Annotated in this window: 48 protein-coding genes (2 of these 48 running past the window's edge); 15 read left to right on the top strand and 33 right to left on the bottom strand. The window is 58.0% G+C overall.

The window, feature by feature from the left end; genetic code table 11:
- The 3 genes in view from lpxK to G7064_RS03425 are tightly spaced (at most 31 nt apart) and all read left to right on the top strand, a layout consistent with a single transcriptional unit that may run on beyond the window.
- Positions 1–711: the 3' portion of a tetraacyldisaccharide 4'-kinase gene (gene lpxK / locus G7064_RS03435; RefSeq protein ID WP_166072462.1), read on the top strand. It extends 345 nt beyond the left edge of the window; 711 of the gene's 1,056 nt are visible here — the last part of the coding sequence; its start codon lies off the left edge, out of view; its stop codon occupies positions 709–711.
- A 31-nt stretch (positions 712–742) separates the two neighbouring features.
- Complete coding sequence (locus G7064_RS03430) at positions 743–2,713, top strand: putative porin (RefSeq protein WP_166072461.1); 1,971 nt, start codon at positions 743–745, stop codon at positions 2,711–2,713.
- Between the two features lie 3 nt (positions 2,714–2,716).
- On the top strand, positions 2,717–3,325 hold the full coding sequence (locus G7064_RS03425; protein WP_133272585.1) for a tRNA-(ms[2]io[6]A)-hydroxylase: 609 nt from the start codon (positions 2,717–2,719) through the stop codon (positions 3,323–3,325).
- 104 nt (positions 3,326–3,429) lie between these two features.
- On the opposite strand, the gene G7064_RS03420 is transcribed toward G7064_RS03425, so the two are convergent.
- Together G7064_RS03420 and G7064_RS03415 are read right to left on the bottom strand one after the other, a co-directional pair.
- On the bottom strand, positions 3,430–5,313 hold the full coding sequence (locus G7064_RS03420) for a glycoside hydrolase family 2 protein (protein ID WP_166072460.1): 1,884 nt from the start codon (positions 5,311–5,313) through the stop codon (positions 3,430–3,432).
- A gap of 283 nt (positions 5,314–5,596) precedes the next feature.
- Positions 5,597–5,854, bottom strand: a complete 258-nt coding sequence (locus tag G7064_RS03415; protein WP_166072459.1) for a hypothetical protein — start codon at positions 5,852–5,854, stop codon at positions 5,597–5,599.
- Here G7064_RS03415 and G7064_RS03410 point away from each other — a divergent pair.
- The gene (locus G7064_RS03410) at positions 5,853–6,164 is read left to right on the top strand and encodes a hypothetical protein (protein ID WP_166072458.1); all 312 of its coding nucleotides are present in this window, start codon (positions 5,853–5,855) and stop codon (positions 6,162–6,164) included. The genes G7064_RS03415 and G7064_RS03410 overlap by 2 nt on opposite strands.
- A gap of 90 nt (positions 6,165–6,254) precedes the next feature.
- Here the strand turns inward: G7064_RS03410 and G7064_RS03405 are convergent, their stop codons facing one another.
- Positions 6,255–7,532: an asparagine synthetase B gene (locus G7064_RS03405; protein WP_240935703.1), complete on the bottom strand. Its 1,278-nt coding sequence runs from the start codon at positions 7,530–7,532 to the stop codon at positions 6,255–6,257.
- 278 nt (positions 7,533–7,810) lie between these two features.
- On the opposite strand from G7064_RS03405, the gene G7064_RS03400 reads away from it, so the two are divergent.
- From G7064_RS03400 to G7064_RS03395, 3 genes are all read left to right on the top strand, one after another.
- Positions 7,811–8,728 carry an ABC transporter permease gene (locus tag G7064_RS03400; protein ID WP_317172812.1) on the top strand — a complete coding sequence of 306 codons (918 nt, stop codon included), beginning with the start codon at positions 7,811–7,813 and terminating at the stop codon, positions 8,726–8,728.
- A complete protein-coding gene (locus tag G7064_RS22930) occupies positions 8,686–9,054 on the top strand; it encodes an ABC transporter permease (protein WP_317172811.1) in 369 nt (122 codons plus the stop codon). Before G7064_RS03400 ends, G7064_RS22930 begins: the two co-directional genes overlap by 43 nt.
- Before the next feature lie 227 nt (positions 9,055–9,281).
- Positions 9,282–9,926: a helix-turn-helix transcriptional regulator gene (locus G7064_RS03395; RefSeq protein ID WP_166072457.1), complete on the top strand. Its 645-nt coding sequence runs from the start codon at positions 9,282–9,284 to the stop codon at positions 9,924–9,926.
- Positions 9,927–10,033: 107 nt separating this feature from the next.
- On the opposite strand, the gene mtaB is transcribed toward G7064_RS03395, so the two are convergent.
- Positions 10,034–11,365, bottom strand: coding sequence for a tRNA (N(6)-L-threonylcarbamoyladenosine(37)-C(2))-methylthiotransferase MtaB (gene mtaB / locus G7064_RS03390; protein ID WP_166072456.1), 1,332 nt, complete (start codon positions 11,363–11,365; stop codon positions 10,034–10,036).
- Between the two features lie 165 nt (positions 11,366–11,530).
- Here mtaB and G7064_RS03385 point away from each other — a divergent pair, with 165 nt between their 5' ends.
- From G7064_RS03385 to G7064_RS03370, 4 genes are all read left to right on the top strand, one after another.
- Positions 11,531–11,986, top strand: coding sequence for a thioredoxin family protein (locus tag G7064_RS03385; protein WP_166072455.1), 456 nt, complete (start codon positions 11,531–11,533; stop codon positions 11,984–11,986).
- A 145-nt stretch (positions 11,987–12,131) separates the two neighbouring features.
- On the top strand, positions 12,132–13,076 hold the full coding sequence (locus tag G7064_RS03380) for an FAD:protein FMN transferase (RefSeq protein ID WP_166072454.1): 945 nt from the start codon (positions 12,132–12,134) through the stop codon (positions 13,074–13,076).
- On the top strand, positions 13,073–13,306 hold the full coding sequence (locus G7064_RS03375; RefSeq protein WP_133272594.1) for a DUF4266 domain-containing protein: 234 nt from the start codon (positions 13,073–13,075) through the stop codon (positions 13,304–13,306). Before G7064_RS03380 ends, G7064_RS03375 begins: the two co-directional genes overlap by 4 nt.
- Positions 13,307–13,329: 23 nt before the next feature.
- Positions 13,330–14,598: a DUF3570 domain-containing protein gene (locus G7064_RS03370; RefSeq protein ID WP_166072453.1), complete on the top strand. Its 1,269-nt coding sequence runs from the start codon at positions 13,330–13,332 to the stop codon at positions 14,596–14,598.
- Positions 14,599–14,614: 16 nt separating this feature from the next.
- Here G7064_RS03370 and G7064_RS03365 read toward each other — a convergent pair whose 3' ends face one another.
- Positions 14,615–16,489 carry an LTA synthase family protein gene (locus G7064_RS03365; RefSeq protein WP_166072452.1) on the bottom strand — a complete coding sequence of 625 codons (1,875 nt, stop codon included), beginning with the start codon at positions 16,487–16,489 and terminating at the stop codon, positions 14,615–14,617.
- 239 nt (positions 16,490–16,728) lie between these two features.
- Between G7064_RS03365 and G7064_RS03360 the strand changes: the two genes are divergently transcribed.
- A complete protein-coding gene (locus tag G7064_RS03360) occupies positions 16,729–18,918 on the top strand; it encodes a glutamine synthetase III (RefSeq protein WP_133272597.1) in 2,190 nt (729 codons plus the stop codon).
- 357 nt (positions 18,919–19,275) lie between these two features.
- Here G7064_RS03360 and G7064_RS03355 read toward each other — a convergent pair whose 3' ends face one another.
- The 28 genes from G7064_RS03355 to G7064_RS03225 form a co-directional block, all read right to left on the bottom strand.
- Complete coding sequence (locus tag G7064_RS03355; protein WP_166072451.1) at positions 19,276–20,562, bottom strand: lanthionine synthetase LanC family protein; 1,287 nt, start codon at positions 20,560–20,562, stop codon at positions 19,276–19,278.
- 59 nt (positions 20,563–20,621) lie between these two features.
- Positions 20,622–21,602 (bottom strand): T3SS effector HopA1 family protein, encoded by a 981-nt coding sequence (locus tag G7064_RS03350; protein ID WP_166072450.1) that lies wholly within the window; start codon positions 21,600–21,602, stop codon positions 20,622–20,624.
- A 14-nt stretch (positions 21,603–21,616) separates the two neighbouring features.
- Positions 21,617–21,859: a hypothetical protein gene (locus tag G7064_RS03345; protein ID WP_166072449.1), complete on the bottom strand. Its 243-nt coding sequence runs from the start codon at positions 21,857–21,859 to the stop codon at positions 21,617–21,619.
- A 5-nt stretch (positions 21,860–21,864) separates the two neighbouring features.
- Entirely contained in the window at positions 21,865–22,740 is an 876-nt protein-coding gene (locus G7064_RS03340) for a phosphotransferase family protein (protein ID WP_166072448.1), read from the bottom strand.
- Between the two features lie 79 nt (positions 22,741–22,819).
- Positions 22,820–23,689, bottom strand: a complete 870-nt coding sequence (locus G7064_RS03335) for a hypothetical protein (RefSeq protein WP_166072447.1) — start codon at positions 23,687–23,689, stop codon at positions 22,820–22,822.
- Between the two features lie 50 nt (positions 23,690–23,739).
- On the bottom strand, positions 23,740–25,299 hold the full coding sequence (locus tag G7064_RS03330) for a S8 family serine peptidase (RefSeq protein ID WP_166072446.1): 1,560 nt from the start codon (positions 25,297–25,299) through the stop codon (positions 23,740–23,742).
- Positions 25,300–25,311: 12 nt separating this feature from the next.
- Positions 25,312–25,671, bottom strand: coding sequence for a protease pro-enzyme activation domain-containing protein (locus tag G7064_RS03325; protein ID WP_166072445.1), 360 nt, complete (start codon positions 25,669–25,671; stop codon positions 25,312–25,314).
- A 545-nt stretch (positions 25,672–26,216) separates the two neighbouring features.
- Positions 26,217–27,392 carry an ATP-binding protein gene (locus G7064_RS03320; protein WP_205711168.1) on the bottom strand — a complete coding sequence of 392 codons (1,176 nt, stop codon included), beginning with the start codon at positions 27,390–27,392 and terminating at the stop codon, positions 26,217–26,219.
- A 161-nt stretch (positions 27,393–27,553) separates the two neighbouring features.
- Positions 27,554–31,543: a DUF4157 domain-containing protein gene (locus tag G7064_RS03315; protein WP_166072444.1), complete on the bottom strand. Its 3,990-nt coding sequence runs from the start codon at positions 31,541–31,543 to the stop codon at positions 27,554–27,556.
- 72 nt (positions 31,544–31,615) lie between these two features.
- The gene (locus tag G7064_RS03310) at positions 31,616–32,755 is read right to left on the bottom strand and encodes a contractile injection system tape measure protein (protein ID WP_166072443.1); all 1,140 of its coding nucleotides are present in this window, start codon (positions 32,753–32,755) and stop codon (positions 31,616–31,618) included.
- A 2-nt stretch (positions 32,756–32,757) separates the two neighbouring features.
- The gene (locus tag G7064_RS03305; protein WP_166072442.1) at positions 32,758–36,444 is read right to left on the bottom strand and encodes a SprB repeat-containing protein; all 3,687 of its coding nucleotides are present in this window, start codon (positions 36,442–36,444) and stop codon (positions 32,758–32,760) included.
- Positions 36,405–37,145 (bottom strand): hypothetical protein, encoded by a 741-nt coding sequence (locus tag G7064_RS03300; protein WP_166072441.1) that lies wholly within the window; start codon positions 37,143–37,145, stop codon positions 36,405–36,407. The genes G7064_RS03305 and G7064_RS03300 overlap by 40 nt, the downstream gene beginning before the upstream one ends.
- A 169-nt stretch (positions 37,146–37,314) precedes the next feature.
- Entirely contained in the window at positions 37,315–41,025 is a 3,711-nt protein-coding gene (locus G7064_RS03295) for a hypothetical protein (RefSeq protein ID WP_166072440.1), read from the bottom strand.
- The gene (locus G7064_RS03290; RefSeq protein WP_166072439.1) at positions 41,022–44,642 is read right to left on the bottom strand and encodes a baseplate J/gp47 family protein; all 3,621 of its coding nucleotides are present in this window, start codon (positions 44,640–44,642) and stop codon (positions 41,022–41,024) included. Before G7064_RS03290 ends, G7064_RS03295 begins: the two co-directional genes overlap by 4 nt.
- Before the next feature lie 15 nt (positions 44,643–44,657).
- Complete coding sequence (locus G7064_RS03285) at positions 44,658–45,098, bottom strand: GPW/gp25 family protein (protein ID WP_166072438.1); 441 nt, start codon at positions 45,096–45,098, stop codon at positions 44,658–44,660.
- Between the two features lie 66 nt (positions 45,099–45,164).
- The gene (locus G7064_RS22925; protein ID WP_317128508.1) at positions 45,165–45,284 is read right to left on the bottom strand and encodes a PAAR domain-containing protein; all 120 of its coding nucleotides are present in this window, start codon (positions 45,282–45,284) and stop codon (positions 45,165–45,167) included.
- A gap of 192 nt (positions 45,285–45,476) precedes the next feature.
- The gene (vgrG, locus tag G7064_RS03275) at positions 45,477–47,246 is read right to left on the bottom strand and encodes a type VI secretion system tip protein VgrG (protein WP_166072437.1); all 1,770 of its coding nucleotides are present in this window, start codon (positions 47,244–47,246) and stop codon (positions 45,477–45,479) included.
- A 55-nt stretch (positions 47,247–47,301) separates the two neighbouring features.
- Complete coding sequence (locus G7064_RS03270; RefSeq protein WP_166072436.1) at positions 47,302–48,021, bottom strand: CIS tube protein; 720 nt, start codon at positions 48,019–48,021, stop codon at positions 47,302–47,304.
- The gene (locus tag G7064_RS03265; protein ID WP_166072435.1) at positions 48,021–48,209 is read right to left on the bottom strand and encodes a DUF5908 family protein; all 189 of its coding nucleotides are present in this window, start codon (positions 48,207–48,209) and stop codon (positions 48,021–48,023) included. Before G7064_RS03265 ends, G7064_RS03270 begins: the two co-directional genes overlap by 1 nt.
- Before the next feature lie 48 nt (positions 48,210–48,257).
- A complete protein-coding gene (locus tag G7064_RS03260) occupies positions 48,258–48,695 on the bottom strand; it encodes a phage tail protein (RefSeq protein WP_166072434.1) in 438 nt (145 codons plus the stop codon).
- Positions 48,696–48,707: 12 nt separating this feature from the next.
- Positions 48,708–49,145, bottom strand: coding sequence for a phage tail protein (locus G7064_RS03255; RefSeq protein ID WP_166072433.1), 438 nt, complete (start codon positions 49,143–49,145; stop codon positions 48,708–48,710).
- Positions 49,146–49,203: 58 nt separating this feature from the next.
- A complete protein-coding gene (locus tag G7064_RS03250; RefSeq protein WP_317172810.1) occupies positions 49,204–50,232 on the bottom strand; it encodes a phage tail sheath family protein in 1,029 nt (342 codons plus the stop codon).
- Positions 50,205–50,636 carry a hypothetical protein gene (locus G7064_RS22920; protein ID WP_317172809.1) on the bottom strand — a complete coding sequence of 144 codons (432 nt, stop codon included), beginning with the start codon at positions 50,634–50,636 and terminating at the stop codon, positions 50,205–50,207. The genes G7064_RS03250 and G7064_RS22920 overlap by 28 nt, the downstream gene beginning before the upstream one ends.
- A 36-nt stretch (positions 50,637–50,672) precedes the next feature.
- Positions 50,673–51,086, bottom strand: coding sequence for a hypothetical protein (locus G7064_RS03245; RefSeq protein WP_166072432.1), 414 nt, complete (start codon positions 51,084–51,086; stop codon positions 50,673–50,675).
- Entirely contained in the window at positions 51,029–51,451 is a 423-nt protein-coding gene (locus G7064_RS03240) for a hypothetical protein (RefSeq protein WP_166072431.1), read from the bottom strand. The genes G7064_RS03245 and G7064_RS03240 overlap by 58 nt, the downstream gene beginning before the upstream one ends.
- Complete coding sequence (locus tag G7064_RS03235) at positions 51,355–51,684, bottom strand: hypothetical protein (RefSeq protein ID WP_166072430.1); 330 nt, start codon at positions 51,682–51,684, stop codon at positions 51,355–51,357. The genes G7064_RS03240 and G7064_RS03235 overlap by 97 nt, the downstream gene beginning before the upstream one ends.
- A gap of 1 nt (position 51,685) precedes the next feature.
- On the bottom strand, positions 51,686–52,318 hold the full coding sequence (locus G7064_RS03230; protein WP_166072429.1) for a DUF4255 domain-containing protein: 633 nt from the start codon (positions 52,316–52,318) through the stop codon (positions 51,686–51,688).
- A gap of 716 nt (positions 52,319–53,034) precedes the next feature.
- Complete coding sequence (locus G7064_RS03225; RefSeq protein ID WP_240935702.1) at positions 53,035–55,725, bottom strand: zinc-dependent metalloprotease; 2,691 nt, start codon at positions 55,723–55,725, stop codon at positions 53,035–53,037.
- A 335-nt stretch (positions 55,726–56,060) separates the two neighbouring features.
- Here G7064_RS03225 and G7064_RS22155 point away from each other — a divergent pair, with 335 nt between their 5' ends.
- The 3 genes in view from G7064_RS22155 to G7064_RS03215 are tightly spaced (at most 21 nt apart) and all read left to right on the top strand, a layout consistent with a single transcriptional unit that may run on beyond the window.
- Positions 56,061–56,645: a glycosyl hydrolase family 28-related protein gene (locus tag G7064_RS22155; protein ID WP_240935701.1), complete on the top strand. Its 585-nt coding sequence runs from the start codon at positions 56,061–56,063 to the stop codon at positions 56,643–56,645.
- A complete protein-coding gene (locus tag G7064_RS22150; RefSeq protein WP_317172852.1) occupies positions 56,549–57,595 on the top strand; it encodes a glycoside hydrolase family 28 protein in 1,047 nt (348 codons plus the stop codon). The genes G7064_RS22155 and G7064_RS22150 overlap by 97 nt, the downstream gene beginning before the upstream one ends.
- A 21-nt stretch (positions 57,596–57,616) precedes the next feature.
- A protein-coding gene (locus tag G7064_RS03215) for a hypothetical protein (protein ID WP_166072428.1) crosses the window boundary here: on the top strand, positions 57,617–57,671 show its 5' end (the start). Its footprint extends 1,331 nt past the window's final position; only the first 55 of its 1,386 coding nucleotides appear in the window; it begins with the start codon at positions 57,617–57,619; the stop codon falls past the right edge of the window.

The raw sequence follows: 57,671 nt of genomic DNA, 5'->3' as shown, positions 1-57,671 counted from the left end.
GCCGTTGCCGAGGATCGACGGGCGGGATTAACTCAGTTGCTAGCCGTTCGCTCTGACCTGACGACCGTGGTGCTGGACGATGCCTACCAGCACCGGCGCGTACGTCCCGCGCTCAGCATTCTGCTTACCGAGCAGCAGCGCCCGTTTTATACCGACTATGTGCTGCCCGCCGGGCGTCTGCGCGAAAGTCGCGTCGGGGCCCGCCGCGCCGATGCCGTGATAGTCACGAAGTGTAGCGAGACGCTAACTCCAGCCCAGCGCGAAGAAATAACCCACCAAGTTCGGCGCTATGCCAGACCCGACGTGCAGGTTCTTTTTTCAACCTATGCCTATGGGGAACCGGTGGCCTTGGGCAGCCTGAAAAAGCCCCCCGGCACCGATATCATGCTGCTGACGGGCATTGCGCAGCCCGAACCGCTGCGAGCATATCTGACGGCGGCTGGCTACCGTATCAGGCACCACGCCAGCTACTCCGACCACCACGCCTTCACCGCGGCCGATGTGGCCGCTCTGGCTGCACAATTACAACCCGGTCTATGCGTTTTTACCACCCAGAAGGACGCCGTGCGCTTGCTCGAACCAAGCTTGCGGGCGGCGATAGCGCCATTGCCTGTCTTTTACATCCCGATTACCGTACAGTTTCTGGCCGATGACGCCACCCGGCTGCGGCAATTGCTTTCTCCCTACTTTCAGCCCCAAGCTGTTGTCTGACTTTTCACTGTTTTCGCTTTTCTCTACGCCTGTGCCCCATTGTTCGGTATCTGCCTGTGGGCTGCCTGCTAGCCGGCTCTTTCGCTGGCTCACGGGGCTATTGCTAGCGCTGGGGGGCTTTTTTGACCCGCTTACCACGCAGGCCCAGGTTGTCGACGACACCACCAAAACACTCTACGGCGCCAAAACCACCTTCGTCATTCGGGAGGCCGACGTGTTGCGCGAAAAGCACGAGGGCCGCATGGTGGATACTACGTTAGTTGGGATGCAGCAGGCCCGCAACTGGTACCACGACAGCACCTTTCAGCAGGATCTGGGCAACGGCGGCACGGCCTCGCGCCGCCTGCTCTGGGAGCCAAATACCCAGCTTGGCGCCCGTCTGGGCCGCAATGTATTTGATAAGTACATGCGCAACTCGGCCACCATTCCGTACTATGATACTCGCTCGCCTTACACGTTTTTTCGCTTCGTGCAGGGCGGTACCGGCGAGCAGGTATTTGAGCTGTCGTACAGCCGTAGCATTAAGCGCAACGCCAACGTGGGCTTTGCTTACGAGCGGTTCTCTTCCAACAAGATCTTTACAGACGTAGGTGCGGAAGGCCTAACTAGACATTCAGGTGTGCTCTTTTTTGTGCGCTATCAAACCACCGACGACCGGTATCATCTACTTTTCAATGTGAATACTGCCCGGCATGAAGCCATCGAGCAGGGTGGTATTGTACCCCAGCCCGAGGATATCAGTGATGATAACCGCATCGTGACCGAGAACCTGTTCGAGTACGACGATGAGCGGGTGTGGCTAACGCAAGCCCGAAACCGCGACGACCGCGACCGTATCCATTTGGCCCAAACCTATCGGCTGCTCGGTAAGGGGCTGACGGCTTTCCATGTGATGGACATCAGCCGCCAGACCAACCGCTACAACGACGACCAGATTCCGCGCGGCACGACGGAGCCCCTTTATTACCCGCGCACCCGCCTGAGCCCCAACGTCACGAACGACCGGGCGACGTTTGAGCAAGCGGAGAACAGCGTGGGGGTGCTGGGAGCTACAAAGCTGGTGGAGTACCGGCTGTATGGTCGCCACCGCCTGGCGCGGCTGTCTACGAGTAGCCTAATTGAGGAAACCGTAGCGGAAGATAATGTGCCCATACGCACCTACAACCAGATATTTCTGGGGGGCAATGCAGCATTTAAGTACCGCGTATTTGGAGTAGAAGCCGCCGGCGAAATCAAGGTGCCAGACATTTCGGCGCCCGGCGAGGCCAGCCGCGTACCCGAGTATTGGGGAAAAGCCGCCGCGCGTACCGGCCCGATTACGGCGGAGTTCTACAGCGCTTCTTATGCTCCTACGCTTACGGAGCGCGAATTCAGCGGCAATCATTACGAGTGGAACAACTACAGCCGTTTTGAAAATACTTTTGTCAATCAGCTGACGGGCCGCCTCGATCAGAGTTTAGGCAAGCAGCGGCTGCAAGCATCGGTAGCAGTAGCCAACATTTCGAGCCTCGTTTACTACAACGAGCAGGCCGAGCCAGCCCAACTTTCTGAGCAGCGGCAACTGGTAATGGTGGGGGTGCGGCACCGCTTTCAAGTCGGTAACTTCTTTGCCGATAACCAGGGCACCTACACGCTGGGCGGCGACCAAGAAGGCTTGCGCATTCCTAGCTTAGTTGCCAATGCGAAGGTGTACTACCAAGGCTATATCTTCAAAAAGGCGCTGTTTGGTCAAATTGGGACGGAATATTATTACCAGTCGCGCTTCCGGGCTTACGATTACAGCCCCAGTACCCAGCAGTTTTTCGTGCAGGATCAGTTCCGAATTCGTCGTTATTCCCTGCTCGATGCCTTTGTGAACATCGATATTCGTACCGTGTCGGTATTCTTGAAAATGGCTTACCTGAACCAGGGCCTGCACCGCAACGGTTATTTCACCACGCCTTACTATACCGGGTTGCCGCGCCGTTTTGAAGTGGGCCTGAAGTGGCAGTTTTTCGATTAATCCATGGAACAAGAGTCAAAAGAAAAAACCATCCTCAAGCTCAAGCTGAATACCGACCCGCGCTGGGTGGATATTGCCAGCAAGAACATCGAGGATATTCTCGTCGACCATGCCTACTGCGAGCAAAAGGCGGCCAGCACGGGCATTAGCTTAATTGTGAAGTATCCCGAAAAAACGCGGCTGGTTGACGAGCTGACGGAGCTGGTAGCCGAGGAGTGGGCCCACTTTGAGCGGGTGCTGCACGAGCTGCGCAAGCGTGGCTACGAGCTAGGGCGTCCGCGCCGCGACGAGTACGTAGTACAGCTGATGGCGCATGTTCGCAAGGGCGGCGCCCGTGAGCGGCAGCTGATGGATCAGTTGCTGGTAAGCGCGCTGATAGAAGCGCGTAGCTGCGAGCGGTTTAAGCTTCTATGGAAGCACATCCCGGACCCTGACTTATCAAAGTTTTACTACGAGCTGATGGTGTCGGAGGCGGGGCACTTCGTGAGTTACGTGGAGCTTGCCAAGGAATATTGCGACAAGCAGACGGTAGACGAGCGCCTGCAGGAGCTACTAAAAATCGAGGGGGAAATTGTAACAAACCTCCCCGTGCGCGACGACCGGATGCACTAATAACAGCAGGCTGTAGCTAGCGTTGTAAACGTAACAAGCTGCCAAGAATTCGTGAACCAACAAAAAGCCCCCAGACGACTTCTGGGGGCTTTTTGTTGGTTGAACTAGGATGCCTGCGGCTCGGTGGTCTGTGGCTGTCCCTGCTGTTCTTCCGTATGCGAGGCCAGCAAGCCCGGCGGTACACTCAATTCGCCCGTTTGCGGATCGATGAGACCATTGCGTTCATCCTCAATATTGGTGGCCTGAGTATATACATCGCCGGCAATAGGGCGGGCCCGCAGCTCGCGTTTGAAATCGCGAATTCGCTCCGTGCGCTCATTGGCATCTTTGGGACCACCGTAGTCGGGAAAGCCAAAACCGCCCCATTCGCTGACGATGAGTGGCACCTGGCGGCGGTAAAAAAATGGGTCGCCCACTACGAGCGGAAAGGCAGCCGTGCCTTCCATTTCGCCCCTCACGAGGCGGTCGAGCAGCTCGCGCCAGCGGTCCAGATCGGGGGTGTAGAGGTGGGCTGTGAGCAAGTCGGATTTCAGGCGCCCCGTGTGGGAAATGTGGTGCCAGCCATCGTTATCCACCACCAGAAACTGCGGGTGCGCAATTTGCATATAGTGGTACATATCCACGATGTAGGACCGCGTTTCGGGATTGGTGGCAATATCCTGCGCTCCCCAATCTTCATTATACAGGCTCCAAATAACTACGGAAGGGTGCGTCTCAATAAGCGCCACCATGCGCAGCAATTCGGCCTGATGGTTCTGGCGGCTTCGTGGGGTAGAGCTGTGGGGACTGGGCACTTCTACCCAAAGCAGCAGGCCCAGCTCATCGGCCAGGTTATAAATACGCGGATCGACGCCGGCGATGTGCACGCGCACCAGGTTGCAGCCCAGTTCCTTCATGGCGTACATATGCTTGCGCATTTCCTCGTAGGTAGCTGTGCCCGGCTGGTACAGAATACCATCAAGGTAGATAGGCTGATTATTCAAGTACACATAACGGCCCCGGGCCTCTATTTTGCGCAGCCCGAAATACGTTTCGATTTGAGCAGTGTACTCATCAGGATCAATAAGCTGGGCTACGAGGCGATACAGGTGAGGCGAGCTGTTTGACCACAGAGCCGCGCCCGGCAGCTCCAGCACTACCCGTTGCGATTTCTGGCCGGCCTCCAAGCGCAAGGGAAAATCGGAGGTGGCGAGGGGGCTGCTATCATCCGCCGCGTCGCGCTCAAACACCTTGAGGCGCAGGGTATAACAACCGGGGTCGTGGACGCGGGTAGTAAGATTAAAGCGGACCAGCTGGTCTTCCACGATGCTCACCACCCCCAAGCGGGAACGAAGGCGGTTGCGCTCTACTACTTCCAGCCATACGCTGCGCACCGCGCCGGTATACGTTTGGTACCAGATACCGCCGCGCTTATACACGTGCGATTCCTGCTTGCCACGCGGAGTTTCGGCATCCATCGTGTCGGCGATGCGCACGGTAAGGCGGTTGACGAGGTGCAGATTTTCCTGGCGTAGCTCATAAGAAAACGACGTGTACTCGCCATAATGCACATCTTCGCCCTCTATAGTGCGAAGCAAACGGCCATTCAGCCACACCCGCGTTTCGTAGCCGCAGGCCCCAAACGTCAGCTGGAGCATGGTGCGTGACTGCTCCAACGACTCATCCAGCTCCGGTAACGTGAATTCACGCTCATACCACGCCACGATCTTATCGTGCCAGCCAACGGAGTGAGGATGCTCTTTAGACTCTAGCATGTGCTCTTCAATGGAGCCGGGCCATTGGGCGGTGTGCTTATAGTCGTGACCCAGGTACCAGCCGTCGCGCAGGCCCGCGTCGGCCTCGTCAATAGCAAAGCGCCATTCACCGTCGAGTAGAGAATAGGAATTGAATCGTAGGACTGCTCGGGGCAGGGGATTAGTGAGGTCTTCGGTCAGGCGGTCTTCTTCTTTGCTGGCCGAAAAGCCGTAGTTGGAATGATCAAGATCCATACGGACGGGGTTAAGAGTAGTCGGGGCGGAAGCGAATGAGGGGTGAGCTAGTCAGGATTGCTGAATTTGCCCCCCAAGACCTCCATACGGCCTAATTCATTTCGTGTATGAATTTATGGGAAAGAACCTGCGCTTTCATTCAGACTTGCATCGTGACGGGTATGGCAGAACCTGACTTGACCATATAAAACACTCAAAAGATGAATATGAAAATATAGAGGCACACTGTTTGTAGAAATGAATCAAATTCCACTGACGCCAGCTTAGCAGAAACATCAAATCCCTAGTAATTGGCGAGCTGCTGAATTGAATATTTTTGCGACAACCGGATAATGCGCATATTTATAGCCATGAAAAGTATTTGTACTCTCGTTTTGTTGTTTTGCTCATCCTTGGCCTTTGGGCAGGCGGAAGCACCGACCACGACTTCAACGCCCACCGTTAACTTTTGTGGACAGAATTTAGAAGTTGCCGATGGCTGCACAAGCGCAAGTCCGTACCAGGTGAAATGCGATAAATACGACATAACCTGGATGTACATGGATTACGCAGTCATGAAAACGGCGCCGGAGGAATTTGCCAAGCAAATGAAGCGGGAACACAAGCGCACGGATATGGCTCCATTTGAGTGCTACATCGCCGGGAAGCCCGCTAAAGGCTTCAAGCTAAGCTATATGACTGAGGCAGGTGGCATGGCGTACCAGCTTATCGTGTCGGGAGTGGCCAATGGGCAACCCGTATTGGTGCAGCTGACGCTGGATATCGACCCGTACAAAAACGAGGACATTCCGGCATTGCCGCGTCAAATCGTGCAGATCAGCCCCAATACGCAGTTGACTACCGCGAAATAGAAGCACAAAATCCAATAGCGAAAAGCCCCCAGATATCAACTAGGGGGCTTTTTGCTGCGTTATTCCGCTGCCTACAGTCGTGAGTATTATTTAGGTTTTTTGCTTCTTCTTCTTCGCAGCCGGAAACAGAATGTTGTTGAGAATCAGGCGGTAACCGGGCGAGTTGGGATGCAGAGCTAGATCAGTGGGTTCTTCTTCCACCAAGTGCTGGTAGTCTTCGGGGTCGTGGCCGCCGTAGAACGTCCAGGTGCCTTTGCCCAGTGTGCCGTGCATGTAGCGCACCTCATTGGACTGCTTGTTTTCGCCCATCACGATGACGTCGGACTTCACCAGGCTTTTGCGGAAAGCGGTGGTTTGGCCCATAAAACCCTTCACGGTTTTCTCATGGTTTTGGGTGAGCATGGTGGGCACTGGGTCATATTTGGCGGAGAAAGTGAAGAGCTGAAAATAGTCGTTGTCTTCGTACACGCCGCGCTCGTAGGGCTGCATATCAATGCTAGAGTACTCGTACTGATACGGGTCGCGCACGAGTTGGAAGTCCTTGAAAGCCAGCGTACGATTGAAGTTGAGCTTGCTTTGAGCCTGCGGGTCGGCAGGGTCGCCATCGTACATACTTTCTACCATATCGAGGCCGAGTCCGGCCAGGGCAATATCGTAAGAGTCGGTAGCGGAGCACATGGCGAACAAAAAGCCCCCGCCAGCAATAAATTCCTGCATTTTGACCGTCACAGCGCCTTTCATCTGGCTCACTTTAGCGAAGCCGTTGCGCTTAGCCGCCGCTTCCGAATCGCGCTGCTGCTGCTGATACCAGGGGCGGTTGCGGTAGGAGGCGTAAAACTTACCGTATTGGCCCGTGAAGTCTTCGTGGTGCAGGTGCAGCCAATCGTACTTGGGCAGGTCGCCGCGCAGCACTTCGTCGTCGTAAATCTGGGTGTAAGGAATTTCGGCGTAGGCCAACACCATCGTCACAGCATCGTCCCAGGGTTGCTTATCCTTAGGCGTGTACACCGCAATTTTGGGCACTTTCTCCAGCTTCATAATGTCCATATTGGCATTAGGATCAGCTATTTCCTGCAAAATATTGCCGTATTGGGCCGAGGAAATTACCTGAAAACTTACCCCGCGCACAGTCAGCTCGTTTTCGATGCCCGGGGCTGAGGCACAGGAAAAAGCCCCCCCGCGGTAATTGAGCAGCCAATCGACCTCCACCTGCTTGCTGAGCAGCCAGTAGGTAGCGCCGTAGGCCTTCAGGTGCTCTTTCTGCGCCTCATCCATTGGAATCAGAATCTGGTTGGCCCAGGCGGCCAGCGGTGCTCCCAGCCAGAGGGCCATCAACAACAGCAGAAACGAAAAGCGTTTTAGTAGCATCAGATTCTTGGAGTCAAAAAGTGAGCAGACATACTACAAGATATATAACCGGAATAGGTGGATAACGATTAATCAAACAAAGACGGGTAAGGAAGGAGGAAACTCAGCACTTAGGAATGATTTAAAGGTAGCAAAACCCGGACGGAATCTGCCCAAAACCGGCTAACTTGCATCATCAGGCATTGGCCCAAATCGTGGCTGCTAGCTTGTTCAGACCGGTTTGAAAGGGTTTTTTCTCGGTCTTCTTCTTTTCGTTTTGTCGCCATCAGGCCGCTATTATGCACTTGCTAGAAAACATCCGCGAGGCTTTCCGTTCCATCAAGAGTAATCTGCTGCGCACCGTGCTCACGGCCCTTATTGTGAGCATCGGTATTATGTCGCTGGTGGGAATTCTCACGGCCATCGACGCCATTAAATCGTCGTTGACCAACACGTTTGCCAGTCTGGGGGCCAATTCCTTTGAGATGACGGCTAAGGGGTATACCAACCGCTTCCGGCGCGGCGGTGTGCAGGGGCGTACCTATCCGGCCATCAATTACTTACAGGCACGGCAGTACAAAGAGCGCCTCGGTGACGTTGCGCAGGTAGGTATTTCTGCCTTCATTACCGGCGCTACCGAAGTAAAAGCCGGCGGCCTCAAAACCAACCCCAATATGCAGGTAGTAGCCGGCGACGAGAACTACCTGCGCATTCAGAGCTACAACCTGGAGGATGGCCGGTCGTTTTCGCCTACTGAGCTGGAAGTAGGCGCGAATGTGGCCATTGTAGGCACCGAAATCAAGGAAAAGCTATTCCCCGATCAATCCGCCATCGATCAATACGTGTTCTTTCTGGGCCAGCGCTTCCAGATAATCGGGCAGCTAGAAGCTAGTGGTAGTGGCATGGGCGGGGGCGGCGGGGCCGACCGGCTCGTGCTTATTCCCTTGATTACTGGTAACCAACTTCCCCGCCAGCGGGCGCTTACCTTCGACATCAAAACTGCCACCACCGACCCCGATAACCTGAATTTTATCATGGGGCAGGCCACCGGCATCATGCGCGCCGTGCGCGGCGACCGACTCGGGCAGGAAGATTCGTTTGAGTTGGAGCGCAGCGACTCTGCCGTGGCTACGCTGGATAGTTTGTCGGGTAATCTGCGGATGGGGGCTTTATTGTGGGCTTCATTACGCTGCTCGGCGCCAGCATCGCCCTCATGAATATCATGATGGTCTCGGTGACGGAGCGCACCCGCGAAATTGGGATTCGCAAGGCGCTGGGCGCCACGGCCCTACAGATTCGCCAGCAATTTCTCATTGAAGCCATCGTGATTTGCGTGATGGGCGGCGCCTTAGGGATCGTGCTGGGTGTGGCCGGTGGCAACGCTATTTCTCTCTTTATTCCCGGCGGCGGTGCCTTTTTGGTGCCCTGGCTATGGATGATGATTGGCCTGGTAATTTGCGTGAGTGTGGGTCTAGCCTCGGGCTACTACCCGGCCAGCAAAGCCGCCGGCCTCGACCCAATTGAGTCGCTACGCTACGAGTAGGAGCGGGCCCCGGCTCCGTCGGAATAGCCGCTGATAAATTTCAAACGCCCGCCTCCAGTATCTGGAGGCGGGCGTTTTCATAAAGGCAAAATACGACGTTGTATCAGAAAGCCTACTCCGAAATTGTGGGTTTCAGCACCACATTGTTTTTAGCTGCCACGCCAACTAATAACGATTTTATTCATTTGGTTATATCTTGCCGCCTACACTGCGATAACCTTTTGAACATGCCTGAAAATACAACTGTTGGCCAGCGCTTTGCGCAATTTATTGCTCACCTAGGTATCTCAAAAAACGCCTTCGCTGCGTCCCTGGACAAGACTGCAACCGTTATTCAGCATCTGGTAGACGAGCGTAATAAGCCAGGTTTTGACCTTTTGTGCAAAGTATTTGAAGTGTATCCAAATCTGTCAAAAGACTGGTTGTTGCAGGGCACTGGGCCAATGGTAGCGGCGGAATCAGGCGAAGCGAAGAGCAACTCAGGTCGGGCAGAAAACAACTCACCCAAGCCTACGGCCGTCAAAGAAAAGCCCCCCGTAGCCGCCACCGCTGCTCCGGCGGCCGTTTCCATTGCGAAACCTGCAACCGAAGTTTCTGCGTCACAACCATTTGCTGAGGCTGAGCCTATAGCGGCCAGCCCAATAATGGCACCAGCTGCCGCCACCGGTGCGCCGGCTCCAACACCTGAAACCCCCGCGGCCGTTGCTCCAGCGGCTACGTCCAACAGTTCCGTGGATTCTAGTTGGCAAACCGCGCTCTACACCCAGCAAATGGCGCATCAACTGGCTATGGCCGAGCTGCGCAATCAGCATCTGCAGGAGCAGCAGCGTCTGATGCAACAGATGTTGGATTTAATGCAGCGAAAGGCATAATCCAGGTCGTTTTTATAGAAAACAGAAACGCCCAGACCCTAAGGTCTGGGCGTTTCTGTTTTCTACTGCATCTAATTCTGATGTTTCAGAGATGCTGTATTTGCTTGTTAATGATGCAACACTTCGAAGCCAAGTTCTTCGGCTTCCATCTGCCCCTGCGGATTAATAGCGCTGAGTCTAAGGCGCTTTAGCTCGCCAACCAATAACGGGTCATATTTGACGGCTACGCGGATGTAATTCGGTGTAAAGCCTTCCATTATGCCGTTGGTGACATCATCCTCGAAGAGAACTTCTGCCTCCTGACCTACGTGATGGGCGTAGAAATGACGTTTTTTCTTCTCCGACAAGCTTCGCAGTTGGGTGGTGCGCTCGTGGCGGACGCGGTCTTGCACACGGCCGGGCAGGGTGGGCGCCAGGGTATTTTCGCGTTCTGAATACGGGAAAACGTGCAGGTAGCTTATGTCCAGATCGTTTAGGAATTGGTAAGTTTCCAGAAAATCCTCCTCCGTTTCGCCCGGAAAGCCCACGATTACATCCACACCAATGCAGGCGTGGGGCATTACCTCCTTAATCAGGCGCACGCGGTCGGCGTAGAGGGCCCGGCGGTAACGGCGGCGCATTAGGCCCAAAATCTTGTCCGAACCGCTTTGCAGCGGAATATGAAAGTGGGGCATAAAGCGTCGCGACTGCGCCACGAAGCGAATTACATCATCGGTGAGCAGGTTGGGCTCGCAGCTGGAAATACGAAAGCGGTTAATGCCTTCTACTTCGTCTAGGGCTTGCACGAGATCATAAAAATTCTCCAGTCGCTCCCGATTTGCCCCCTGCAAGCCAAAGTCGCCGAGGTTCACGCCGGTGAGTACGATTTCTTTTACGCCGGTCGTGGCCAGGCCCTGCACGCGCTCTACCACGCTTTGCACACTGCCCGAGCGACTGTTGCCGCGGGCCAAGGGAATGGTGCAAAATGAGCAGGAGTAGTCGCAGCCGTCCTGCACCTTAAGGAAAGTACGCGTACGGTCGCCGAAGGAATGGGCGGCGTGAAATTCCGTGGCGGCACTAATTGGGCTGGCATATACCTGCGTCTGGGGGGCTTTTTTGAAGCCAGCCAGAATATCCACGAGCTGAAATTTCTCGGCCGCGCCCAGCACGGCGTGTACGCCCGGAATCTCCGCTATTTCCTGGGGCTTCAGCTGCGCGTAGCAGCCTACAATGGTCACGAAGGCCTCCGGATTATGCTTCAGAGCCTCTTTAACCACCTTCCGGCATTTGCGGTCGGCGTGGTCGGTGACGGAGCAGGTATTGATGACGTAGATATCAGCCGCGTCCTCGAAGGGGACTTTGCGGAAGCCGCGCTCCTCAAACTGCCGCCCAATGGCCGACGTCTCGGAGAAATTGAGCTTGCAGCCCAGCGTGTAAAAAGCAACTTTCTTGGTATCCATAAGAAGCCGCAAAGGTACGAAGGAAGACAGGTTTTACGGGTGCCGTGTACGATAGCTGATTGTAGCGCTTAAAACATAGCCTAGAACGCAAACTTAAAAGCCGGTGAAATTGTATGCAGTAAAGATTTTAATCTAAATTTAATCTCAAAGTAAGCCGCCACCGTCATGCGATTTGTCATTCTGCTCCTGCTTTCCATGCTTGGCTTCTGCGATGCCAGCGCCCAAGCGACGGTCATTACGTGGAATACCGACCTCGCTGGCGCCTTACAGCAAGCAAAAGCCACCAACAAGCTCGTACTGGCCGTCTTTTCGGGCTCCGATTGGTGTAAGCCGTGCATCATGCTGAAGCAGGAAGTATTCGATCAGGCAGAGTTTCAGCGGTACGCTCAACAGCGCTTCGTGCTGGCCCGCTTTGATTTTCCGCGCAGTAAGAAAAATAAGCTGCCCGCTGCCCAGATGAAATCAAATGAAGAAGCTGCCGCTCAATTGAACAAGGAAGGCTCTTTTCCGCTGGTCGTGCTGCTGTCGCCTGAGGGCAAGGTATTGGCCAAAACTGGGTACCGACCCGGGGGCGCCGCCGCCTACGATGCCTACCTCACGCAATTGCTGGCCAAAAAATGAGCCCCGTGCGCACATTTCTAAATTGTCCTGAGGGCTTCCTGGCGCGAGCGGCTCTGGTCCTGTTGCTGCTAACGCTAACGGGGGGCAAATTTCGTCCGTTACGGCCGCGCCTAAGCCCCGCAACTTTACCGGCAGCGCCCAGCTTATGGGCTCACACTTCACTATCACGGCCGTGTCGGCGGATGATTCGCTGGCGTGGCGGGCCATTCGGGCAGGGCTCCAGGAAATTCGGCGCATCGATCGGTTATGTTCCTATTGGGATTCTACTTCGCAGATTACGCAGGTGAACCGGGCCGCCGGCTTGCACCCCGTGGTGGTCGATCAGGAGGTTTTCGATCTGATTCATCGCACACTGAAGCTTTCGACCCTGAGTGGTGGCGCCTTCGATATTACGTTTGCCGGCGGGGAGAAAATCTACAAATTTGACCGTCAGGAACACGCCCTGCCTGCGCCAGAGGTTGTAAAAGCGTCGGTGGCCCGCATCGATTACCGCAAAGTGCTGCTCGACCCCGCGAAGCACTCCGTGATGCTGCAAGACAAAGGCATGCGGATGAATCTGGCGGGCATTCTGCAAGGCTACGGCGTGCGCCGCGCGCAGGCGCTGCTAAAGCAACTGGGTATTGCCGGCGGCCTGATCAACGGCTCCGGCGACGTATCGTGCTGGGGGCGGCAGGCCGACGGCTCCCTGTGGCGCATTGCCATCGGCGACCCCGCCCACCCGCAGGCGGTGTCCTCGTGGCTGACCGTATCGGATGTGGCCGTGGTGACGGCCGGCAACTACGAGCAGTACTTTACGGTGCAAGGCCAGCAATACGGCCACATCATTAATCCGCACACCGGCTATCCGGCCACGGGGCTGCGTTCCGTGACCATCATTTGCCCCGATGTAGAGCTGGCCGACGGTCTCGATGAGGTGGTATTTGTGAAGGGCCCGGAGGAAGGCTTAGCCTTTATTAATCGCCTCAAAGGCGTGGAGTGCACGCTCATTACCAATGATGGCCGCACGCTGACTTCCAGGGGCATGCAAGTCAATTATTACAAAAATGCCGGCCAACCAGCGTCGGCGGCTACTTCCTCTCCCAAGCCATGAGCTATCCTAAACTAACCTGGCTGGCGCTGGGGGGCTTTTTTCTGCTCAGCAGCAGCGCCCTAACCGGCTGCGTATCGGTAGCCGCTTACCAAAAAGTCTACCTCAATGACGAGGATATGCAGCTGGCCAATAAGCGCATTCAAACCTACGAGACCAATGTTGAAAGCTACCGCGAAGGCGCGGGCGGTGCCAACGGCGGTAAAGTAGGGGGCGGCTGCGGCTGCAATTAATCTTTGTTCTGCTTTCCTCGCTCATGCTACGCGCAACCCCTTTTTCGCTTGCTGCTGTCCTGTTGTTGCTTCCTATGCTAGGGTGGACGCAGGTGACGCCTACCCCCAACCGCGTAGATGGCTACGGTGCGCCGGCTACCACGGCACCCAGTCCGGCCAACCCCAGCAACCACGGCGAAACCGAGCTTAATATTCTTTCCAGCTACTACTCCCAGGACGGCAACCGCGGGGCCGTGGAAGGTGGCATCGGCACGCAGCAGTTGACCGATGTGACGCCGACTATCATCCTGAATGTGCCCCTGGACTCGGTCACGCGTGTTTCGGCCAACCTGGGAATGGATTATTACTCCTCTGCTTCCACCGATCGGATTGACCAGGTTTTATCGTCGGCCTCCAGCCAAGACACCCGCTACCACCTCGATTTGGGCCTCGCGCGCCAGCTCGCCGATAAGCGTACCATTGTGGGAGTGGGCGGAGGCTTTTCCAAAGAATACGACTATACCTCTTTTAATGTCACGGGCTCCTGGGCCCGCGCTTCGGCCGATGGTAACCGGGAGCTGAGCGTGGCTGGCCAGGCCTTTTTCGACCGCGCTACCCTCATTCTGCCCATTGAACTGCGCGTGAATGGCGGGGGTGAGCACGGCTCCGGCTTCGATACGCGCCAGAGCTACAACCTGAATGTGGTGTATTCGCAGGTGATTAATCAGCGCCTACAGGTAGCCGTGAGCACCGAGCTGGTGGCGCAGCGAGGATTGCTGAGCACGCCCTTTCATCGGGTGTATTTTCGGGAAACGGGGGGCAATTTTGGAACGGCCAAAGCAGAATTGCTGCCTCGTCAGCGCTACAAATACCCGGTGGGGCTGCGGCTGAATTACTACGCCACCGACTTGGTGCAGTTCCGCGGCTTCTACCGTTTCTACAACGATAATTTCGGTATTACGGCGCATACGCTGGAGTTGGAAGCGCCCGTAAAAGTGACGCCGTTTTTTGTGCTTTACCCGTTCTACCGCTACCATACCCAGACGGCCGCCAACTACTTCGCCCCTTATTTGGAGCACTCCATCAGCGACCAATACTTTACTTCCGATTACGACCTGGCCGCTTTCTCTGCCAACAAAATAGGGCTGGGAGTACGCTATTCACCAGTGTATGGTATTGGTCGGTTCAAAACGCCCTTCAAAGGACGCGTAGCCAAATTTAAAGCCCTGGAAGTGCGCTATGCTTACTACCGCCAGAGCGTGGGACTGACAGCTAACCTGATCAGCGCCGACTTATCGTTTACGATGCCGTAAGGTTCTGATTATTAGTTTACTTCTGAAGATAATCCTCAAACGATAGTTGCTGATACGCCTGACCCTGTTGCACCTGGGCCTCTGGCACCCCGGCATCACGCGAAATCACGCGCCGCGCGACATGGTCGTAAGTGACGGCGCCAGTGGGGGTAAGCATCCCGAAACCATCGTTGAAGTTATAAAACGCAAAGGATTTGCCCCCCGGCCGTAGCAAGTCGCGGCCCCAGGCGTACTCTTTGGTTGGCAGGCTAAGTTGAGCGAGTAAGGTAGTAGCCACGTCGGTTTGCGCGCCAAATTCAGCTATAACGCGGCCCCGCACTTCCGGGCGCAACGCCCCCCCAGCGAGCACCAGCGGAATATGGAATTTGGCCGGACTTTCATTGGCGGAATTGCCGGGCAACGGGTGGCCGTGGTCCGCCACCATCACCACCAACGTATTGTCCCACCAGGGCTGCTGGCTGGCTTGGCGTAGGAAGCGGCCCAGCGCCCAATCGGTATAATACACGGAGTTACGAAACAGGGCCGTTTCGCTGGTGCCAGGGAATTTCGGCGGAATCGGAATCTCGAAGGGCTCGTGGCTGCTGAGGGTGAAAGCCGTGAGAAAGAAAGGCTGGGTGGTGGCCGCCTTTTGATTTAAATCAGTGAGGATTCGGTTGAAAAGGATGTGGTCGTGGGCGCCCCATTTCGAGTTTTGCTCTTGGGGGGCAAAATCCGTGCGCTCGGTAAGCTGGTCGTAGCCCGCGGCCACGAGGTAGCTTTTCATGTTGGCAAAGGCTAGCTCGCCCCCATAATAATAGGAGCTGCGGTAGCCGGCCTGCTTGAAGGAGCGCGCCAAATGGGGGAGGCGTTCGGTTTTGCGCGGTACCTTAATAATGCTGCCCGTTGGCTGGTTGGGGTAGCCGCTGAGCAGCGCCACAAGACCTTTCTGGCTTCGGTCGCCGCTGGCGTACAAATTGGTAAAAACTACGCCGGTGCGGGCCAGGCTGTCCAGAGTGGGCGTCACGCCTCGCTCGCCGCCCGTGCTGGCTACAAACTTGGCCGTGAAGCTTTCCAAGATGATAAACAGCACATTAGGCCGTGAAGTCCGCAGGATATTGTAGCGGCCAGAGTTAGCGGCTGCTACGGTAGCTGGCGCGGTATAAAGCTGCTTGACGAGGCGCTGAGCCGTGGAATCGGGCATAAACCGGTACGGATTCGGGCCACTGTTCTTGAGCAGCAGCGAGTTCAGCACGTTCCAGGGCACATTTACGGCCGCGTGGTTGGCGAAGGGCTGACTGGAAAAATACACGTCGCTCTGGTTGATCGGGATTTGCTGCACCCCGCCCCGCATGGGTACCACCAGCAAGGCCAGCAGCAGCAGGCTCACTAGCGCCGCCCGGCCCCGCCCAAACCCAGGTGGCAGCGCGGGCAGACGGCTCACCAGTTTTTTATACAGAACCCAGCCCAGCACCAGCAAACCCCCAAAAATGCCCCCCAGCAGCAGCACGGGCGCACTGCCGGCTGAAGCCACCATTTCCGCCGGCGAGTCAATATACTGTAGCGGAGTAGCATCGAGGCGGAAGCCCCAGGCGCGATACAGCTCTAAGTCGGCCACGGTAAAGACACTGATCACCACACCCATCACCGCGGTGTAGAAGCGAATCACTCGGTCGGTCGGGAAGCGCGGACCGGCCAAATTGCCCCCCAGCAGCAACGCAAACGGTATTATGCACAAATAAGCTGCGGTAGAAGCGTCCAGGCGCAGACCGTAGCCAAAAATGCCCCCCACTGTGCTGAAGGACAGCTCAGCCGTTTTGGCCGAGTGATAGCCCAAGAAAACAGCCCTTACGGCGACGAAAAAGATCAGCCAGAAAAAAAAATACCACGGCTGGAAGGCAAAGCGGTTTCTCACGCCGCAAAGGTAGCGCAGTGAGGCGAGGTTGAAACTACAGAAGGCAGCCTCTCGCCAATGATGCGGACTATCATTACCCACTTGGCGACATTTTTCAATTAGTAATTAAATAATTGGGTCATTTAGCTGAAAACTGACTAAATATTTCTGATATGCCCTAAATTTTTAAGGGTATTTGGAAAATAATAGCTAGTTGATCTACATTTGCCTTATTAATACTAACCCCGCTTATACTTTACATGGCAATTCTCCGCTTTAAAGCCCTCGAACTTGTAGATCAGCGTCGACCCGTGACGGTTGTTCAGTCTGGGGAGCGTCGTTCCGATACATTCGGCCGTAACGTGTTCAATCTGGATGCAATGCGCGCCACGATGCCGGGCGAGTATTTTAAAAAGCTACAATCGGCTGTCAAGCAAGGCACGCCCGTAGAGCGCAGCGTGGCCGACGCCGTGGCTTCAGCCATGAAAACATGGGCGATGGCCAAGGGTGCTACCCACTACACGCACTGGTTTCAGCCCCTCACCGGTGCTACCGCCGAAAAGCACGACTCGTTTTTCGACCTGAACTCCGACGGTCGTCCGATTGAAAACTTCAAGGGCTCAGCGTTGGTGCAGCAGGAGCCGGATGCGTCGAGTTTCCCCAGTGGTGGTATCCGCAATACCTTTGAGGCACGCGGCTATACTGCCTGGGACCCAACTTCCCCGGCCTTTATTATCGAAACTGCTGGTGCCAAAACGCTGTGTATCCCCACTATTTTCGTGGCCTACACCGGCGAAGCACTCGATTACAAAGCGCCGCTGCTTAAATCACTGGCTATTCTCGAGCAGGCCGCGGTTGATGTTTGTCAGTACTTCGACAAAGACGTAAATCGGGTAAATACCACCCTGGGCATTGAGCAGGAATACTTCCTCGTCGATAAGGCTCTCTATGATGCCCGCCCAGACCTGGTAATGACCGGCCGCACCCTCTTTGGGCACGCGCCCGCTAAAGGCCAGCAGCTGGAAGACCATTACTTTGGCTCGATCCCCAGCCGGGTGCACGCCTTCATGCTCGACTACGAGGAAGAAGCCAACCGCCTAGGCATTCCATTGAGAACGCGCCACAACGAGGTAGCACCCAACCAGTTTGAGTGCGCTCCCACGTTTGAGGACGCCAACCTAGCCGTCGATCACAACCAGCTCCTGATGGATATCATGGAGCGTGTGGCCGAGCAGCACAACTTCAAGGTGCTGCTGCACGAGAAGCCTTTTGCTGGGGTAAACGGCTCAGGCAAGCACAACAACTGGGCGATGAGCACCGATACAGGCGTAAACCTGCTGGCTCCCGGTCGTCGTCCGAAAGAAAACCTTCAGTTCTTGGCTTTCTTTATTACAACCATCAAGGCCGTGCATCGCTACGCCGATTTGCTGCGCGCCAGCATCGCCTCGGCCTCCAATGATCACCGCCTAGGTGCCAACGAAGCACCTCCGGCTATCATGTCGGTGTTTGTAGGTTCGCAATTGAACTCCGTATTAGATGAGCTAGAGCGCACGGCCAAATTGCCGCTTGATAAGGGCGACAATATTTACCTGAAGCTTGGTATCGATAAGATTCCAGCTATTCTACTCGACAATACCGACCGTAACCGTACTTCGCCATTTGCCTTTACCGGCAACAAGTTTGAGCTGCGCGCTGTGGGTTCCTCAGCCAACTGCTCCTCGGCAATGACGGTGCTCAACACCATCGTGGCTGAGCAGCTCATTGACTTCAAAGAGTCGGTAGATGAGCTAATTGAGCAGGGCAAGAAGAAGGAAGTAGCTATTGTGGAGGTGTTGCGCGAGTACGTGATTTCTTCCAAAGCTATTCGTTTCGAAGGCAATGGCTACTCGCAGGAGTGGGAAGACGAAGCCAATCGTCGGGGCCTGGCCAATGTGCGCACCACCCCGTTAGCTCTCGATGCTCTGATTCGCGAAGATGCCGCTGATCTGTTTGGTCGTCACCGCATTTTCTCGCCCGTAGAGCTGCACGCCCGCCACGAGATCTTGCTGGAGGATTATATCAAGAAAATCCAGATTGAGAGCCGTACGATGGGCGACTTGGCTATCAACCACGTCATTCCAACTGCTTTAGCTTATCAAACCAAGCTAATAACTAATATCCGTGGTCTGCGCGAGCTGGGCCTCGATGATGAGTTCTCGCAGGTGACGGTGGACACTATCAAAGCCATTTCGCGCCACATCTCTACTATCAAAACCACCGTGGATGAAATGGTAGAGCGCCGCAAAAGAGTTAATAAAATTGAAGACACCCGCGACCGAGCTATTGCTTACTGCGACGAGGTGAAAACATGTTTCGACGCCATTCGCCGCTCCACTGACAAGCTGGAGCTAATGGTGGCCGATGAGGACTGGCCGCTGGTAAAGTACCGCGAACTGATGTTCCGGCACTAAGCCCAGCGAACAGGATCGGACCGGAGTTGGGTGGGAATTTTCTCCGGTTCCGAGACTAGTAAAAAAGCCGTTTCCGGGTGGGAAGCGGCTTTTTTGTTTGGGTGCCTAGCCAAGACTAATAAGAATCGTGTTTACGGCATGTACGGGCCATTTCGGGTAACTATATCAATCTGGAGTTACCACAACAATGATAGTGGGAGAACAGAGATTGCCAGTGTATAAACCCTCTCTCATAGGGTCGTGACTAGTATCCAAATCCTTATTTCGATTGGTCGCTCAGCGAGCATTATTACGCGACACGTAAAGGTGACGGGCTTGACTTTGGGTCCTTCGAAAAGTTGAGCTGGGGGCAGCGACTCACCTCAGTAACAGCACAGATGGATACACATGGGGATTAGTGAGTCGTAGGTAGAAATACCCAATGCCGGCTAAGCCGAGCATAAAGTCGGGCAGCTGATAAGCGTTATACAATCCAGTGGCCCATAATTCCGTCGTTCGATAGCGTTCCTGACCTTCCCGGCCGATAGCCGCTGTCTGCTGCTGGTACTGGGCAAGGGCTAAGACGTCGGCGGCCTCCAGCAACACATCGGCATTCCCACTCAGCCCGTGACAGAGCGAAAAATTCTGCTGCTGGTCCCAGCTTGAATGCGCAGCGGTGGTTTTTACGGCGGTTATGGCCTCCGCCTTCAGAGCCGGATGAAGCGTTAGTTCATAGCCGCGGAGGCGAGACAGCGCAATGCCGGGTGCCCCGTGGCACCACGCACACGAGCAAGGGGAGCCAGCCGCATATCCGCCGCCCTGGGCCGGATCTTGGGTATCTGTTAGCCGGAAATCGGGCCAGTTTTGCTGTTGCTGGTCGAAAAAACTATTCTCGTAGCGCAGCCCCTGGAAGGCGGCTTCCTGATAGACTGGGTTCTGCGTGAAGGCGTACGCTTCCAGCAGCGCATTCACAATCCCAGCTACCCCATGGGCAAAGCCTGTGAGGTTGGGATGGTCCCCGCCAGTGATGGTGTTCCAGGACCAGCCCCGCACTGACTGTTGGGCCTTGGAAACCAACTGATCGGCCAGCTGTACAATAAAGGAACGAAGGGCAGGGTAGGGGTATTCTCTTTCCAGTTGGATGAGCGCCGGAATAGCCCCCGCGGCCCCATCCACTACGTCGAGGCCGGTAAGGTGCAGGTCTAAGCTTGTGACGTGCTCCAGCAACTGGCGCCCCTCTAGTAAGGTCTTCTCATCGTGGAGCCACTGGCCCGCACGAATGGCGGCATAGGCCACGCCCGTGCGGCCGACAAAGAACCCCAGCGCCGCCTGGGGGGCAATTCGGTGGGCGGTAAGCAGGGCATTGCGCAAGGTGCCAAGGGCGATTTGGCGAAATAAGGCGTCGTTGGTCGCATGGCCGAGGGCGGCTAAAAAAAAGCCTACCCCCGCCGCGCCACCGTAAAAATCCGCTTCGAGCGCTTTAAAATAAGGTTTAGGGTAGGTAAAGGCGGGGTCATTGGTCGAGGTCAGGAAGTTGCAGCGGTCACCGTGCCAGATAGCGTCGCGGCACAGGCTCCGGCCGATATCGGCCGCTGTTTCGAGGAACGCCCCGCTAGCGGGCGTAGTAGCTGGGTTGGCCTGAGCAGTAGATAAGGCGGTTTCCATAACGCGGTATAGCACCCATGAGTAGAGAAAGAGAACAGATAATTGCGGTGCTGGTGAGGCTAGGCGAAAGCCGCCGGAAAATGGTAAGGATAGTAGGATCGAGGATTAAGATAGGGGTGCTCCAACGAAAGTCCAACCTGCTCAAAGACCGCCTGCACGCGCTCGGCATAGTGGCTGGAGGGAAGCTGGGCCTCTACCGCGTTGGCAATGCCTTGGGCCAGCAGCCCACACCGACTGGTGCCAAAGCTTTCGTTGGGGTTGGGCGGGCTTTCTGCGAAAGCAATACCGGGCATCAAGCATCGGGTAAATAGCGGCACGGAGGAACGCAAGTGGGGGGCAAAATGGCTCACATCATCGGCCAGTAGCTGAAGCACGAAGCTTACCAAAGGCTTTTGGAGGTAGAGCACCGCCGAATCGTTGCGGCCGTAGAGGTCAGAGCGATTAAGGCATTTGAACTGGAACGGTACCCGATACGCATTGAGCGTCTGCGTTATCCAAGCAGTCAGCGGAGCGGCCCCGTCGGCGGTCAGGTGGAAGTAAATGCGGGTTTGAAGTGCTATCGAATCGTCACCTGGTGTTTGGCCGAAGACAAAATAAAAACCGCTCTTAGCGTCCCGGTGTTCGGCGCGGGCGAGTAGCCGAAGAACGTCCCCCGGTTGCACGGGGCCCCGCTTCGGGGTGTCGAACACGTATTCGCCCGGATACAGCATGCGCTTCTGATTGCCTTTGGTAGCGTACGCAACCCCCGCTTGGTCGACCTCTTCCACAGCCCACGGCAGGTCGAAGCGCTCGGTAGAGTGATTATGACGACGTAAGCGCTCCTCAAACGATAGATCGGGTGCCGCCTCGGGTAAAGCACCTGGCGCATCGTCGGCGTGGTAGAAATGCTGGTACAACACCCCGGCCAGGGTGGGGCGTAGGGTATCCGGTGCAAAGTCAACCGGCGTTGGCACCCGCGCGATCTTGATTTGTCGTTGGGCCGAATCAATCCGAACACTGCCCAGAATAGTGTCAAGTTGGTGCTGGTAGGAGGTCGCCATAGCAGGAAGAAAGGTTACAGTCCCAGGACCTGCCGAATGACCTCATAGGGTGAGCGGAGCATATTCAGGCTAAGCTGCAGCAGGCGGGCACTGTGGGGCGGCATGGCTGGGGCTTGTTGAATGCTTTCGTAGCAGGTATGAATCAGTTTCAGCGCACAGTAGCCCACGGTTTTTTGCAAGTTCTGGCGCGTTTCTTCGGCCGACCACCGCATGCGCTGCGCGTATACTTCCCAGAACTGCCGAATGGAAGGCTGCATAGATTCTAAGGAGAAGCCGTAGGTATTGCTAGCAGCAGGGGACTGGGCCGCTTGGGGGAGAGGGGTTCGTTCACTACCCAGTAGAAAAGATAGCTTTGAAATACCGCGGCCACATCCCAGCAAGGGTCACCAATATCGGCGGTTTCCCAATCGATGAGCCGCAAATCGTAGCGATTCGTTTGCAGGGCGTCCCGATGAATCAAGAAGTTAGCTGGCTTTATATCGCCGTGCGTCAGACTGCTGATCTGCCACTTGTCGCGCACGGCCTGCAGCCGCTGCATGTAGTCGTGGTTGTGCGTGATCAGGTGAATCATCTGCCGTTCCGCTTCGCTTTGCTGAGAGTTGTAGTTGGCGAAGTTGGAGGCACTCCATACGAACACTACCGGTGGCTGCCGCCGAAACAGCCGGAAGCTGGGCAAATCCTGATCGGCGGTAATGGTGCGTTGGTGAAACGAGCTGAGTAGCTCGGCCTGCTGGGTGGCCAGCGGAAGTGGAAACTGCCGCTCTTGTAAGTAGAAGTCGTGGAGATTAATGCTTCCGGGTACCGCCTCGGTGATGAGAATGTGATTGGGGTGATCAAACTCAATAAAGCGGGGCAAAAAGGTGTTAAGCTGTGCATACGCCGCTTCGTTGTTGGCCAACCAATAGCAGGTGGCTTCGGTGCGGAGCGTTTGCGTTTTCTCCTGATCCCAATTCTGCACCTGCTTGACAAACAACGCCCGATCTGCCCCATCATTGGGTTCACTATCCCGATTAATCAGGTAGTTAGCGTTGCGGCTGGATGTCTGGTGCGCCGTAAACGTGCCGTCCAGAATGGCATCAGGAGTGAGATACCCTTTGTCCAGTAAATAATAGGCGATGTTAAATCCAGTTAGCAGCATGCACGGGAAGAGCAAGAAAAAGGGCGAGCATTGGTGATCGGTACCAATACTCGCCCTTTTTAAGTTAAAGATTAGTACATCATATAGGGATTGAAAGTCCCGTAGTAGCCGCCCATGTTAGGGTCGCCTTGCCCACCCATAAAGCCGCCGCCTGGCTGAGCGATAGTGCCCCCCCCAATTGTCCCTGTTGGCCCAGTGATAGTACCTGTGGGGCCCGTAATGGTAATTGTAATGGGGGGCGTGAGGTGAACTGGCAGGGTATGCCGCCGCATATAATCGGGTGGCAGGTTTGCGGCCCGCACAAAGTTCTTAAGCAGGTTTGCGGCCCACAGGCCGTTCTCAGGCAGGTGACTGGCCCACAGGCGGTTCTCAGGCAGGTGAGAGGTCTGCATATCGTCCGGACCGAGGTCTGCAACACCGGCCCCGGACAGTTGGGGCCAATCACCGTCCGGACGGGTTGTACGCACTGAATGGCCGGTACCGTCGCCATGAACTGTCCGCCGCCTTGGCCACCACCCGCGGGTTCGAACTGGCCGCCGAAAGCTCCTGCGCCGCCCATGGCATCGTAGCCCCCACCCATGGCATCATAGCCCCCACCGTATTGGGTAGCGTATTGCTGCATCAGGTCACCTTCCAGGAAGGTGGTTCTCGGGCGGTTCGCCGCTTTGGGGTCGCCATAGGTGACCACCACATCGGAGCGGAGCCAGAGCTTGCTGCCCCCCAGCGGCGAGTCGGCCTCGCTTAACTTCACGGCATGTACAATCGCGTCTTCCGGCACTTCCACGAAGTTGTTCAAACTTTCGTCGGAGTATACCCGAAGGTGGCCGTTCTCCGACGATCGACCGATAAAGCCTTGCAACAGCGTCAATTGGTCCGTACTGCGTAGGTCGGGCCGTACCTGCTCAATCCATTCGTCGTACTCGAACCTGCTTTGTTCTTGGTTTTCCATGGCATATATAGTTTGAAGTTGGGAATAGAAATACTGCTGTCGGGAGGTAGTTAATGACTGATTCCCAGCAGCATGTCTTCAAAAGCTTGGTACTCGTCCATCGTCAGCTTGCCCGTTGCCAACAGCGTCGATGGATCGGCCGGCGTCGTAAGGGGCGCTACCCCGGTACCTGGGGGCAACACTACCGCCCGCAGGCGGGCAAGCATGGTCGCTTTGTGAGCATCGGCTAGCCCGGCCCCGGTGGCTAGGTCGGGGCCAACCCCCGCGACCCCGCCGGTGCGGGGATGGCTGCTGCCCAGGGTCACGTCGATGGCCGTACGCTGGAGAATGGCGCGGGCATCGGCCAGCGTGAGCGAGCTGTTGGCCTGCTTCATGAGTGCACAGATGCCTGCCAGCTGGGGGGCAGCGGCCGAAGTGCCACTAAAAGCGGCCCACCCATCGTAGGATAACGTCTGGTCCCTGGCGGGATGGACGCCGCCCGCGCCGCCCGTGTCAATCTGATTCCTGGGCTCTACCGGCAGCATGATGTACGCGCCATGGGGTTGCATGCCCACCAAGCCGGACACATCCGGCACGGTGCGACCTGGAAAAACCAAGCTGGCAAATCCGCTGGCGTAGTCACTGGCTCTAAGCGAGCCGTCTGGCTGTAGGAAAACGCCCCCCGCGGCAATCACATCCGGATGCTGGCCGGGAAAACCAAAGTGACCGTTCCCGCCCGAGCAGACGACGATGATTCCGCGCCGCACCGCGTCGGCAACTGCGGCAGCCAAAACGTTGTCGTCGGAGCGGAGCGGACCAGTTTGGATATCAGACCCCCAACTGCAGGAAATAATGTGCGGATTCAGGGCGACGGCGGCCTGGAAGGCGCCAGCCGAATCCACAAAACTCATCTTGACCATGGTAAAAGCCACATCCGGGGCGACAGCCAACAGGTTGGCTGACTCGCCCGTGCCGTGGCCATTTTCGTCGTGTTCGGGGGCGGATGCGCCCGGGCCGAGCACCACCGGGTTGATCCGGTAGCCCCGGGCAACGAAGTAGGGGTGCTGGTACCAACCCGAATCGACCATTACCGCATGGATGCCCCGGCCCGTAAATCCGGCGCGGTGGGCGCGGTCGGCATTGAGCCCGAGCGATACGTCGCCGGGGATCCGTAGGTGCCAGTAGCCTACTGGCGGCGCGAATTTGTTGGCGAAGTAGTAAACCGGACGGTTCAGTGATACCCCTTCGAGCACGTCCGCGAAAGGACTGCCCGCAGGGTCGATCAGGCCGGGCACATCCGTGCTAGGCGAGTCGAACATCTCCGCCGTGGTCTCCTTGCCTTCTTCCTTCACGACGGGCTCCTCGCGGCGCGTAATCTTGGTTTTGAAGGCTGTTTCGTATACCTCAACGGGCGCCGCAATAGCGATAGTGGTAGGGCTGACTTGTAGCACGTTGAACCCACTGGCCTGTAGCTGCTGCACGGCCTGAGCCGTCAGCTCTTTCTCGGATCGAAAGGCCTGCACGGTCTGGGGCCGAATCTCGTTCGGGTGCGCGCTGAATAACGATTTACCACCAATGGAATGCACGGAAGCATGGGCAAACAAAACTTTGCTTTTCGTTACTTTAGCCATGATGCTAACCGCTTAGTTAAAGTACTGGCGTGGTTCGGCAAATACGATTGTCTGCACGCAGGATGGTGCCGTGGCCGGGAGATGGGCTGGGTGGTCGGGTCGGTAATACGTTTGACCACCCTGCTCATAAGCGCTCAGGTGGACGCCAAAAACGGATTCGAACTGTTGTTTTGAACCAGATATAGAGAGCGAAATACCAGCCTGTTCAACGCGAAAGCCCGCTTTTTTCATAAAGTCTACGGCCTGCTCTATCGCGGCCTTGCCAGGGCGTACCTCGTCTACTTGCGCGCTGGTGGCCGTCGTGCTGGCTGCCGATTGACCTGACGGGGCTTGTAGCACTACCTGAGCATATACCCGTTCCGTTGATTCCATAGCTGGCGTTCGCTAGCGGCCTGGTGCAATGACTCTGTAAATTCAGGTGATTGGCTTGTAACTATTTGATCATCGAGCGGCTGATATTTTTTGTAGGGCTAGTGGCTTATATAACTAAACTCCGCAGGTGTCGCCCCGGGGTTATGGTTTGGCTATTTACCCCCAGAAACAACCGCTGCATCACGCCCGGGAGCAGCAGCAGAAAGGAGCCCACTTCCTTTCGGAATTTGCCCCCGGTAGGCTTCTAAGCTACGGCAGGAGTGGCGGCGTTGCATCAGTGCCAACACTGAAATCACTGAAATTGTGGGGCTGCAAAGCTGGCAGACATTGCTCGGAGCCAGATCTGGTGGATCCAGTATCGTACGCTCAGCCCCTGGGTTTGCTTATGCTGCAACGTAGTCGGCGGGTTCACCTGGTGATGCATGAATGTCCTAGCAGCTCTCGCTTTCCCATCACGTAGGGAATGCCGGTTCGTGGCGCTGGCCGGGGAAGCGGCACTCGGCGGGCTTAGCTTCCAATCAAATGGTAGCCGATGCATCTAGAACTTATACTACTTTTCCTTCTTTCGCGTACTCCCGCAGAATACCCTTCTCTAAGTGCTGGAGCGTGAGAAGATTGCTTTTATCCGCCAGGGCATCGATCGCGCAGTAGTGGGCCACGTTCACAATACCGGCACCCGTGAGTTCGTAGCGCGCCGCCACCTGCAGCCAGTCAATATCATCGGCTATCTGAAGCTGAGGCGGGAAGGTGCTGCGCCAAATGCGGTGCCTTTCCTCAACGCGGGGCATTGGGAAGTGAATAATCGTCTGGAACCGGCGCACAAACGCGTCGTCGATGTTACCGCGTTGATTGGTCGCCAATATGATGAGGCCATTGTAGCTCTCAATGCGTTGCAGCAAGTAGGCCACTTCCTGGTTGGCGTACTTATCATGCGCATCCCGAATGTCGGTTCGCTTGCCGAAGAGGGCATCGGCCTCATCGAAGAATAAGATCCAATCTTTGTTTTCAGCCTTCGCAAAAAGGGTGGCCAGATTCTTCTCCGTCTCGCCGATATACTTGGATACCAGACGGGACAAGTCAATGCGGAAAACGTCTTTATTGGTGCTTTTCCCCAGCAGGATGGCAGTTAACGTTTTGCCGGTGCCGGGTGGCCCGTAGAAAAGGGCGCGAAAGCCGGGTTTGATTTTTTTGCGCATGCCCCACTTATGCAGGAGTGTTTCGCTGTGCGTAATCCAGTGCCGAATTTCCTGAATCTGCTGCAGCGTATTTGGATGGAGCACTAGGTCATCCCACTCCATTTCCGTACGAATGTGCTCGGCCGGAAATTCCATACTAAACCGGGGCGGGCTGACGGTGCCCGTTATGAGCAACTCCATAACTTCCGAATCTGGGATAAGGCGGCCACTCAGGTGCGGTTCGCCCGGCTTCAGATCTTCCAAGGCAATGATGTGTTCTCGGGCAAAGAAATGTTTTGGGTTAAATAAGTCGTACAGCGCCAGGCGCTTTTCTAGGTCATTGCCGGCCAAAATATACAGCGCCGTTTCGCCCGTTGGCAGCAGGCCGCGGTGGTTGGCACCCCTCACGCCCCCAAACTCCGGAAACTCTCCACCCTCTGGCAGGCAGTCACGGATTAGTGCATCGAAAAAACCCGGCTGTAGATGCGAGGCCAGCGCTATCATTAAATAGAGCAGCTCGACTTCGCTAAGCTGGGTCTGGGCCACTAGGGAGGTGAAAACCGTGGCTTCGTTGGCATTGAACGAGGGTCTGGGGGGGGCTTGGTAGGCGGCTCACCCGGTACTAAGGTCAGGCGCCAGACGGTATACGCCCGCAAATACTCCAGGGCCAAGGTGAGGTTGTTCATCATACCGCCGCATCGATTAATCTACTCGCCGGGGCCTCTGAAATCAGGCCCCACCTGGTTGGTATACCTTGTGTCCCGGCTGCCTAGGCTTAGGTTAGCCTTCAAAGACATGAGCTTAAACGTAGTCAAATTTCGGTTCCAGTTTTCGCGTGCCGCCTGAGCAAGGTTGTTTCCCGGGGTGTTGCCTTTACCGCCAAAGCTCCAGTGTTCTGCAATGGCCGGGTCATGGTCGGGGGAGGCGTGCGCTACCGGAATAACCGCCTCGCCGTGTAGCGTCTGGGTGTAGCCGTGACTGGCTTCCAGCGCCGCCGAAGCCTGGCTCAAGAATTTGTCCTTACTGCCCGGAACCAGCCGGGCGGGCAGCAAACGAGCTTTGCTGCCCGCCCGGCTGGCGGCGGTATCCGTGTAAAGCGTCTCCCGGATGTACTCCCGATGATGAAATTGAGGCAGCAACACGAAGTTGACACCGCTCCCCACCAGGGTAACCAAGTTGGATGAGTGCCGGAAATTATGCCGTCGCCAGCTGGTGCCTTCACCGGCGTAAGAATGCGTGTTGGAGCCGCCATTCAGGGTGGTAGTGGAGAAGGAAAGGGTAGTGACCCCAGCTTCTTTACTTCTTTTTAGAACGCTCCCCGAGCTGCTAACGCGTTCAAAGCCTTTGGCCTGCAGATTCTCAATCCAACTGCCGGGAGCCACTAGCAATGGCGCTGCTACCGGAGCCGCGCCTGGCGTGGCGGGGACATCGGCTGGTTCTTTTTCGGATGGCTTGCTTCCTTTCGGGTTCAACTGCCCCACCACAAACCAGCGGCCGCCTATGGCTTCCACGTCCAGGGATTGAAACTGATACCGAAGTCGAATAGCCGTCAACAGGGGCTGAATGACCGCCGCCCCAATCCGCCGGCCCGATATGGCGTTCACGACGGCCACCGCCGCGCTCAGGCCGGCTTCCAGGCGCTGCGCCGGGTCCTTTGGCACCCCAGCCCCGACTATTGCTTTGCCCGCTTTTTGCAGCAGTTTGGCCGCCGGCTGCAGCACCTTATCCACGACGAAGGCCAGGGCCCGATCAACGGGCGTTTTCAGCTGCCGGATAATGGTGCGCACTTTGTCGGCTAAGTTGCCCAGCCCCAGCAGCTTGGCTAGAAAATCAATGCCGGCCACGATGGCGTTTTTTAACCCAAAAATCACCTTCGCGGCAATGCCGCCGATGTTGCCCCGCACCGCCATCTCCACCCCGTCCAGAAACGCATTGACCAAAGTCACAATGCGCTCGATGTTGTCCATCAGAAAGGTGATGCCGGCATAAATGGCTTGCGCGGCTTTGATAAATGCCCCCGCCGGGTTGAAGAGCGTGACAATGTAGGCCAGTACCTTTTTGATCGTCTCGTACAACACCGTTTTCTTGATCTTCTCGAAGATCTCATCCACCGTGTTGGCCAGCACTTCTTTGATATGCACCCAGAGTGCCCCGATGTCGGTGCGGGCCAGCTGAATCAGCTTGTTTACTTCCTGGGCGCCCTCCACCCCTTTTTCGATGGCGGCGAATACGGGGTCGCCGAGGCGTTTGCGGGCAATTTCGCGGAAGTTGTCGTACGTCAGCCCGATGACTTGCAGGGCCAAGCTAAACAGGCCGGCCGTATCTAGCTTGGGGGGCAATTTGATGCCCGCCCCGCCAACTTTGCCCCCCAGCCAGGTAAAGAAGCCCTCCACTAGAAACGTATCGATGTTCTCGACAAATGTGGCAAACCCTTGCTTGATACCCGCCGCCAGATTTTCCAGAAACCGAATAGGATGCGCGAGAATGTCGCCAATCACGTGCGCGACGCGCACCAGCACGGTCACCAGCAATTCGCCCAACCGATAGATGGTCAGGGCGACTTCCTCGATGAACTCCGCCGCCCGCTGAATCCAGGTTTTGCGCACGTCCTCGTAGATTTTATCAAAGACTTGGCGCAGGGAGTCCACGTCTTTCTTGTACGATTCGGCCAGGCTGCGGGCCAGCTCGGTCTGCTTTTCAGCCACGCCCGACTCCAGGTTGGCGAACTGCACGCGGTAGGTTTCCATGGCGTCGCCGACCAGTGTTTGCTGCTTGCTGCTCAGGCCGTTATAAAAGTTATCGGCTTTCGCTTTCCCCCGCTGAATAGCGTCCACCGCCTTATTCAGATCGTCGGCAACGCGCTGGGCAATGGCCCCAATCGTGAGGTCCATGGCATCGATAAACTTTCGCTTCTCAGCCTCAAATACCTGCTCAATAGCCTCGGTATCCTCGCCGAAGAAAAAGGCCTTCACCCCCCAGCCATGAATGGCATCCAGCTGCTTTTCCACCCGCTTCTCGAAGGCATCTTTGGCTTCCCGGGAGTCCTTTTCAAACGTGTCCTCTACGTACTTGCCCAGGGCGGTAAAGATGTCTTCAACTTCTTTTTTGGTGCCGTTATAAATCGTTTCCAGCTCGCCTTTAATGCGCTTTTGCTCGTCTTTATCCGCTTTATCGTGCGCACTTTGCTTGGTGAATACCGTTTTGAATCCTTGACTACGCAAGGCGTGCATCAGGCTGAAATCGGCCTTGGCTTCTTTCAGGGCCTGCTGCTGGGCGCCGCCGATGACCTGTTGCTCCTCGGCCCGATACGTTTGGGGAGCCGCTGCCGCCTGGGCCTGCGCGCCTTTTTTGGTGGCGAGGGCCTGCTGAAACTTGGGCTCATTGGAAGCGGCAAACTGCTCTTCGGTGTTGTGGTTTTTGGCCATCAACGCATCCAGCGACTGGCTGTCCTGCTCCAGCGAGATTTCGGCGTCCGTTCGGGGCTTGGGCGCGGCCGCGGCCGGGTCGATGAGTGGGGGCTTGGCGCCGGCTTTTTCTTCCACCAAGGGTTTGGGCTGGTGGGTTGGCAGCTGGCTGTCGGGCGGCGCGGGCTTGTGCGTTTCGGCGGTGATGGGCGCCGCGACGTTCTTGTTTTCCTCCTTAACCTGTTTCTGAACGTTGTTTTTGATGCCTTCCAGCGGCTTCTCCTGCTTGAACCGCTGCGCGTCGCTCTTGCTGTGGGGTAGCTTCTTTTCCAGCTCGTTGAGCTGGGCCTGCAATACCTTTTTGAACTGCGCGGCCGTAAATTTTTTGTTGGCGTCCTTATTCGTAGCGGCCGTTTGGTTGATGACTTCCAGGTGCTTTTTGCGGTCGTTGTAGGCTTTCTGCTCCGCCACCGGAAGGTGCGCCGACGCGGCCACCGCCGTGTTTTTTACTTCGGGTGACTTATGCCCTTGCTGGGCCTTTTTCACTTGCTGGGTTTGGGTAATTACTTTCCCAAATTCCGGGTCCTCCTGCGGCGTTTTTGGCGCCGTTTGAGTTGGTGTTTGCACCTCTTGGGCGTCTTCAGTTTCGGGGCCTTGCTGCGGAGTTGTTTCGGGACCAGCTGTGCCCGGAATCTGAGGCTGGCCCTCGCTATTTTTGCCCCCCAGCGCTGGCGTTTTAGTGGTAGCCGGATGGGGTTGGGCAGGTGAATGAGCAGCGGGTTCGGTGGGCGTAACCAGGGGCGTTGGAGCGGGTTCCTCCCCGGGGTTTACCCTGACCGCGCCCTCCTGCCAGGCGTGGTAAAGCCCTTGGGCCAGCAGGCGTTTCCCGGGCACCGTAGCCGGTTGAAATTCGCCCTGGCCCAGGAATAGGTGCTCCTGAAAAACTACCGCCTGCGCCTGCAGCTGCTGCGTAAGCTCCGTAGCCTGCTTATCCTGGTGCAAACGAATCGAGCTGAAATCGGCCGACAGGTGGCGCTCTGCCGCCCGCCGAAAGGTCTCGGGTAGGGGTACTCCGCTCCCCGGGAGCGGCGCCGTACTTGCTCGCCCTTGCACCACTACATCGGGCCGATCAGCGGCTGGGCGCAGTACTTTATGCGCAGGATGGGTGTGGATGGCGGGCTTGGCGGGTCGGAAAAAATCGCTCCGCCCGGCTTGCGCAAAGAACGGCTGAGCCGTCTGCGTGGCCGCCAACGGGGGAGTGACATGGACCGATTTTGCCGCCTTGATTTTCATCCCTGTTTCGGCCTTGACTAAACAACGTTACTTTGAAAAGCAGCGTGGGTTTATTACCTCATTATGAACTGCTTAAATCCACTCAACCCAGAGCAGGCCGGGCATCCACGGTAGTCGCAAGACGCCCATATTCCAGGGCAGCGATTCGAGCAAAATATCGGGGCCTCGCTGCTCCACCTGCAGCAGCCACTCATGGGGCGGGCGACGGGAAAGCTTGCCGGGACGCTGCAGGAACGTGGCGCGCAATCCTGCAGGGGAGGTGTGCTTCAGCGCTTGCCAATGCTGCACCACGGCTTCCAGCAGGGCCATGCTTTCGGCTTGCTCCGTTTCGCTCAGTTCCACCGCCTCCCCAAGCGGCGTTTCGAGCGCCATGCCGCAGAGAATTTTCGGCAGTCCCAGCTCATATTCGGGCGTTGTCCCGGCACCCGTAGCCAGATAATGCAGGAGGGCCAGCGCCCGCGCTGGCTGCACCAACAGCTCGTTCTCCACCACGCCCAGCTGCTCGAAAAAGCGGGGCAGGAAGGGGTGGAGCAACACCAGTCCAGCATCATCCACGTAGATGGCCTCGGCCGCCGGTTCAGGTTGGTCGGGCCGCGTAGACGCAGTGCTTAAAGACTCCGCCGAATCAGCCTGATGATTCGGCTCGTTGAGCGAGCCTGTACGCTCCTGTAGCAGGTGCTGAAAACTTGGCGAGAACTGCTTTTTGAAGCGCTGCTGGGCGTATTTCGTTGTTAGCCGCCGCTCAACTTCTGCTTTGTATGCGGCCGGTATTTCGGTTGAGAGCAAGAGTTGCTCCACCGCTTGTTCCAGCGTTTCTCCGGGGGGCAGCCGAAAAAACCAGGGCAGCTGCCCGGTTTGTAAAAAGTGTAAAAAAGCCCCCCAGGTAGCCTGGACCGGAGTTTTTAGCTGGGCTTTCGCATTTCCGGCGGTAGCGGCCGTGGCGGCTTTTTCCCGGAGTGCCGTTTCCAGCACCTGCTCTAGCGCCTCCAGCAAAGCGTGCTCGAGCCGCTGCAGGTCCAGCGACCCTAGCTGGAGGTCCAGGTGCTCCAGGTAAAGGTGGGCCTGGGCGGGCGAGCACCGCTCCAAGGTGCGCTCCAGCACGGCCGGCAGCCAGTGCTGGCACAGCTCGGCAAGCTGCCGCTGCACGGCCAGCCCTTCCGACTCCGTGCCGTTCATTTCTACGTGCACGTATTGCTGCTGAATGAGGTGCATCGCTACGGTATAGGCTGTTCAACTTGCCCAACGCAGCCCTTGTCCGTGATGGCCGTGAGCCGGACCGCGCCGCCAGGTTTTTGGAGCTGCGCTTCTACTTTCTGGCCCTGATAAAATGGCTCCGTGGGCTGGGCGATAGAGGCATCCCAGACCCAGGCTGTTATCGACTCCTGGGGGACATTTTCGACGTTGCCCGTGAACACAAACCCGTTGTTGGCTTGCCGATCGATGCTGATAGCGGGCTTTGGATTCGGGCCTTCGCAGAGCTTTTGATACTCGCTGCCGGTGCATTGATTGCGCTCCTGGTTATCGAAAGCCGGCACTCGGGATTCTTGGTTGTTTAGCCTGCGGTTAAGTAGAATGGCCCCGTTGAAGGGCGCGCCGGTCGCGTCGGGCTCGTTGGTGTAGCGCATCAGCAGGCTAAAGGTGGGCGTGGGCTTGGCGACGGAAAAGGGCAGCTCCAGGCTAAACCGCTCACACACAAAGTGCTCGATCCAAAGAATGCCGAACGGGTCAGTGGCGGCGGGCTCGTAGCTCAGCACCAGGCGGTTGGCCCCCAGCTCGGCCCCAAACTCAGCCACTAGCGCTTGCTGTATACGCTCATTCAGCTTCTTAATAGCTCCGCCGATGGCGTTGCGGAAGTTGCCGTTGAGCTGACCATTGGGAATCTGAACCAAGGTGGCGGCCCCTTCCAGCGCAAAATCCTTGTCGTTGAAGCGAAACTTCACTTCGCCATCCTGCCGGTACGCCTCGTAGGGCGCGCCCTCCACCGGCGACTGCAGCCACAACCGATAAGCACCCCGCCGCGACTGCCCGTCGCAGGGCAACTCGCAGGGTTGCTCGCAGCTGTGCTTGACCTCCACAGAAGCCTTGCATCCTCTCTGGTCTTCCACCTCAATGACGGCGGAAGTGCCACTCGCAATAGGCTCCGTGACAAGGGTATCCCCCGTGACGGGTGCCCCCTTAAACAGGTAAGGCGGGGTACCGCCCGCAATGCGAATAAAGGAGCGGTAAGCAGCCGAGCCCTCGCAGGTAAAGTCGGTTTCTTGGAGCAGCAGTTGGGGGGCAATTTCTATGCGCTGCGCTTCCGTAGTCGTGCTGGCCGCGTCCTGCAGCACCAAGCGGTGCGCCCCGACCGGCAGCGTAACGGGCCCATGGAGGGGCGCAAACTCGCCATCGTTTACTTGCACTTGGTAGGGCGCGGTGCCGCCGCTGGGGGTTATTTCTACGGCCGCTCCATTATTGGCTGTCGTGCAGCCAAGTTGGATGGTGAAGGCGAGCGCCTGGCGGCAGGAGTGCTGAACGCGCTGGGTGGCGGTGCAGTGGCGGCTGTCGGTAATGATAATCTCCGTTTCCGTGTCGCCGGGCAGCGCGTCGCTGAGGTAGGCGGGGCCATCCACCGTGCCCCGATTGGCCGTGTACGGCGGGGTCCCCCCGCTGATCTGCAAGCTCACCACGTATTCGTTGTTGTCGCCCACGCAGTCGAAAACTGGCTCTAGCAGGCGCAGCTGGGGGGCAATTACAACCGGCTGCGGCGCCGATTCCACCGCTTCCGCATCGCGCAGGATAAGCGTGTGCGAGCCGGCGCTCACCAGTACGGCTCCGCTGAGCGGCCGATACTCCTGGGTGTCCAGCTTGAGGCTGTAGGGCGGCAGGCCACCCTCGGGCGTCACTTGCACCTCAGCCTCGTTGTTCGGATTGGTACAACCCATTTGAACGGTGAACGAGGGTGGGGCTTTGGGCAACACAAACTGCACCGGCGCGCAATCGGAGCAGCAGAGGTAAGGCAGGAAAAAGTCGGCAATAACCGTCCCGTCCGCCAACTCATTGACGGCCGCCGCAATCACTTTCTCGGCTTCATTCTGGGGCGCGGGCGGGGCTACGGCGCTCAGGTTGGGCACCATGCCGGTGAGCGTGCCAAGGATAAAGCGCACATCCTCATCCACTACCAACTCCTTATTAACGCTGATGCGCCCCAGGGCTTCCGATACCGCCTGCGAGTTGAGGCGGCCCGTCTCCGCAAGACTGGTAACGGCCCTCGTAAAAGCCGTGGCCGGCAGGTTGGTCAGATCAAACCGCCGCAGCCCCAGGCCGGGCCGCCGCTGGTCCGGGTCATCATGGTACACCACGATAAACGTACCGCCTAGCGGCACCCCGGCCTTGTGCTGAATACCGGGGTGTTGCCGCAAAAAGTAACTGAGAAACTGCTTTTGCTTTAGCTCGGTCAGGCGCCGCTGGTATTCGCTTAATAAGGCGCGAAAGGCCTCCAGGCGGCAGTTGTAGAGGATATCTTCCAGGCGGTCGTCGAGCTCTTCCCACCGCAGGAGGGCCGCGTTGCCCTCCAGGTTGGCCATGGCCCCTTCGCGCTCCCGCTCGATGGCTTCCGTAACGCTGGCCAGATCTTGGTGTCGTTTTTCTAAGCGCGCAAAATCCAGCTGCCGGAGGTCGGGAGTGAGCTGCTCGTAGAACTTGGTGATATAGACCAGCAGGTAGAAAATGATGGCGTTGGACTGCCCGACATTCTGGGTGTTCAAAAAGTTGATAATCACGCTGGGGTCCAGCTCCGGCAGGGCGCCCGCGGGCAGATTGCTGTACCAGTCCTCGAAAAACCGCCCCAGGGTTTGGGGCTGCACCAGAAAATCGGGCGCGCACTGCGTTAGCAACGGCAGCTTGGGCTTGGCGGGCTCCGTTATTTTAGTGCGTCGCTCGAAGGGCAGGTCATAGAAATATTGCGTTTGCTTGCAGAGAAAGCACGTTAGCTCCGCTCTCAGCGTGTCGTAAAGCGTTTCCAGGTCCTGAAACTGGCAGTCGGCGTCGCTCAGGTCCACGGGCATGGTGGCATCGAACGCGCCCGTGCGCAGGGCAACGATGTCGATGGGCAGGCGGTGGCGGGTTTTCAGCCCCAGCAGGGTCGTCAGCACCGACTGATAGTTCTTGCCCAAGTGCCCCTCCACGCGCAGGAAATTGTGCGGTTCCAGGTCGTAGCGCAGGGGTTGTAGCACAAACGTGGGGGGCGCGGGCGCGTACTCGTCGGCGCGGTAGCTCAGGTTTTGGTTGGCCCGGCCGCGCCGAGTTTTTTGGGGACTCCATACCTGGTAGAGGGGCGGCGTGCCGGTTTGCTGGTAGTAATAGGGTATGGCCTTGTCAGAAATCGGGCCCGACCCCAAGTGGCTGGGCGTCATGCGAATGTGTCCATCCACGCGGGAGCTGATTGCCGCCTTGGGCAGGGGTGGATTGATGGTAAATTGGGCCACCATTTCCACCAGGCGCTGAAACAGCCCGCTCACTTCCTGGCTCTGCTGCTCGCAGCCGCTGAGGGCCGCGGAGGACAAGAAAGATTGGCGGTACAAGGCCGCATTCGGCACCGAGGCCGGCTGCACAGCGCCCAGCATCAGGTGGCGCGGAAACAGCTCCGACGGCGGGCAGCAGGCGCAAAGCAGCTCCGCTCCCTTCCAGCGAAACTCCTCATAAGCTGCCAGCAGGTCGTCAAAAAAATCGTAGTAGTAAGGCAGGAAACGTACCTGGCTGGTCGTCGTCGGGGCCGTATCCAAAAAGCCAAAGGTCGCGCCGAAACCAGCAAACGGGTTAGCCGGATAATTATCCTCGACTAGGGGCCGAAACGCGGTGTACGCCGCCGTGAGGGCCGCGCTCAGGGTTTGCGCCAGCTTCTCGCGGCGGAACACGTCCAAAAAGCCCCCAGCACCTGCTGGGACGTGGCCAGGCCCGTGTTGGGGACGTCGTAGCGAGGCAGGCGCAGGTCGGGCAGGGCGAGGCGGGCTTGCAGAAGGCTGTGCACGTCGGTGGGGGTGAGGCCCGCGCCGAGCTTATTGGCCGCCGCAATGATGTTGGTCAGGTCCGCTACCCGAATCAGCAGGCGCCGCACCGTGGCCTTTACCTCGGCGCCCCGGTCGTCGCAGTTGTTGGGGCTACAGTTGCGCAGACCTTCTTTCTTGAGCTCCAGAAACAGCAATACGGCTTTGTCGGCCAGAAAATCAGCGGGCGTGCCCAGCAACGTAGTGTTGGGCTCACCGGCCGGAAACAGCTCCCACAACGGGTATTGCGCCTTGGCAGCCGGATCCATAAAGGGGCGGTATTCCAGCTCCTTAGGCAGGGTATACTCCGCACGGTAGGCCACCAGGTGTACGTCGTCAGGCTCCACCATCAGGTAGCCTTCCGAGGTTATGCCGCAACCTTTGGTAAGGTGAATAGCGGCCGCGTCCGCCGTCGACGTGAGTTGAATTTCCAGCCCGCAGACGATGCCAATGCCAATGAGGTTAGCGCGCGTCAGCCGCTCCTGCTCGTCCAAATAGGTAAAGACCTGATTTAGATGCGCATTGGTGAGTACCTGATTGGCCTCGAAGACCGGGTAAGTTGCTTGTGTCGGTCGCATGGCGAAGGGCGGTTGTTAACCATTTAAAAGAGATTCGCTCGGGTGGTGTGCGGGGCGCTGGGGGGCATTTTTAGGTTCTATTGTGGCCCCGAGGGAGGGTTAGATAATTGGAATTTGAGCCGACGAGTAAGAATATCCTCTTCGGAGGCGTCGGCCTGCAGGGCTGGCACTACGGGGAGTTGCCGAGGGCGGTGCTGCCCAGCCGTACCGGGTTTTGGTCGCTGCCGTCATCGCAGTCGTGGAGGGTGGCGCTGGGGTAGGTGTTGCGTAGCTGGCTGAGCAGATTTACCACCACCCGCAGGCGGTACGACACCTCCCGGTACGCCGCGTAGCGCTCCTGCAGCAGCGCTTCGAGCGCGGCCGCCGTGTCGCTGGCCGCCTGGAAGGTGAAGCCGGGGCAGAGCGTTACCGGCCTGGGAGTGAATGCAGAGAAGTCGCTGAAAGCCCGGCCCGCCGCTACGTTGGCGTCCATCCAATCCGAAAAAGCCCCCCCGTACTGCGCTACGATGGTGGCGGCACAAGCGCACAGCGCCGCCGCGGGCGAGGCCGCCGACGTGGGATAGGAGGCTACTCCCGCCCGCAAGATGGCTTCGACGCGCTCCTGCAGGCGTTCCTCCGTCCAGTCGAAAGCCGCATTCGCCGTCAGCCACGCGCACCAGGCGTCCTCAAACCGCTCAAACTGCCAACCGGTGAGCGCGGTTTGCGCAAAATAGCCCCCCAGAACCGCCTGGACTTCATCCCACAGAGCATCCGTCAAAATGGTCGTGCAGGCAAAATCCGATGGCGAAAGATGGGCCGAAAATTCAGCCTTCAACTGGGCCGCCAGCGCATCGCGCTGCCAGTAGGTCAGGGTTTTGTCGGCGTACCAGCGCCGGAATACGGCGCTGAACGCGGCATACAGCCTAAGCGCGCAAGCGCAGGCCTCCTCCTCCGACGGCCGGGTGCCCTCCGCGGTCAAGCCTTTACTAGTGAATACGTTGGCTAGCTCCATGACTACCGCGTCGCACGGGTCTTCTAGAAACCCATCGTTGCCGACCCAGCAGGTTTTTCCCAGCAGATGAGCGGGCGTTTCCTGCTGAATGGTGCGGTTGGCAAACTGACGCAGCTCCAGATTGGTACTGAAGGGAGCGGTCCAGCCCGGCAGCACCAAGGTAAGCCGAAAGGAGTAGGGGTCTTCCTCGCCGCAGGTAGTGCAGCCGCCGTCGGAGCAGGCTGGGTAGAGCGCATCGCCGGGAAACTTAGGCCGCAGCAGCACGTGCTCCACCACCATAGCGCGCGCGTGGCTGCTCCACGTCAGCAATTCGTCCCGCAGTGCCTGGGCCGCCGCTTTGGTTGGCAACAAGTGAGGATGCTGCCCCAGCGGATTGCCGCTTTTATCCTGCAGCGTAAGCCGAAACTGCTCGGTTTCAGGCACTATGGTATAGGCAGTGGGCTGAATCATCTGCTTCAGGATCTCCCGAAAGGCCCCCTGGGTCGCGGCTTCTTCACTGGGGCCGCTATGGTTGATTGTGCCGGTCAGCCACCGCTGGTGATGCGGATCTTGCAGCTGAAAATCAGTGAGGGTAAATGGCCCCGGCGCGGTTCCCGTCAGCGTGCCCGAAAACGCCAGATCAGGGTAGCCTAAAAGCAGGTGGATGCGGCGCTTGAGGCCCGCAATGTTGCCCGGGGCGCAGGGCGCTTGCTTATAGGAAAATGCTTTGCCCCGATCGTGGCTGATGAGCGGGTAGGCTTTCAGGAACGCGAGTTTATCGTCAATCAGGCGCGCCCGGCCTACTTCCTGGCCTTGCAGGCTGGTGAGCAGGAGGGTGTACTCGCGGAATTGCTCGCCGAACCGCGCCAGCAGATGATCCAGGAAGCGGTTGCGGCGGGTCAGAAACTCGGCCCGCGTTTCCGTCATGTCTTCCAGCGCCGCCTGATCGAGCCCGTCAACGAGCTCGGAGTAGTCCGCCAGCACCGAATCGGTGAACTGGCGCACAAAGTAGGTGCGCTGCACGGCGGGGTTCAGCGAAAACAAGTCGGCCATGTGCGCCACCTGAGCCAGCGCATTGCCCAGCAGCTGCTCAAACACGAGCAGGTAGGCTTTCAGCTGTTTGGCCTGCGCCCGCCGCGGCGGCCCTACGTGGGAGGGCAGGCCGGCGGGGCCAATGCCATACGTCAGCGGAAAGCTGTGCTGAACCGGAAAGTAGTCCTCGGGGTGGCGGAAGGTGCCCGCCGGCACCGGCAGATCCTGGGGGGCATTTTTGAGCTTGGGCCGGTCGGCTTCCCCGCGCAGCTGAGTCAGGGTGTCGCGGGCCTCATCCAGGCGTGGCAGAAAGGGCAGCCCATTCTTGTAAAACAGAAACCGCGACAAGCTAAAATACAGCCGGGGCTGGTGCAGCGGGCTCACGTACAGCAGCCACGAAGCACTGATTTTGGTGGGGTCAAACACCGGCTGGCCATTCACCCAGGTCGGGTCGGCGGCGCCTTTTACCGGGTTGCCTTCCGGGTCATACTTGGTGAGCAGTAGGTTGTTCACGGCCCGCACGCCCTCAATATCCATCAGCCGGTTGATGATATCGGAGGTGCGCAGCACGGATTTGAGCTGGGCTTTTTCCAGATCCTCGGCCTTAATAAAGCCGTTATCCAAAGCCGGGCCGTTGAAAATATCTTCCACCGGAATGCCTTCCTCCAGCAGTTCCGGCAGCCGGTAAAACGGCACCGGCGGATTGAAATACTGCGTAATGGCCAACCAGATCTGCGCCTGCACCCGCTCGATGTCGGCGTCGGGGGCTACTTCCACGTCGGCGCACACGGCCACATCTTCTATCTCCACGCCCTGCACGCGGCAGAAATCCTCGTCGAGGTTGCGGTGGGCGTGGAGCACGGCCTTGGCCGCACTGACCGCTTGCGCCACCTTCAGCAGCTTGTGGCGGTAGCGCTGCACAACTCCCGTCGCTTTTTTGTCGGTCAACAGCGCCGCTACATCACTGACTGCGGTTTGGTTTTTGGCGGTGGTATCCCCAAAAAAGCGCAGCGCCGCATTTTCAATCCTGATTTTCTCGCCGCCGGGTTGCAGCTCCAGCTCCCAGCTAGCGTAGAATACGTTGCGCCACTGCGCGCGCAGCTGCTCATCGGTCAGGGGCGTATTATCCGTTTTAGTACGGTTGAACTTGGTTAACGTGAGGTTGAAGAAAGCGCCATTATGCTCGGAAAATGCGTCGTGGCTGGCTAGAAAAAGATCCCACTCTTTTCGTTTTTCCAGCTTCCACTGGGGGAAGCGCACTTCCACCGTCATGGGGTGGCGCTGGCCCTCGGCATCAAATACGGCGTAGGTGTAGTCGATTTTACGATCATTCAAGTCACCTAATTCCGGGTCCGCTTCCAGTTCCAGCAGCACCTCGTACAACCCGCGCACCGCCACGGTTTGGGGGGTAAGCCGCTGGTTGAGGGGCTTGTGAAAACTGAGTTGCAGCTTGTCGTCTTCGCACCACGCGTAGTAGGGCACGTCGCAGGCGCATTCTTTACACCAGAGCCAGGCATTGCGTACCGGCTCCAGATCAATGAGCAAACGGCGGAAATCGTCGGGGGTGCAGGGGTTAATGGTCAGGATTTCGCGGGCCGTGAAGAAGGCCTGATCCGGGAACGGCTGCGTCGGATCCGGGGAAGGCGTGGCGGGGGCCAGCAGATCCTTGATGTCCCAGCCCAGGCGATACGCCAGGTCGGTGATAGCGTAGCAGAGAGCCTCAAGGATGGTGATGCCCGGGTCGTGCACGTTGTAGTCCGTCCATTGGCGGCTGCCCATCTGCTCGACAAAGCCAATCCCTTCCCGGCGGAGGCGGAAAAAGTCCTCAGCGGGTTTCAGCACGGGGTGCTGCGGGATGGACGTGGGCTTTGGGCTCATGCTGGGCAAGGGCAATTTTCGCGGGGGGCATTTTCCGCCACGGGGTCAATGATCTGGATCAGATGCTGGGCCGCGGGCACCGAAACGAGGATGGAAACCGCCGTAGAACCTTCTACTTCCGGCCGGTCGGCGGTGCCCGTTGCGCTATGGAAAAGCTGGAAATCGGTGACGTAGTCCACGTAAGGCTGCTCTTCCACAAAGTTGAGCAGCACGGATTTGTAGATTTTGCCGCCAAAGGAAATACTGCTCTCCCTGCCCGGAAAGGCCCACGGCGACAAAAAGCGGGTAATGGCTTCCTGGAGCTGCTTGACGTAAAAAGCCTCATCATAGCCCTCATACAGGCGCACCTTCAAGCTGACGGACACTTCCTCAAATAGCGGATTGCGGACGTGCAGCTTTACAAAACAGGACACGCGCTGGCGCAGGAAGGCCGCAATTTCCTCTAGCACGCCCAGGCTGGTGTAGGGCCGCAGCGGGTCGCGCAGGTTCTGCCGCTGCAGGTCGGGAATGGTCACTACCGTCACGTGGCCGGGGGCCAGCTCCCGGTAAATACCCGTTCCGCTGTCATTGGGCTCGTAGTGCAAATGGTTGATGCACTTAATCTTAAAAATGTGCGGGAAAGCCTCCAGCACCAGGTGCTCATAATCCCAAAGCGTCAGCGCCCGGTCTTTGTGGCGCAGGCGCTCACTGACGCGGGTGTAGAATGCGTCGGGAGCTTCCTGCCCGCGCCCGCCGAACGTGGCGAAGGGCTGCGTAAGGGTCTTGATGGCGGCAACGGGCTGGTCGAGCTTGGTGATGGTACCCGCCGGCAGCACCTGCGCCAGCAACGCGGGGTCGTTGGCCCGGTCGGTGAAGGTGGCGCGCACGGCCTGCGCGGCCACCCGGATCAGCCGGCACGTGGCCTCGCTCTTGCTGGCCACGGCGGCCCGAATCCAGTGCATGCCCGCGGGCAGCAAGGTGTTGGTGGCCGTCGCCTCCCGGGGCAGGGCAAACGTGATGATGCCGGAGTTGAGCAGCTCCCCGGTTTGATCCTCCACGTCATTTGGGGCAAACTCAATCCACTCATTCTGGCGCAGATAGCTCCAGTGAATATGCGGATCAGGCTTTTGGGTGAGCGGAGCCGCCGTGCCATCCGCTACCTGGAACAAGAGCGCTACCTGCTGCGGGGGGTGCAAGCCGCTAAGGCCGAGGTAAAATTCGGCCTCACTTTCCTGCTTGGCGTTGTCGCGCTGAAAGTCGAACTGGGGCAGCAGATACACGGACTTAGCGGGCTGGAGCAGCGGGTGCTGTTCGGCCTGCCCAAACGGGCCTACGTGAAAGAAGTGCGCGGGGCGTTGGGCCAGCGCGGCTTTATCGGCCGCCGAGTGTAGCGCGATGGTTTGCGCGGCTTCATAGTTTAGCGCCAGCGCGCTCATCGAGGGGCCCACGGGTGGACTGCCTGGGTCGCCGGCGTCAGCTTCTTTGCGCAGGTATTTGATCAGGTCGGTTTGGTACTGGGTTTGGCCAAAATCAGCGCTCAGCTTGAGGCGGGCGAAGCCGTGGCGCGCGGCTGTATTATAAAACTCCTCGTCCGCCATATCGGGAGCGTCTACCACGGGGGCGTTCAGCTGTTGCGCGAAGGGAAATGAGGTCGCGGTTACCGCCACGGCCGCGCTGCCCGAGGCTTGCCACTGGCCGGCCTGCAGAAAGTCGATTGTGACGGTGGGGGCGGCGCTGCCATACGCGTCGGGCGGCGTAAGCCACGCGGCCTCCACGGAGGCCGCCGTTAGCGTTTTTTGAAAGGCCTCTTTCGAGCCGATAACCAGCGCGTTGCCCGCGACGGGGGCGGGGCCAAAAGGCTGAAAGGGCTTGGACGTGTCTACCGGCCCGAAGTCGTTGGAAACGGCCAGCGTTTTAAGCCCCGTGACATTCACCTTAAGGGCGATACTCTGCACGACGGCGTCTTGCAACAAAGGGTAGAGATACTGCTCCGACTCCTGCTGCCGCAGCTTAAGCAGCAACAAAGGGAGCGGCGTGGCGAAGGTGTAGCCGTGCACCGCGGCGGAATAGGCCGTTACGGCCGGGTCGGCGCCAGTAAGCTCCACGACTAGTCGCAGCACGCCCGACTCGCTGGTAAATTTGGTGGCCGTTTTCTCCAGCCAGCCCTTCTCGGTGGTAAGCCAACACCTAACCTGGCCGGCCAAATCCGCGTAGCTGCCGGTCACCGTGAAATCGACGGTAATGGTGCGCGTGCCCTCGGCCAGCCACAGATAATGCGAAGCAAGTGCAAAGCCTACTTCCGCCGTTGGCATGGGTATGTGCACCAGCTTGCCATCTACGTACTGCTTGTGGTAAAACGGGTGCCACGACGCGTCCGGGGACGTTAAGTCAGCCCCCAAACCGTCGTCGGAGTTAGCCACCGGCGCGGCGTACAACCGCCCTGTTTGCTTGGCCGCATTGGGAGCGGTGCCCACGGCTTCCGCGCCGTGGCGGTAGACGGTTTTTAGCGCCGTTACGGCGGCTTGGTTGGCTACAAAGTCACGGTCATTAGCGAAGAAAACCTCTTTGCCTTGGCCGTCTTTGCCAGCTTTAAATAATTCGCCCCCCAGCAGCAAGTGGGACTCCACATTCTTGGCTAGTTCCAGCAAAATATGCGCGTGGGCGGGCTTGGGGGGCTTTTCTCGCAGCCGCAGAATATCGCGGTAGTAAAAGTCGAGGTGGCGCTGGGGTAGGGTATTGGCCTCCTTACGGGCGTATTCGCGCAGGCGCAAAAACGCGAGAAAGAGAGTGTAGTGCGGCGCGTGATCATCCCAGTCGGTGAACGTGCGCTCCAGCGCCAGTTTCGCCTCGGCTACTACGCGCGCATACACTTTCAGGAACTGTTCAAAAACGGTGGTAAACAGCGTATGCGTGACCAGGTGATTGACCTGGGTAAAGACGCCGCCACCGCTGCCGTAGCCCGTAGGATCAGCCGCAATTCCCGCCTCGTACGTGGCCCAATCGGGCGCGCCGTTGGGTATCCACTGCGTGGTCAGCCCCGCGGAAACAACCGAGGTGAAGGTGCTCATGGGGCTGCCCAACATGTTGATCGGCGGCGTGGGCACGGCATCCGTCAGTACTCCGAGCGAGATGCCCGCTTTATGGTAGGCAATCAGGCGCCCGAAGCCAGGGGCCAGCTGGGCTGAAATAAGGTTTTGCAGCACGCTCTTTAGCCCTATTTCGGGCGGGAGCGTGGCCGCCATCATGTCCAGCTGCCGGGCCAGCGTGGCCGCACTGCTGAATAGATATCCAAGGTGGTTTTTCAGGCCCGGCTCATCAGCCTGGTTATCCAGCGTATTCAGAAATGTAAAGAAGGCGCTAACCTGGGCTTTGTACTGCTCCACGTCCTGCACCGCTGCCGTGGCCAGCTGCAGGGATACATCCTGAGCAAAGAACTGCTGCCAATTGCCGGCGGCTACATTCTTCTCGTTGTAGTACTTCAGATAGCGGGCGTAGGCCTGGGCGAATACCATGCTGTGCGCGGGCGTGCGCTCGTCTACCGGAGCCGAGGCGGGCGCCAGCGCGCCGCTCGCGCGCTGCGCCTGACTCGTGCCCTCGCGGCTGAGTTTGAGCGGGTCCGTGTTCTGCGAGCAGGTCATGTCCGTAGCTGGTTGCTATCGTTCGGGCAGTTGGTTGAGGCTGGTAGTCAGGTTGATATCGGTGCCTTCTTTTTTGTAGAAGGGAAAGACGAAGTTGAAGCGGGAGTTGGTCGTGCGCACCCGGTAGATGACCTCGATGAGCACCACGCCTTCCAGCTCGCGGCTGCTGTCCAGGCGCACCTCTTCCAGCTTAATGCGCGGCTCGTAGTACAGGATGGCCGATTCAATTTTGTCGGCCATCAGGGTTTTGGTGGTCGTATCGAGGCTTTCAAAAACCAGCTCCTCCAGGTTGCAGCCAAACTCCGGCAGCATTACCCGCTCCCCCAGCGTGGTCGACAACAAAATCTCTAAGCTGGAAGCAATATCAGCCTCCTGTTCCAGCATTTTTACCCCCCGCTCCTGGGGAGTGAAGGTGGGGGGGAAGGACCAGCCGCGACCAAGGAAAACGAGATTCATGGCAAGATTTATTTGGACTGGATAAGCTGCTTTAACTGCGGATATTGATTCTCAGAAGCGACTTATTCAGCCGCCAATGAGCACCGTGGGCATGCCTGGCCCGATGATGGCCCCGCCCGACGCGGTTACGTCGCCGAAACGGGCCGCGGGCCGCCCCCCGATCAGCACCGTGAGCGACCCTTTCACGATGGCATCGGCCCCGCACGTGTCGCCCAGGCGAGCCGCGGGCAGCCCCCGATCAGCACCGTGGCCGCCCCCGGCGGCAGGATAGGGGTAGGTGCCCCACTGGTCGCGGGGCTGGTAATCAAATCCGAAACGCGGGCCGCAGGAAGCATTTTTTAGATGATTGTGGGTAGCATGGGTTTGCGGGTGTGGTCTTCAGTTGATGCGGACCAGGCCGCCCTGAACGGTGGTGGTGGCACTGCCTTTCACGGCGGTGCTGGCCGAGGAAAGCTCGGCACTGCTCGTGCCCTGGGCCGTGAAAGCCGCCTGGGCCTTAAGGTTCAGATTCAGCCCTTCGGCTTTCAGGTCTTTGCTGGCTTTCAGGATGATATCCTTGCTGCTTTCCATCGTGATGCCGGCCTCGTTGAGGATGATTTTATTGCCGTTTTGGTCTTTGATTTCTATCGTTTTGTCGGCTTCCGAAAGCCGGATGCTGTTGCCGCCGGGCGTGGCGAACACCAGCTCTTTTTTTTCGTCATCGAAGGTCATTTTCAGCTTTGCCCGCGACACGTATCCCTTTTCATGGTTCGGGTCGGCGGGCGGGACCGGGGCCGGTTTATTGCTACTGTGGCACATGCCCAGCACCACGGGGTAGCGCGGGTCGTCGTGCAGAAAGCCTACAACTACTTCATCCCCAATCTCGGGGCGGAAATAGGTACCGCGCTGCGGACCCGCGTCCAGAGTGGCAATGCGAGCCCACGTGCCTTCCTGCTGCTCACTGATCAGCGGCAGCCGCACCTTGATGCGGTCTTCGCCGTCGGGGTCGCCTTCCAGCCTGGTCACTACGCCCGTATGCAGGCCACTGACGGCCGGCAGCAAGCCCGCGGCCGGCAAGGGGCGCAGGTTGTAGGTAGCGGCAAAGGGCTCCGGACTGAGGCCAAACTGCACGTCGGTTTGCCAGTTGCCACGGGCTACCTGGTGCCGCACTCCCACAATGAGCATCTTGCCCTGGAGGCGCTCCCCAATGCCCTGCACGTCGATGAGCTTGCCCGGCAGCACGCCGGCAAAGCCCTGAAACTGAGCCCGGCCCCGCACTTTGCCCAGACGGGCGCGCAGCAAGCTGCCATCGGCCCAGGCCTTGAGCTCGGGCGCGGAGAGCTTGCCCCCGTGCCGCAGCACGTGCGCCGCACCCCCGAGTACCTTGGACAGCACGTCGGGTGAGAGGTTGCCGTTGCTGGTGGTGGCGGGCTCTGTGGCTTCCGCTTGGGTTACTTTCTGGTCGCTCGCGTTCCAGCTGGTGGCCTTGATGCCGGGGCTCTGCAACCGGGCGTCCATCTCGGCATCAAGCTCCAAGATGGTGGCGCCAAAGGTGGCCGTCACGGCGGGCTCCTGCTTCAGATCGGGCTTGGCAACTCGGATCTTGCCGTTCTCCACCATCACCAGTAGCCCATTCGCCTCGGCCCGGCAGAGCACGAAGTCCCAGTCGGTGGCCTCGTACTGCACTACTTCCCGCAGGTGGGGCTGGGTGGCTTCGATGTCCCGCCCGAGTTGGTAGCGGCCGATGATTTCGTCCAGAATGTCGCTATCCTTTTGGTCGGCGTAGTAGTGGCTTTTCAACCCGCTGGTCATTTTCACGGCCTCATCGCGGCATTCCACAATCAGGAAGCTGCCGCTCCGGCGGATCTTGACGCTATGCTTGATCACGATGCCCGTAAACACGGAGGTCTCCTGCGAGCGGTAGCCCAGCTTGATTTCTATCTTTTTGCCCGGAATAAAATAATTGGTGTTGCCCACCGCGAACGTGCCGCGCGACGCCTCGCCGTCCTGGATATGCAGGGTGGCGGACGGTATCCGGTTTACTTCCCGCATCACCGCAATCGACTGCACGTGAATGGTACCGGGAATCTCGGTGCCTTCCACCAGAATAGTAGCCGTGCAGACATCGGGCGTGGCGGGCGTAGGAATAGTGGCGGTGCTGGGGGGCATTTTGTTAGCAGTAGAGAATAAAATCACTCATTATCTGACGCGAAAGGCCCTTTGCTCAGACGGGGGCCGCCGTTTTATCGAGGGGAGGAAATACCAGGGACTGGCCCGGCTCCAGATGCCGGAAGTTGCTAAGGCCGTTGACCGCGGCCACGTGCAGGTAATAGCGGGCGTCGCCATAGATGCGGTAGCAGAGCAGGGGTAGCGTATCGCCCCCTTTCACTTGCTGCACGTGGGTCAGGTCCGGGGATTTCTTGTCTTCTTTCGCCGCCCGAATCTGTTCCTCGATGCTGCTTTTAAACTTCACGCGGGCCACCGCCCGAATGGGGCTGCCATCCGGATTGAACAGCTTATAGGTGACGCTCAGCTCGGTTACGCGGCCCTTAAAAATGGAATGGCGGCCCCACACCAGCTTGAAGTGCCGCGGCTCGTGGGCGTCGCCTTTGTATTCAATTAGTACTTGCTTGAGGCGCTTTAAATCATCGGCAATATCGGCGCGGGGCTTGCCATCGATGATGCCGGTGTTGTCGAACAGAAACTCAAAGGTGATTTCCTCCGGCTCGGTGTACTCGTACTTCAGTTGCTTGCCACTGGTGCCCTGGCCCTGGTCAAACTCCGAGAACTTGAGCTTGTAGTCCAGCGTGTAGCTTTCCGGGTTAATGAGGGCCTCGAAGTACGCGTCGTTGCCGATGGCTTCCCTAATGCCACCTCGCTCTGCTTCCTTCGAGTCTTTAAAGCCCAGAATGAGCAGCTTTTCCAGTTTGCCGCCGGTTGCCATTAGCGTTCTTTTTTCTCTTGCAGAATTTGCAATACCTGTTCCACGCACTCCGCCACCATGGCTTGCTTATCGGCCTCCGCGCTGCCATTGTGCGCGGGTACCAGCCCCGGCAGCGGCGCCGCTTGGTGGCCGTTTTCCGCTGTGTTCACCGTGAAGCGAATGTGCAGTTCCTTGATTTCAATTGGCATAGGAAGGAGGGACAAGGGGGGCGGTAACGAAAGAGCCGGACTTCTTCGTTACCGGACCGTGAAGTAGCGGTACATGAGTTCGAGCGTTTCAACCACGATGGCATTGTCCGTGGAATTCAGATCGGATATCTGCCATTTCTTCGGAATAGCTTGGGCGATAATCCAGGCGCGCAGGGGCTCACTTTTTTCATTCAGGAGAATGATGTTCAAGTCCCTAGGTTGAAAGTCACGGTCCCGGAAGGCAGCCAGGCACCACCGGATGACGTCCGAGTCGGTGAGCATGCCCCGCTTGAGCACCAGCTCGGCGTACTTGGTGCGCACCGGCAGTTTGTGGGTAAAGCGGTTTTCGCCGCCTTCGCGATATTCCTCCATCTCGTACTCCACTGCCAGCCCCGACACCGACTGAAAGCCCGTGTCGTGCTTATTCTTGCTGATGCCGAATTCTACGCGGTAGTAGAATCCCCAGGGCGGATAGTAGCCGGCCACAGTTGCGGAGGGTTAGATGTTCATCAGCTTCAGGCCTTCGTGCGCAATTTCGATGCTTTCGACGGCCACCTCGTTGGCATCCGATTTCAGGTCGGGGGCCGTGACTTTCACGGGAAAGCAGCGCGTCGCCGACCAGGCCGCCACGGGCTCGTGCTTTTCATTGAGCAGGCGAATGACCACGTCGCGGCGTCCGTTTACGCGCTCGTTGGTGATGTCATTCAGCCACTGGTTGAAATCGAAGTCACCCTCAAACTTGCCGCGCTTCATGGTCACGTTCTCGTTCTTGCCCAGGCCCGGCATTTTGAGGGTGCTGAAGTCCCGGCTGTCGCTGTGCCGGTACTCAATTACCTGCACCTGCATGGAGAGGCCGGTAACTTCGGTGAAGCTCATCTTAGCGCCTCCCCAGTCCACCTGAAAGTGAAATCGGGGTAATGGATATTCTTGTGCCATAGGGCTTTGTGGTAAAAAAGTGAAGAGGCCGGCAAGGCTTCGGACTTACAGGTTCAGATCAGGACTCGGCTAGCTTGTGCGAGAACTTGAGGATGATGAACTCGGCGGGCCGCACCACCGCCATGCCCACTTCGACGTTCAGGCGGCCTTCCAGAATGTCCAAGGCGGTCATGGTTTTGCCCAGGCCCACGGCCACGTAAAACGCGTGTTCGGGCTTGATGCCTTGCAGGGCGCCCTGCCGCCAGAGCGTGGTCAGGAAGTTTTCAATCATGGCCTGTACCCGCACCCAGGTATTGGCGTCGTTGGGCTCGAAGACGAACGATTCGATGGCTTTCTTGACCGATTCTTCCACGAAAATGAAGAAGCGCCGCACGTTGACGTAGCGCCACTCGTTGTCGTTGCCCGCCAGGGTGCGGGCGCCCCACACCAGGGTGCCTTTGCCCGTGAAAGCGCGAATGGCGTTCACGGATTTGCCCCCCACCACATCCACGTTCATCTGGTCCTGCTCGAGGGTGGAGAACTGGATGGATGGCTGAATCACGGCGCTCACGCTTAGGTTGGCCGGCGCCTTCCACACGCCCCGGCTGGTATCGACGGCGGCGTAAATGCCCGCAACGGCCGCGCTGGGGGGCATTTTGCAGATCATGTCGCGGATAGCCGCTTTGGCCAGCTCATACAGGCGGTTGCTGCCAACCTTCAACGTGTCGAGCTTGGCAGTTGTCGGGGCCGCGCCGTTGATGCTGTGGTCCACGTCGATTTTGGTCTCATCAATGGCCAAGTCGAGGACGGTATCCAGGTTGGGACCGTAGGCCGCCCCGTATTTCAGGTTCTTGGTGCCAATGCCTTTGTTGCGAAAGTTGCCAACGGCAGCCAGCAGATCAGCCGTTGGGTCCGACAGGGATTCGCTGTCGCCGTGCACATCCATAATCACGAAGCGGTCCTTCAACAATTCGCACTGCGCCAGGGCGTCGTCCAGCAATGTTTTGAAATCATCAATGCTCAGCTGTTGGGCCTCTGGAATGACGATTAGAGTAGGCTCGTCTACATTCACTAAAGTTTTCAGTCCATCGTGTAAATCTTTGAGCACCAAAGCCCCCCCAACGCTTTATAAGTACCCGCCGAAACGATGTAGCAGGGGCCGCCGCCGTTGGCAAAAAACAGCTGCATCGCATAGTACAGGATGTGCTTGGAGCGGTCCGCTTCCGCAACTTTGCCCACCGCTTTTATCTCCTGGGTTTGGCTGTCGACCTGCGTTTCAGCCACCGCTACCTTAATCTTTTCCTCGGGCTGCGGTCCGCCAAAATACTTCTCGTAGCCTACCATGGAGGTTATGCGCACCGGTTTTAGTACCAGGTCGTCGGCCACCAGATCCTCCGCCTTTTGGGTGTAGCCAATGAAGGCGGAAATAGCGGTTTCTACGGGGGCAATAGAAGGCGGGAACTTGGGAGTCTCTTCTATGTAAACTCCCGGCGTTTTGTAGAGAGCTGGCATGGCATAAGGCTGAGTAAGGTTTTGTAAGACAATTGCTTATTCGAAGATTTCGGAGATGAGCCCCGTGATTCTGCCGGGTTGGGCGCTGTCGAAGGTGGCCTTGCTGAGGCCAGTCAGGGGCTTGCGCTTGGTGCCCGCGTTGCCGCGCAGCGTGAGTGGCAACGCGGTGGGCTCGGCCGAGACCGGGGCGCCGCTGTGCTTGTTGAAGTATTGCCGGAAAGTGGCGCGGTTGCGAAAGCGCACCTGAAAAACCGGATAAGCTGACTTGGCTAAGCCCCCGCTGGTGCAGCTATACTCGGCGTTGCCCGGCCTGACGGCCCTTATCCGTACTAAGGCAAACACGTCGTCGGGAATGCCTTCCGTTAGCTGGATGCCGCGGGTGGGCACTCCCGTCAGGCCCGGCGGGGGCACAATAGCCGGTACATCGCCCTGGTGCAGGTATACCGGCATATCGGTGACCTGGGCGCTGATCTGCTGGGTGGCCGCGCCGGGCTGATCACTGGTGAGCTGCTCCAGCGCCGCCCCGACAGGATGAGCGATTCTACCCGGTCGGTAGGCGTTAGGGCGGGTATTTCCTGGGAGAGAAACAGGGCTCGGCTGGCCCCAGCGCCGCGGGCTAGGCCGGTCAGGTTCGAGAAAACGGGTATATTCTCCTTGTAGCGAAATACTCGCTTCGTTGGCTCGTCGTAGAAATCATAAATCTTGCGGGCAGGCAGCGTCAGGGCCGTGTAGTCAAAAAATTGACTGCTGTGGACCCGCACGGTAAACTCCAGCACGGCATCGTCGGGAATGACGGCGCCTTTCTTAGTGGCCACAATGCCCCCAGCGCCGTGCTTTTAAACACGCCGCCCAAGCCTTGCAAGGCCTTAGCGGTGGCGGGCGTCGGCGCAAAGGGAATAAAGGAGCGCACATCGTACGTAAGCAGGCGCTGGAGCCGCTCGGCTTCCGGCAACGCATCAAACACGGTCTGGCCTTCATCCAGCCAGTAGTGGTGGAGTAGTCGGACCTCAAAAAGGCGCTGGTAGCCACTGACGATGCGCTCCGCCATGTTATTGTCCGGTTGGCTGGTGATGGTAAAAGTCGGTGGCGATGTCCGTAATCAGGCCGCTTTCGGTGTGCGCCGCCTTGAACTTCAGATCGAGCATGCGCAGGCGGTACAGCACAAACGGGTATTGCTTGCCGCCCAGCGTGCCCCAGAGGTGGTTTACTTCCTCCAGGGAAGGCGAGTACAAATCGAAAATCAGCTTGAAGCGTTCGAGCTGATCCAGCGCATTGGTAGGCGCATTCTGGCTGATCGATTCGGGCGCCACGCTTTCCGGCGTGAACACGTTCTGGGCCTGAAAAAACCGGATGCCCCGCGAGAGAATCAGCAAGGCATTGATGTAGTCGCTGTGCGTGGCCGCGACCAGAATCTGGAAGTTTAAAAAAACGGGCGGGTTCTCGTACGTGGCCGTGAGCTTGATATCGTTGCGCACGTAATGGGGGAGGTTTTTCAGGGTGGTTTCCTCCGTAATATTGACTACTGAAAGTATCAGCCGGTCGCGCGGCACACCCCCGTTTTGCCCCCCCAAGCCTTCCGCCAGATTACCCAGTTTCGCTTCATTGGGAGGCGTGACCAGGCCATAAGCCGCCAAGTGCTTGTTTAGCTCATTGACCACGATGGAGAGTGCATGCGAGATCATTCTTTTGGGTCAATAAATACTCCCTCCAGGAAGCAGAGAGAGGAACCGAATGCGAGGCGTCCAACCACCGTCGGCGCGCCGGTTGCCTGATATGGGCTCTAACTACCCTGACGAGCGGCAGCCGCGTGGTTACCCGCGCCCAGCAGTCGATGGGTAGGGAAGACCTTCACCCAGCTAGTAGTGCTTCAAGCTAAGCTCGGAACGCAGGGTTTACATCAGTGCCAGCACTGAAACTGGCGTGGCTGGATGCGATGATCAGGTAATGTGATCCGCAACTGGGTATTTCTCAGCTCCCTTCATGGTATTCACAACAAGCTCCTGAAAACAGCAATTTTGCGGCTTGTTATGGTTGGCTATGTTTGGACAATTTCAACAAGCCCTAAAGGCCAGTTTATTGGTCCTATCGTTTTCCGTAGGAGGGCTATCGGTACGGACATCCGTACTGGAGAACCACCTTGACTCCTCGACCTAGCTAGCTAGCCCCAAGCCATACTACAGCCCTAGTTCGGTTGACCTAGTAAAGGGCCGCGCGGCAGCGAAGAGAATGCTGAGCAGGAACTTTTGCATCGGTAAAGGGAAGAACTAGGCAGTGGGGGATAGGCACGTAGCCGTATTTGGCTGACCCCATATCTGACCCATTTGTTAGAAAAGGGTCTTTTTAGTCTTTACAGAACATGCAAAACTGCCCGGGTGTGAACCGCTTTTTGGTTGAATGCTCAACGGTAGCAGGGCCAATAACTATTAGCCTCCTGAAGGTTATTCGGGTTGCTTATGCAGAAGGGCCCTCGGAAAACGGCGTTTCCGAGGGCCCTTCTGGGCGACGTAACTAAGTCAGATGACTTTGGAATCAGCGCGCGAGTCGACTGCCTGCTAATCCACAAACCCCATAGTCGGCATGCCGATAGGAGCCCCGGGGGCATTTCTGCTGCTGGTGGGGGAGTGAACGTCTTCGGATCGGCGCGGAACTGCTCGATTTGCGACAAGCCAAATAGGAGGTTGGCTTGTTGCGGCCCTTTGCCCCGCTTCACTTCCTTACGCATCCACTGCTGTAAGTCGTCTACGGCCAGCAGGGCCTGACCGCGTACACTGGCGGCGGCTCTGGTGTCGGCCGCGAGCTGCAACAGGTACTTCAGCGTGAGGTTGTTGACCACCGTTTGGAGCGCGCCCGCGTAGCCGGTCTCGGGCTTGGCGCGCCAGGTACGCGCCAGCAGTTTATCTACCATCGGCATAAACCCGGGCTGCTTACTGTCGCGGGCCTGATATTCAATGAGGCGTGCGGCGCGTTGCGGGTTTAGCAGGGAGGCAATAGTGGGGCCGGCAGCCGCTTCGGCCGCGGCCAGCGGATCGAAGGTGGGGCCGGTGTAGCCGGCAAAGGTTTCGAGCGTCTTGGGATAGCCTGATGGCCGGGGCGGAATCTTGGCAATAAGCGCCTCGGGCAGCTGCAGCGCGGCCGGCGTAACGGTCGTGAGCAACGCCTCAAACGCTTGCCACTGCACCGCTGGTTCTACCATCTGGGTAGGAGCCTGCCCGTCGTTTTTTACGGCGTGGGTGAAAAATTGCCCCCCAAGCGATTTGGCCACAGCTTCTACCTGGTAGCGGTGGAGCAGGTACATGGGCACCAGCACTTCTTCCAACGTGGCCATGGGTGCCTCGGAGCGGATGGCTTTTTCGGAAAAGTTGTCGAGTACCTGTCGGCGCACCTGCATCAGGGTGGCTAGCTGGGCAATGGGGTCGGTGCCATCTTCCCACTGATTGGCGGCTGGGTGCGCGTAGCCACCGATGTCGGGAATAAAGCGGTGCCCTTGCTGCAATGTCTCCTGCATGATGCGCTCGAGCGCCTGGTTTTCGTCGGTGCCCTTGGGGAAATCGGCGTAGCCCCACGTTATGGCGCGCTTGTCCCAGCTGCCGATGCCGACGGCGTAGGCCTGCGACAAATCGAGGCTGCCGTCGGGCTGCAGACTAAAGCGCGGAAACGGATAATCCATCACCGAAGCGCGGTCTTTGGTGCTGGCCGTGAAGTTGTGGTGCAGCCCCAGCGTGTGACCGATTTCGTGGGCCGACAGCTGGCGAATACGAGCCAGCGCCATCTGCTCCATTTTGTCGGATACGGGCTTGCCGTCCTCGTAGGGCTGCAGCAGGCCTTCGGCAATGAGGTAGTCCTGCCGGTGGCGGTCGGCGCCCAGCGACACGATGCCTTTGATGATTTCCCCCGTGCGCGGGTCGACGTAACTTGCCCCGTAGGAGTAGGCCCGCGGCACGCCTGACCGGTTAATCCAGTTGACCATGTTGTAGCGGATGTCCATGGCGTCGGCGCCTACGGGCAGCTCCTTGATTTGAAAGGCATCCTTGTAGCCCGCCGCCTCAAAGGCCTGATTCCACCAAGCCCCGCCTTCTAGCAGCGCTTTTTTGATGGCCGCCGGCGCACCCCGATCGACGTAATACACAATGGGCTTTATGGCTTCGCTCACCGCCGCCGTGGGATCTTTCTTTTCCAAGCGGTGGCGCACGATAAAGCGCTGCGCCAGGGGCTGGCTCATGGGGGCGGCAAAGTCCAGGTAGCTGAAGTCCTGAAAGCCGGAGCGGGGGTCGAAGTTGCGGGGGCGGAATCCCTTTTCGGGGAGCTCGATAAAAGCCTGGTGCATCTGCACCGTCACGGCGTTCGGGTCGGGGGCCAGCGAGTAGTCGGCGCCCCGGCCGGGCGTGCTCGTGAACGTAATCATGGCCTCAAACTCCGTGTTCTTGGGGAAGTTGCGGGTGTTATCCAAGTACACGGCCGAGCGCGACTCGTCGACTTTATAGCTTATCGGTTGGCCGCTGCCGGGTCCACCCATTAAGCTAGCACCGGGTCCTTGGTACCCGCGACTGCCCAAGCCCTCGGCAATTTTCTGGCTGTCGCGCACCAGAAAAGGAGTGAGGTCGATCAGCACTTTTGAGGCTTCCGTGGCCACGGGTGCAAACCCCCAGATGACCGATTTGGCAAAGGCATTGTCCACGGCCCGCTGCTCGTCGGCGTTGTCGGTTACGGCCCGGTAGTCGTAGTTGGGCTCGATGAGCAGTACTTTGCCCCCCACGCGGATAAACTTGGCAATGGCCGAGCTGCTCTGGCCCCGCTCAATGCCCTTACCCACGCTGCTAGCCAGGGAGCCGAAATACAAAAATTCCTGGTCGAAGCGCGTCACTTCCAGGAAGATTTTACCCGTTTTCTGGTCGTAGTAAAAGGGGAAGTAGCCGTCGAATTTCTGCATTCCCTTGACCTGCGCGGTCAGCGAGCCGGCAGGCTTGGCGATGGCAGCTTTGGTGATAGCGGGGGGCGCCGGAGGGGTTCCCTGGGCGAGGGCGGCCGTTCCCGGCAGAGTTAATAGGCCAAATAAGAAGAGGTCAAGCGTGTGGCGAGTAATGTGCTTCATGCCGGAAAGAGTAGGGGTGCGAGGTAAGCCAGGTAAGGTTACATCAATTTGGGGGAAGAACCCAACCGTCGGCTTATCAACTTCGCGGGGGCAAATGCGAGTTGCCGTGCGGCCCGCTGCGTAGCCACGCCCTTTGTAGGTTGAACAGACCAGAAGCTGTGGTTCGTCCTAGGAACACTTATCAGCAGAGTACAGGAGAGTCAAAAGGGCAGATTGCTGCTCCTTGTACTACCAAACACGGCTTTTGCCAACCCAGGCACTTAGTCGGTCGCATCCGCCCCCGACCAGGGATGACAGAAGATGTTGGCCCCTGTTGCTTTATTCACTGAACCTGCATGCTACGCTACGCCTTTCTGCTCTTAGTTTTTCTGCATGGAATAAAGGCAGCAGCAGCACCTCTGGGGGGCAATTTTAACATCCGCGACTACGGCGCCAAGGGCGACAGCGCCACTCTCGATACCGATGCTATCAATCGCACCATTGCCGCGGCCGCTAAGGCAGGTGGGGGTACGGTGTACTTTCCGGCCGGCACGTACCGCAGCTTTTCCATCCGGCTGCAAAGCCGCATTTCTCTGTACCTGGACCAGGGCGCGACCCTGCTGGCGGCCACGCCGGTGGGCGACATTGGCTACGATGCCCCGGAGCCGGGCGCGGGCAATAGCTTCCAGGATTTCGGGCACAGCCACTGGCACAACAGCCTGATCTGGGGCGAGAACCTGACCGACGTTTCTATTCTCGGCCCCGGTACTATTTACGGCCACGGCCTGACGCGGGAAGGCCCGCACCGCGCCCCGGTGGGCAACAAAGCCATTGCCCTCAAGCTCTGCCGCAATGTGATGCTCAAGGACTTTACGGTACTCTTTGGGGGCATTTTGCTCTGCTGGCTACTGGCGTCGACAACCTCACCATCCATAATCTGAAGATTGACACTAACCGCGACGCGCTGGACATTGACGCCTGCCGCAACGTGCGAATATCTAACTGTACCATCAATTCACCCTGGGACGATGCGATTTGCCTAAAAAGCTCGTTTGCGCTGGGCTTCGCCCGCGCGACGGAGAACGTCACGATTACCAATTGCCAAGTCAGTGGCTACGACCGAGGCACGTTGCTAAATGGTACATATCAGCGCAAGGAAGCTCACTTGGTACCCGATAAGGAAGGGCCCACTGGCCGCATCAAGTTCGGCACCGAGTCGAACGGTGGCTTTAAGAATATCGCCATCACCAACTGCGTGTTTGAGTACTGCCGGGGCCTGGCCCTGGAAACCGTGGACGGCGGCTTGCTGGAGGACGTGACCATCAGCAACATCACCATGCGCGACATCATCAACGCGCCCATTTTCCTGCGTCTGGGCGGGCGGCTGCGAGCCCCGGCGGGCACGGAAATAGGCAAGCTGCGCCGCATCAATATCAGCAACGTGAACGTGTATAATGCCGATTCGCGCTTCGGCTCGCTTATCAGCGGCCTGCCCGGACACGCCATCGAGGATGTGCGCCTGAGCAACATCAGCATCTGGTACAAGCCGCTAGAAGCGGCCGATGCCCGTGCCATCCAGCCGGTCGTGCCCGAGCACGAGAAGGACTACCCGGAGCCGCAAAAATTCGGCATACTGCCCGCCTACGGCTTTTTCATTCGGCACGTGAAGAATATTGAGCTGCACAACGTGAGCCTCACCTTCCTGGGCACCGAAACGCGGCCCGCCCTGCAGCTTATCGATGTGCAGGGCGTCAACCTGCAGCATTTGACGGCAAAAAGGCCCCCCACGGCCCCACTGATGCAGCTCCAGGACGTCAGTGACCTCGTAATGCGCGACAGTGAGGGGCTGAAAAACCAGACGCTGCGCCAAGTAAAATCCAAGGCCTTGTAACCTGCCATTTGCCCCCCAGCTATGAAAACCTATGTTACCCTCGCCTTACTGAGTGCCGCCGTTTTCTTCTCGGACG

This window comes from Hymenobacter sp. HDW8 (assembly GCF_011305775.1).
GTDB classification, from domain to species: domain Bacteria; phylum Bacteroidota; class Bacteroidia; order Cytophagales; family Hymenobacteraceae; genus Hymenobacter; species Hymenobacter radiodurans.
This window is presented reverse-complemented; position numbering and strand designations above follow the sequence as displayed.

What these genes read in the sequence shown, in the direction of transcription:
- G7064_RS03425 (WP_133272585.1), top strand. Translation starts at nt 2,717, where the DNA reads ATGGAACAAGAGTCAAAAGAAAAAACCATCCTCAAGCTCAAGCTGAAT.
- G7064_RS03420 (WP_166072460.1), bottom strand. Translation starts at nt 5,313, where the DNA reads ATGGATCTTGATCATTCCAACTACGGCTTTTCGGCCAGCAAAGAAGAA.
- G7064_RS03410 (WP_166072458.1), top strand. Translation starts at nt 5,853, where the DNA reads ATGGATTACGCAGTCATGAAAACGGCGCCGGAGGAATTTGCCAAGCAA.
- G7064_RS03415 (WP_166072459.1), bottom strand. Translation starts at nt 5,854, where the DNA reads ATGTACATCCAGGTTATGTCGTATTTATCGCATTTCACCTGGTACGGA.
- G7064_RS03405 (WP_240935703.1), bottom strand. Translation starts at nt 7,532, where the DNA reads ATGCTACTAAAACGCTTTTCGTTTCTGCTGTTGTTGATGGCCCTCTGG.
- G7064_RS03400 (WP_317172812.1), top strand. Translation starts at nt 7,811, where the DNA reads ATGCACTTGCTAGAAAACATCCGCGAGGCTTTCCGTTCCATCAAGAGT.
- G7064_RS03395 (WP_166072457.1), top strand. Translation starts at nt 9,282, where the DNA reads ATGCCTGAAAATACAACTGTTGGCCAGCGCTTTGCGCAATTTATTGCT.
- mtaB (WP_166072456.1), bottom strand. Translation starts at nt 11,365, where the DNA reads ATGGATACCAAGAAAGTTGCTTTTTACACGCTGGGCTGCAAGCTCAAT.
- G7064_RS03385 (WP_166072455.1), top strand. Translation starts at nt 11,531, where the DNA reads ATGCGATTTGTCATTCTGCTCCTGCTTTCCATGCTTGGCTTCTGCGAT.
- G7064_RS03380 (WP_166072454.1), top strand. Translation starts at nt 12,132, where the DNA reads ATGGGCTCACACTTCACTATCACGGCCGTGTCGGCGGATGATTCGCTG.
- G7064_RS03375 (WP_133272594.1), top strand. Translation starts at nt 13,073, where the DNA reads ATGAGCTATCCTAAACTAACCTGGCTGGCGCTGGGGGGCTTTTTTCTG.
- G7064_RS03370 (WP_166072453.1), top strand. Translation starts at nt 13,330, where the DNA reads ATGCTACGCGCAACCCCTTTTTCGCTTGCTGCTGTCCTGTTGTTGCTT.
- G7064_RS03360 (WP_133272597.1), top strand. Translation starts at nt 16,729, where the DNA reads ATGGCAATTCTCCGCTTTAAAGCCCTCGAACTTGTAGATCAGCGTCGA.
- G7064_RS03355 (WP_166072451.1), bottom strand. Translation starts at nt 20,562, where the DNA reads ATGGAAACCGCCTTATCTACTGCTCAGGCCAACCCAGCTACTACGCCC.
- G7064_RS03350 (WP_166072450.1), bottom strand. Translation starts at nt 21,602, where the DNA reads ATGGCGACCTCCTACCAGCACCAACTTGACACTATTCTGGGCAGTGTT.
- G7064_RS03345 (WP_166072449.1), bottom strand. Translation starts at nt 21,859, where the DNA reads ATGCAGCCTTCCATTCGGCAGTTCTGGGAAGTATACGCGCAGCGCATG.
- G7064_RS03340 (WP_166072448.1), bottom strand. Translation starts at nt 22,740, where the DNA reads ATGCTGCTAACTGGATTTAACATCGCCTATTATTTACTGGACAAAGGG.
- G7064_RS03335 (WP_166072447.1), bottom strand. Translation starts at nt 23,689, where the DNA reads ATGGAAAACCAAGAACAAAGCAGGTTCGAGTACGACGAATGGATTGAG.
- G7064_RS03330 (WP_166072446.1), bottom strand. Translation starts at nt 25,299, where the DNA reads ATGGCTAAAGTAACGAAAAGCAAAGTTTTGTTTGCCCATGCTTCCGTG.
- G7064_RS03325 (WP_166072445.1), bottom strand. Translation starts at nt 25,671, where the DNA reads ATGGAATCAACGGAACGGGTATATGCTCAGGTAGTGCTACAAGCCCCG.
- G7064_RS03315 (WP_166072444.1), bottom strand. Translation starts at nt 31,543, where the DNA reads ATGAAAATCAAGGCGGCAAAATCGGTCCATGTCACTCCCCCGTTGGCG.
- G7064_RS03310 (WP_166072443.1), bottom strand. Translation starts at nt 32,755, where the DNA reads ATGCACCTCATTCAGCAGCAATACGTGCACGTAGAAATGAACGGCACG.
- G7064_RS03300 (WP_166072441.1), bottom strand. Translation starts at nt 37,145, where the DNA reads ATGCGACCGACACAAGCAACTTACCCGGTCTTCGAGGCCAATCAGGTA.
- G7064_RS03295 (WP_166072440.1), bottom strand. Translation starts at nt 41,025, where the DNA reads ATGAGCCCAAAGCCCACGTCCATCCCGCAGCACCCCGTGCTGAAACCC.
- G7064_RS03290 (WP_166072439.1), bottom strand. Translation starts at nt 44,642, where the DNA reads ATGACCTGCTCGCAGAACACGGACCCGCTCAAACTCAGCCGCGAGGGC.
- G7064_RS03285 (WP_166072438.1), bottom strand. Translation starts at nt 45,098, where the DNA reads ATGAATCTCGTTTTCCTTGGTCGCGGCTGGTCCTTCCCCCCCACCTTC.
- vgrG (WP_166072437.1), bottom strand. Translation starts at nt 47,246, where the DNA reads ATGCCCCCCAGCACCGCCACTATTCCTACGCCCGCCACGCCCGATGTC.
- G7064_RS03270 (WP_166072436.1), bottom strand. Translation starts at nt 48,021, where the DNA reads ATGGCAACCGGCGGCAAACTGGAAAAGCTGCTCATTCTGGGCTTTAAA.
- G7064_RS03265 (WP_166072435.1), bottom strand. Translation starts at nt 48,209, where the DNA reads ATGCCAATTGAAATCAAGGAACTGCACATTCGCTTCACGGTGAACACA.
- G7064_RS03255 (WP_166072433.1), bottom strand. Translation starts at nt 49,145, where the DNA reads ATGGCACAAGAATATCCATTACCCCGATTTCACTTTCAGGTGGACTGG.
- G7064_RS22920 (WP_317172809.1), bottom strand. Translation starts at nt 50,636, where the DNA reads ATGCCAGCTCTCTACAAAACGCCGGGAGTTTACATAGAAGAGACTCCC.
- G7064_RS03245 (WP_166072432.1), bottom strand. Translation starts at nt 51,086, where the DNA reads ATGCCGGTATACCTGCACCAGGGCGATGTACCGGCTATTGTGCCCCCG.
- G7064_RS03235 (WP_166072430.1), bottom strand. Translation starts at nt 51,684, where the DNA reads ATGGCGGAGCGCATCGTCAGTGGCTACCAGCGCCTTTTTGAGGTCCGA.
- G7064_RS03230 (WP_166072429.1), bottom strand. Translation starts at nt 52,318, where the DNA reads ATGATCTCGCATGCACTCTCCATCGTGGTCAATGAGCTAAACAAGCAC.
- G7064_RS03225 (WP_240935702.1), bottom strand. Translation starts at nt 55,725, where the DNA reads ATGAAGCACATTACTCGCCACACGCTTGACCTCTTCTTATTTGGCCTA.
- G7064_RS22155 (WP_240935701.1), top strand. Translation starts at nt 56,061, where the DNA reads ATGCTACGCTACGCCTTTCTGCTCTTAGTTTTTCTGCATGGAATAAAG.